The sequence below is a fragment of the Helicobacter salomonis genome, assembly GCF_900197775.1.
Taxonomy (GTDB): domain Bacteria; phylum Campylobacterota; class Campylobacteria; order Campylobacterales; family Helicobacteraceae; genus Helicobacter; species Helicobacter salomonis.
In genome coordinates, this window is the sequence record NZ_FZMA01000035.1 from 1 (window position 1) to 50,476 (window position 50,476).

General features: G+C 46.0%; 42 protein-coding genes and 2 tRNA genes. 33 read left to right on the forward strand and 11 right to left on the reverse strand.

Annotated elements, in window-relative coordinates:
* Positions 1–152: 152 nt before the first annotated feature.
* The gene (locus C6H04_RS05555; protein ID WP_104732563.1) at positions 153–2,045 is read left to right on the forward strand and encodes a methyl-accepting chemotaxis protein; all 1,893 of its coding nucleotides are present in this window, start codon (positions 153–155) and stop codon (positions 2,043–2,045) included.
* On the opposite strand, the gene C6H04_RS05560 is transcribed toward C6H04_RS05555, so the two are convergent.
* Positions 2,035–4,080 (reverse strand): hypothetical protein, encoded by a 2,046-nt coding sequence (locus C6H04_RS05560; protein ID WP_104732564.1) that lies wholly within the window; start codon positions 4,078–4,080, stop codon positions 2,035–2,037. The two genes, C6H04_RS05555 and C6H04_RS05560, sit on opposite strands and share 11 nt — an antisense overlap.
* A 5-nt stretch (positions 4,081–4,085) precedes the next feature.
* The gene (locus C6H04_RS05565; protein WP_104732565.1) at positions 4,086–6,731 is read right to left on the reverse strand and encodes a phosphoenolpyruvate carboxylase; all 2,646 of its coding nucleotides are present in this window, start codon (positions 6,729–6,731) and stop codon (positions 4,086–4,088) included.
* 115 nt (positions 6,732–6,846) lie between these two features.
* On the opposite strand from C6H04_RS05565, the gene ilvC reads away from it, so the two are divergent.
* The 20 genes from ilvC (at position 6,847) to C6H04_RS05665 (ending at position 22,036) form a co-directional block, all read left to right on the forward strand.
* On the forward strand, positions 6,847–7,854 hold the full coding sequence (ilvC, locus tag C6H04_RS05570; RefSeq protein ID WP_104732566.1) for a ketol-acid reductoisomerase: 1,008 nt from the start codon (positions 6,847–6,849) through the stop codon (positions 7,852–7,854).
* A gap of 9 nt (positions 7,855–7,863) precedes the next feature.
* Positions 7,864–8,664 (forward strand): septum site-determining protein MinD, encoded by an 801-nt coding sequence (minD, locus tag C6H04_RS05575; protein ID WP_104695207.1) that lies wholly within the window; start codon positions 7,864–7,866, stop codon positions 8,662–8,664.
* On the forward strand, positions 8,661–8,912 hold the full coding sequence (minE, locus tag C6H04_RS05580) for a cell division topological specificity factor MinE (RefSeq protein ID WP_104732567.1): 252 nt from the start codon (positions 8,661–8,663) through the stop codon (positions 8,910–8,912). Before minD ends, minE begins: the two co-directional genes overlap by 4 nt.
* A 6-nt stretch (positions 8,913–8,918) precedes the next feature.
* Positions 8,919–9,722: a DNA-processing protein DprA gene (gene dprA, locus C6H04_RS05585; RefSeq protein ID WP_438940245.1), complete on the forward strand. Its 804-nt coding sequence runs from the start codon at positions 8,919–8,921 to the stop codon at positions 9,720–9,722.
* The gene (gene ruvX / locus C6H04_RS05590) at positions 9,719–10,120 is read left to right on the forward strand and encodes a Holliday junction resolvase RuvX (protein ID WP_233710432.1); all 402 of its coding nucleotides are present in this window, start codon (positions 9,719–9,721) and stop codon (positions 10,118–10,120) included. The genes dprA and ruvX overlap by 4 nt, the downstream gene beginning before the upstream one ends.
* Complete coding sequence (locus tag C6H04_RS05595) at positions 10,117–11,085, forward strand: RluA family pseudouridine synthase (RefSeq protein WP_104732569.1); 969 nt, start codon at positions 10,117–10,119, stop codon at positions 11,083–11,085. Before ruvX ends, C6H04_RS05595 begins: the two co-directional genes overlap by 4 nt.
* Positions 11,030–12,286: a fibronectin type III domain-containing protein gene (locus C6H04_RS05600; protein ID WP_104732570.1), complete on the forward strand. Its 1,257-nt coding sequence runs from the start codon at positions 11,030–11,032 to the stop codon at positions 12,284–12,286. The genes C6H04_RS05595 and C6H04_RS05600 overlap by 56 nt, the downstream gene beginning before the upstream one ends.
* A 3-nt stretch (positions 12,287–12,289) precedes the next feature.
* Positions 12,290–13,456, forward strand: coding sequence for a tRNA (guanosine(46)-N7)-methyltransferase TrmB (gene trmB / locus C6H04_RS05605; protein WP_104695202.1), 1,167 nt, complete (start codon positions 12,290–12,292; stop codon positions 13,454–13,456).
* The gene (locus tag C6H04_RS05610; RefSeq protein WP_104695201.1) at positions 13,453–14,124 is read left to right on the forward strand and encodes a cell division ATP-binding protein FtsE; all 672 of its coding nucleotides are present in this window, start codon (positions 13,453–13,455) and stop codon (positions 14,122–14,124) included. Before trmB ends, C6H04_RS05610 begins: the two co-directional genes overlap by 4 nt.
* Positions 14,111–14,920, forward strand: a complete 810-nt coding sequence (locus C6H04_RS05615; RefSeq protein ID WP_104695200.1) for a cell division FtsX domain-containing protein — start codon at positions 14,111–14,113, stop codon at positions 14,918–14,920. The genes C6H04_RS05610 and C6H04_RS05615 overlap by 14 nt, the downstream gene beginning before the upstream one ends.
* On the forward strand, positions 14,917–16,173 hold the full coding sequence (locus C6H04_RS05620) for a murein hydrolase activator EnvC family protein (RefSeq protein WP_104695199.1): 1,257 nt from the start codon (positions 14,917–14,919) through the stop codon (positions 16,171–16,173). The genes C6H04_RS05615 and C6H04_RS05620 overlap by 4 nt, the downstream gene beginning before the upstream one ends.
* Positions 16,174–16,179: 6 nt before the next feature.
* Positions 16,180–16,851 (forward strand): non-canonical purine NTP pyrophosphatase, encoded by a 672-nt coding sequence (locus tag C6H04_RS05625; RefSeq protein WP_104732571.1) that lies wholly within the window; start codon positions 16,180–16,182, stop codon positions 16,849–16,851.
* Positions 16,852–16,932: 81 nt separating this feature from the next.
* Complete coding sequence (locus C6H04_RS05630; RefSeq protein ID WP_104732572.1) at positions 16,933–17,628, forward strand: Bax inhibitor-1/YccA family protein; 696 nt, start codon at positions 16,933–16,935, stop codon at positions 17,626–17,628.
* A gap of 1 nt (position 17,629) precedes the next feature.
* Positions 17,630–18,082 carry a thiamine-phosphate pyrophosphorylase gene (locus C6H04_RS05635; protein WP_104732573.1) on the forward strand — a complete coding sequence of 151 codons (453 nt, stop codon included), beginning with the start codon at positions 17,630–17,632 and terminating at the stop codon, positions 18,080–18,082.
* A 56-nt stretch (positions 18,083–18,138) separates the two neighbouring features.
* A complete protein-coding gene (locus C6H04_RS07935; protein ID WP_158653033.1) occupies positions 18,139–18,381 on the forward strand; it encodes a hypothetical protein in 243 nt (80 codons plus the stop codon).
* A 222-nt stretch (positions 18,382–18,603) separates the two neighbouring features.
* Positions 18,604–20,658 carry a polyribonucleotide nucleotidyltransferase gene (locus tag C6H04_RS05645; protein WP_104732574.1) on the forward strand — a complete coding sequence of 685 codons (2,055 nt, stop codon included), beginning with the start codon at positions 18,604–18,606 and terminating at the stop codon, positions 20,656–20,658.
* Between the two features lie 68 nt (positions 20,659–20,726).
* Entirely contained in the window at positions 20,727–21,038 is a 312-nt protein-coding gene (locus tag C6H04_RS05650) for a F0F1 ATP synthase subunit C (protein WP_104695194.1), read from the forward strand.
* A gap of 19 nt (positions 21,039–21,057) precedes the next feature.
* Positions 21,058–21,142 (forward strand) — tRNA-Leu (locus C6H04_RS05655).
* A 21-nt stretch (positions 21,143–21,163) separates the two neighbouring features.
* Positions 21,164–21,250 (forward strand) — tRNA-Leu (locus C6H04_RS05660).
* Positions 21,251–21,451: 201 nt separating this feature from the next.
* Positions 21,452–22,036: a DUF1104 domain-containing protein gene (locus C6H04_RS05665; RefSeq protein ID WP_104695193.1), complete on the forward strand. Its 585-nt coding sequence runs from the start codon at positions 21,452–21,454 to the stop codon at positions 22,034–22,036.
* A 352-nt stretch (positions 22,037–22,388) separates the two neighbouring features.
* Here C6H04_RS05665 and dxs read toward each other — a convergent pair whose 3' ends face one another.
* The 5 genes from dxs to C6H04_RS05690 are packed head-to-tail and all read right to left on the reverse strand — an operon-like array spanning position 22,389 to position 28,419.
* Positions 22,389–24,287, reverse strand: coding sequence for a 1-deoxy-D-xylulose-5-phosphate synthase (gene dxs, locus C6H04_RS05670; protein WP_199767091.1), 1,899 nt, complete (start codon positions 24,285–24,287; stop codon positions 22,389–22,391).
* A 1-nt stretch (position 24,288) separates the two neighbouring features.
* Positions 24,289–25,086, reverse strand: coding sequence for a flagellar assembly protein FliH (gene fliH / locus C6H04_RS05675; RefSeq protein ID WP_104695220.1), 798 nt, complete (start codon positions 25,084–25,086; stop codon positions 24,289–24,291).
* Positions 25,079–26,107, reverse strand: coding sequence for a flagellar motor switch protein FliG (fliG, locus tag C6H04_RS05680; RefSeq protein ID WP_104695192.1), 1,029 nt, complete (start codon positions 26,105–26,107; stop codon positions 25,079–25,081). Before fliG ends, fliH begins: the two co-directional genes overlap by 8 nt.
* On the reverse strand, positions 26,108–27,811 hold the full coding sequence (fliF, locus tag C6H04_RS05685) for a flagellar basal-body MS-ring/collar protein FliF (protein ID WP_104695191.1): 1,704 nt from the start codon (positions 27,809–27,811) through the stop codon (positions 26,108–26,110).
* 8 nt (positions 27,812–27,819) lie between these two features.
* A complete protein-coding gene (locus C6H04_RS05690) occupies positions 27,820–28,419 on the reverse strand; it encodes a phosphatase PAP2 family protein (protein ID WP_233711870.1) in 600 nt (199 codons plus the stop codon).
* 259 nt (positions 28,420–28,678) lie between these two features.
* Here C6H04_RS05690 and napA point away from each other — a divergent pair, with 259 nt between their 5' ends.
* From napA to napH, 3 genes are read left to right on the forward strand one after another with little or no spacing between them, the layout of a single operon-like run.
* Positions 28,679–31,489, forward strand: coding sequence for a periplasmic nitrate reductase subunit alpha (napA, locus tag C6H04_RS05695; protein WP_104732576.1), 2,811 nt, complete (start codon positions 28,679–28,681; stop codon positions 31,487–31,489).
* Positions 31,490–31,493: 4 nt separating this feature from the next.
* Positions 31,494–32,222 (forward strand): ferredoxin-type protein NapG, encoded by a 729-nt coding sequence (napG, locus tag C6H04_RS05700; protein ID WP_104732577.1) that lies wholly within the window; start codon positions 31,494–31,496, stop codon positions 32,220–32,222.
* Complete coding sequence (gene napH, locus C6H04_RS05705; protein WP_104732578.1) at positions 32,222–33,058, forward strand: quinol dehydrogenase ferredoxin subunit NapH; 837 nt, start codon at positions 32,222–32,224, stop codon at positions 33,056–33,058. Before napG ends, napH begins: the two co-directional genes overlap by 1 nt.
* Before the next feature lie 25 nt (positions 33,059–33,083).
* Here napH and C6H04_RS05710 read toward each other — a convergent pair whose 3' ends face one another.
* From C6H04_RS05710 to C6H04_RS05720, 3 genes are read right to left on the reverse strand one after another with little or no spacing between them, the layout of a single operon-like run.
* Entirely contained in the window at positions 33,084–34,085 is a 1,002-nt protein-coding gene (locus tag C6H04_RS05710) for an outer membrane beta-barrel protein (RefSeq protein WP_104695186.1), read from the reverse strand.
* On the reverse strand, positions 34,085–35,074 hold the full coding sequence (locus tag C6H04_RS05715; RefSeq protein WP_104695219.1) for a tRNA dihydrouridine synthase: 990 nt from the start codon (positions 35,072–35,074) through the stop codon (positions 34,085–34,087). Before C6H04_RS05715 ends, C6H04_RS05710 begins: the two co-directional genes overlap by 1 nt.
* Positions 35,075–35,088: 14 nt before the next feature.
* Positions 35,089–36,321, reverse strand: coding sequence for a tRNA nucleotidyltransferase/poly(A) polymerase-related protein (locus tag C6H04_RS05720; RefSeq protein WP_104732579.1), 1,233 nt, complete (start codon positions 36,319–36,321; stop codon positions 35,089–35,091).
* A gap of 26 nt (positions 36,322–36,347) precedes the next feature.
* Between C6H04_RS05720 and queC the strand changes: the two genes are divergently transcribed.
* The 9 genes from queC (at position 36,348) to C6H04_RS08175 (ending at position 49,376) form a co-directional block, all read left to right on the forward strand.
* Positions 36,348–37,079, forward strand: a complete 732-nt coding sequence (gene queC, locus C6H04_RS05725) for a 7-cyano-7-deazaguanine synthase QueC (RefSeq protein WP_104732580.1) — start codon at positions 36,348–36,350, stop codon at positions 37,077–37,079.
* A 63-nt stretch (positions 37,080–37,142) separates the two neighbouring features.
* Complete coding sequence (locus tag C6H04_RS05730) at positions 37,143–37,997, forward strand: DnaJ C-terminal domain-containing protein (protein ID WP_104695183.1); 855 nt, start codon at positions 37,143–37,145, stop codon at positions 37,995–37,997.
* 10 nt (positions 37,998–38,007) lie between these two features.
* A complete protein-coding gene (locus C6H04_RS05735) occupies positions 38,008–38,373 on the forward strand; it encodes a heat shock protein transcriptional repressor HspR (RefSeq protein WP_104695182.1) in 366 nt (121 codons plus the stop codon).
* A 130-nt stretch (positions 38,374–38,503) separates the two neighbouring features.
* A complete protein-coding gene (gene mraY / locus C6H04_RS05740; protein WP_104695181.1) occupies positions 38,504–39,565 on the forward strand; it encodes a phospho-N-acetylmuramoyl-pentapeptide-transferase in 1,062 nt (353 codons plus the stop codon).
* A gap of 69 nt (positions 39,566–39,634) precedes the next feature.
* The gene (murD, locus tag C6H04_RS05745; protein WP_104732581.1) at positions 39,635–40,867 is read left to right on the forward strand and encodes a UDP-N-acetylmuramoyl-L-alanine--D-glutamate ligase; all 1,233 of its coding nucleotides are present in this window, start codon (positions 39,635–39,637) and stop codon (positions 40,865–40,867) included.
* Positions 40,864–42,762: a mechanosensitive ion channel family protein gene (locus C6H04_RS05750; protein WP_199767092.1), complete on the forward strand. Its 1,899-nt coding sequence runs from the start codon at positions 40,864–40,866 to the stop codon at positions 42,760–42,762. Before murD ends, C6H04_RS05750 begins: the two co-directional genes overlap by 4 nt.
* 164 nt (positions 42,763–42,926) lie before the next feature.
* The gene (locus C6H04_RS08365) at positions 42,927–44,984 is read left to right on the forward strand and encodes a methyl-accepting chemotaxis protein (protein ID WP_104732582.1); all 2,058 of its coding nucleotides are present in this window, start codon (positions 42,927–42,929) and stop codon (positions 44,982–44,984) included.
* Positions 44,985–46,774: 1,790 nt separating this feature from the next.
* Positions 46,775–47,299 carry a methyl-accepting chemotaxis protein gene (locus C6H04_RS08370; protein WP_233709734.1) on the forward strand — a complete coding sequence of 175 codons (525 nt, stop codon included), beginning with the start codon at positions 46,775–46,777 and terminating at the stop codon, positions 47,297–47,299.
* Between the two features lie 1,552 nt (positions 47,300–48,851).
* Complete coding sequence (locus C6H04_RS08175) at positions 48,852–49,376, forward strand: methyl-accepting chemotaxis protein (RefSeq protein WP_233709734.1); 525 nt, start codon at positions 48,852–48,854, stop codon at positions 49,374–49,376.
* Positions 49,377–49,424: 48 nt separating this feature from the next.
* On the opposite strand, the gene C6H04_RS05770 is transcribed toward C6H04_RS08175, so the two are convergent.
* Positions 49,425–50,339 (reverse strand): outer membrane protein, encoded by a 915-nt coding sequence (locus tag C6H04_RS05770; RefSeq protein WP_104732584.1) that lies wholly within the window; start codon positions 50,337–50,339, stop codon positions 49,425–49,427.
* Positions 50,340–50,476: the final 137 nt, after the last annotated feature.

The window sequence follows — 50,476 nt, forward strand, 5'->3', positions numbered from 1 at the left end:
AGTTCAAAACTGCAAACCATGTTGGGAATTGAGGGCTAGGGATTTGCTTAACTATCCAGGCCATAACAATTTTGGTGTCTTTATTGTAGTTATTTCTTAAGCGACAATTATTTAAAATCCTTTGTTGATGATTAAGATAGAGGTGTCTTCAGATGACTTTTAAAGCGAAGATTCTGTTCGTGCTAGCAGGGCTTTTGATGATCGCTTTTGCTCTGGTCATTGCTGTCATCAATATCTCTGCAAGCTCCAGTCTTACGAACACAGTGCGCCATTCCTTAAATACCGCAGTGAATTTGATTTCTTCTTCTCTAGCAGAATGGAATGAAAGTACCCGCACCGCATTGACTAGAACAATCAAGGACCTAGAGGCACTGGACTTTACAAACCGGGATCATGTGAAAGAAATCTTAAAATTTACACATGATGCGATGGTGGCAGAAAATGCGTATGTAGGCCTCAAAGACGGACATGTAGTGGGTACTATGACATCTTTGCCGCCGGATTACGACCCTCGAAAGAGAGTTTGGTATCAGAAAGCCCAGTCAAGCAACGCTATTGTCGTCAGCAATCCCTACAAGGATGCTTTTACGCAAAAGATGATTCTCACCTACAGTGTACCCCTATTTCAAAAGGGTATTTTTCAAGGGGTATTGGCCATTGATCTGAGTTTAGATCGCCTTAGTTACAATAAAAGTAATAAATTTCATGTTGACGGAGGAAAAATTCACATATTAGATCGCGATGCTTTCGTGGTGTATTCGCACACCCTCGAGCCGGGTTCTAGTTACCGAGATACCCATGTTTACAAGGGGGGTAAGGAATTGATTGACAGAATCTTTGCCACTTCCTCGGGTTTTTTAGAACATAATGCGGCTGGAGTGAATGAATTCTATGTCTATACGACCGTGCCCGATCTGGGGTGGAAAGTCTTAGGAGTTGTTAACAAGAAAGACGCTTTTCAAAATTTGAAACATCTGCAGACAACTTTACTAATCATTGCGCTTACGGCAATTGCATTGGTGTTAGCTATTCTTTTTGGCTTGATTCACATTCTCTTCATGCCCTTGATCCGATTAAGGGATTTGATCATTGAATTGGTGTCTAAAGAGGGAGATTTGACTAAGAGACTTTCCATCAAGGGCAAGGATGAGATTGCCGAAATTTCTAAGAACATCAACGCATTTTTAGAAAAGACTCAAGAAATTATTTCTAAAATCAAAGAACTCAGTTCTGAAAACACAAAGATTGCCAACACATTGCAAGGGAGTTCTAGCAATGTGCAGCAACACACCCAAGAGGAAACAAAGCGCATTTCTCTCACGATTAGCAATGCCAACGAAATTATGCACAGAATCTTAGCTGGTGCTGATAATGCGCAGCGCAATAATAAAAATCTAGTGCAAACAGGAAATGCGCTAGGAGAGGTGCGCGCTAAAATCCAAGACTTTAGCGCGAATTTAGCGAGTAATGCCCAATTAGGCGTGGAATTTTCTGATAAACTCGAAGAAACTTCTCAGAATACGGAAAATATCAAGGCTATTTTAACTATCATTTCTGATATTGCCGATCAGACCAATTTACTCGCTTTGAATGCCGCCATTGAGGCTGCGCGGGCAGGCGAACATGGACGGGGCTTTGCTGTGGTGGCTGATGAAGTGCGTAAATTGGCAGAGAAAACTCAAGATAGTTTGAGCGAAATCGATGTAACCATTACGCAAGTGGTGCAGAGTGTGAGCGATATTAGCCAGAATTTACACAAGAACGCCCAAGAAATTCTCAAAACTTCTGAACTCACCTCTGCTCTACAAGAAGTTGTCGATGCGAATGTGCAAAATATCCAGATTGTGATCAACGCTACCACCAAGGATGTAGAGGAATTTAAGGGAGTGGCCAATGCAACAAAGGTCATTGTGGAGGATATCCAAGAAATTAGTAAGCTCGCTTCCTCGAATTATCAGAGTGTACAGGATGTGTCTAGCGCAAGTTCCTCGTTAAATAAGATGGCTGATGTCTTTAACCGCGAGCTGGGTAAATTTAAGGTGTAGCGGCATCCAACACATAGTCGCCACTCTCCACGCATACAATTCGCGTATTGTGGATGCTGGGGCGCACGCGCTTGTCTTTGATTAACTCTTCGATTTCGTACTTGGCGCATGTGCCTTGATGGGGGCGCACAAAGCGCTTTTTCCACTCTGCATACGCCTCCGAATTTTTGATCGCATCATCTAAGTATTGCCCCTCATAAACCTCTACAAATTGCATAAAATCTGGGTCCAATTTAAGGCCGTCATCCTGCACACTGGTATTGCGATCGGCTTGGGTTTGGGTGAGTTCGCGCACATAGTAAGTGGGAGCAGACGCGCCAACTTGAGTGGGGCGTTGGTAGGTTTTGGTGGTTTTGATGGTAGTTGTAGAGTAGGTGCTGCTCCATTCTTGGTTTGTATTGGGTTCAATGTGCAAGCATTGGCGCGTCCTGGCTTTGGGGCAGCGTTTTTGGGAATAATTGGCCTTGGAAATTTTAAAGGTATGCAGAGTTTTGGTTGGCCCTAAATTCTCTACTTTATCGGGTAATTGGGTGTAGGCCAAAGTGATCTTGCCACTCTTACCGCTGCTAGCATCGCTATCAAAATTGCATGCACTCAAGTCTAAATATTGCCCACTGGCTTGATCTAGACTTTTAATGAGGGTGGGACGGTAGGCTTCCAATTTGGCATCGTCATAGGTCCAACTCCCACATGCCACTTCTTGGTATGCGCCCATGCCAGCCCCCTGCAGGGGAGTTTCTTGGGGCGGGGTTGTAGAAGGTTCAGGAGAGCTTAAGGTTTGAGTTTTAGGTTCTTGTGCGGGTGGGGGTTGAGGAGTGGTTTGTGGGACTTCTTTGGGGGACTCTGTTGGGTTTTGAGGTGTTTTGGAGGGTGCGCTTAGAAGGGTATCAGTGGGAGTTTTGTTCTCAGAAATTGGCTCAGGAGTGTTTGAGAGAATAGGATCTTGCGTGATTGTCTTTTTGCCCACACTCTCTGTAGTAGAGGAAGATGGGGGAGATGGTGTAGGGGTGGAAGGAGTGCTAGAGGAATTGGGAGTATAAGAACTAGGGGGTATCCAAGCATTTTCAGGGATGGGTAAAGGCATGAAAGGAGGGTTAGGAGGAGGACTTATTGGGGGGCTAAAGTTGGAGGAAGGGGGTGGCTGATTGCGTAAAGCAGGTGAGTAGGAGGGAGGGGCAGAGGGGCGTTCAATACCTTCATTGCCTCGCTCTAAGGTAGGTGGTGTGGTTTGTGCGATGGCTCCGCGTCCCCTTGTGGAAGAGCGCGTGCTGCGATTCTTGCGCGCACTAGAACGAGCACTACTAGGACTACGAGTGCGTTTTGCAGTGGGAGTGGTGAGTGAAGTGCTACGAGAAGCTAAAGCGCTAGCACGCAATGTGCGCGATGTGCGCGCACCCCTAGTAGTGCGTTTGGGTGTGCTACTTCTCTTAACATGTGTAGAACGCGTAGAATTTCTAGTGCGGCTGGAACGCACGCTCAAGGGGCGCGGGTTTGAGCTTTTTGCGCTCAAGGGGCGTTGGGTAGGGACGCGTCTCTCTATGCGTTCAAGGTTTTCTGGGCGTGCATTTGGTAGCACAGCCCCATTCATCCCCACCCCTTCTATTTCCCTCACAAGCAACCCCTCGCGTGTGGGCTGATAAGCAATGTAATCTGTATAACGCACTCCAAGCAGAGTGGCCATTCTCTTGGGATCGCTTTCTTTAAAATGGATACGAGTCCCCTTAGCAATCTTGTTGAGTTTGAGAGTGCCCAATGCTTGAGAAGTCTTGAGTCCAGAGAGGGGCGTGGGTTTGGGAGGTTTAGTGCCTTTGGTGCTAGGTATTCTCTGTAAAGAGAGGGCATGGAAAAACAATTCTTGGGCTTGAATATTATAACGCCCCTTGCAAATTAAGTGCGCTTGGGGAACGTTTTTGAGCACCACATGGGCTGAAAAATTTCCCGTGCGCTTGCCTAAATCTAGCTCATCTACAAGTTGCACCACCAGGGCGCGTAAGGGCAAGAACAAGATACATAACCCTAGTAAGAACCTGAGCATGATCCTTAACCCGTGTTGCGCATACCCTGAGCGATGCCAATAATCGTGCTGTGGATATAGATTTTGAGCTGCGCTTGGCGCTCCCTAGAGGGCGTGGTGTTGAACGCGTCGATGAGGGCGATCTGCAAGCAGCTGAGAGCATTGACATAGGGAGTTCTAAAGAGAATGCCCTCGCGCACCTCTAAATCTCTCTCTAAAAGATGCGTTTCAGAGCGTACGGCTAACATTGCGCGCATGGTCTTATCAAACTCGTCTTGGATGCGTGCCCAAATACGCGATGCGCTGGGGCTGTGTGCGGCAAAATGGTGATATTGATGGGCGATTTGCAAATCTACTTTGAGGAGGACTTGGGCGATATTGTCTAGCACGACCTTAAAAAATCCCCCTTTTTGGTAGAGTGCACGTAATTCTTCTAAATCCCCCACGCTCTCTAGCCCGCTGCCCACACCATACCACGCGGGCAATAAACTTCGATTTTGCGTCCATGCAAAGACCCAAGGAATCGCACGCAAATCCTCAATACGCGTGCTCTCCTTGCGTTTAGAGGGGCGTGAACCCAAATTGAGTTCTTGAATAAAATTAATGGGGGTAGCTTGTTTGAAATAATCTAAAAAGCCTGGGGTGTCGTGGATAAGGGCGCGATAAGTTTCACAAGAAACCTCAGAGATTGTCTGCATAGGTGCGCAAAGAGCGCTTTCTGGATGGCGTTGGAGGCTGTGGTGATCGAGGGTGAATTTGCTCAAAAGCGCGCCTGTGATATTAGAGAGATTGCTTAACGCGCTAGAGGGGTTGAGATACTTCGCGCTGATAGTTTCTCCCTGTTCGGTGAGTTTTAAAATCTTACCCACGCTGTGCAGGGGTGCGCTGAGCAGGGCATCTTGCAAATCTCCTCCACCCCGACTCACACTTCCTCCTCTCCCATGGAATAAGTTAAACTGGATATCTAATTGCTTGCCCAGCTCCACCAACGCGCTAATGGCCTCATACAGATTGTAATTGCTCGCAAAAATCCCACCATCTTTGCTCGAATCAGAATAGCCCACCATGATGGCCTGCTGCTTGCCCATGCTCTCCAAATAAGCGCGGTAATGGGGATTATCATTAAGAATTTGCATGATCGCTTGGGCATGCTGCAAGTCAGTAATCGTTTCAAAAAGGGGAGTGATGTAAATTTTGAGATGATCATGGCTATTGAGTGCATGCTGTTTAGCCAGCCATAGCACACTGAGCAAATCACTCGCCTGTGTGGTCATGGAAACAATGATGGAGTGGAAGACAGGCGCGCCAATTTTGCCCTTAGCCCAAACGATGTGGTTGAACGCCTCTAGCAAGCGCTTGCATTCAGGACTGAGTTCTAGGGAACTTAAAGACACTAGGGGTTGGCTGAAGGCGTGGTTGAGAATCTCAATTTTGATATGTTCATCGAGAGCGTGGAAATCACTGGTAGCTAATCCTAGATGACAGAAGACTTCGCTAATAGCATACAAAAAGACATCGCGATGTTCTCTAAAATCTAAGCGCAAGAGATGGAAACCTCCAAGGAGCACTAGATGCCTAAAATCTAGTAGAGGTTGTGCCAAAGAAGGGTCTAAGTTTTCCAATAATAGATCGATGTCTGCGATGAGTTCCTCAGGGTCCTGATAGGCAAAATCCACTTTTAAAGGAGAGTTCAAGGCAATAAGGCGATTCTTAAGCTTTTGTTCTATGAGCACGAGCTTTGCCCTAAAGGGTTCTTTGGGGTGCAGACGCGCGCTAGTGGGATCGAGGCGTTCAAAATTTGCGCTTAAATCCTCTTGTAAGCCTTGAGAAATAGGGCAAAAATCACTGGAGATAGAGAGTTCTCGCTGCAACCTGGCTGTGTGTTTCAAATAAGTTTTGAGGATAAACTCGTGTTGAATCAACACGACTTGGTGCATGAGCGCATTACTCACGAAGGGATTGCCATCGCGATCGCCCCCAATCCAACTGCCCAATTGGAGAGTGCTTTGCTGGAGGGGTGCATTTAGGGTCTTTTGGACGGTACGCAGGAGGATTTGCGCACTGGGCAAAATGGAGTGTTCCAAAATATAGAGTAGATTATCCAGTTCAAAGAGCACCTCCAGACGCTCTTGGCGGATGAGATGGCTTTTCCAAAGTAGACGCAAGCGATAAGCCAAATGTTCTTTGGCGCGTGAGGCAGTGGCCTGATTACAAGCATGATCGAAGATGAGCGAGAGATCGTGGTAAATCTCTTGGATGGCTTCTAAGAAGGTGCGCCGCATCGATTCGGTGGGGTGGGCTGTGAATACAGGATAAAACTGGATGCCCTTCAATACATGGGTTAGGGTATGGGGAGGAAATCCCTCTTGAAGTAAATGCTGGTAGGCCTGATCCAGCAGAGAGGGTTGTTGATTCTTGTGGCGTTCCTCAACAATATTGATCAGAATATTATACAGGGAAAAGGCCTTGATCACCTCTAAAATCTGTGTAGAAGCTGCGATCTCTTGTAAAGCCGTCGCGATGTCCGCCTTGATCTGAGATGTATCGCGCTCGAAAAGGCTCTTCAGGCGCAAAAAATGACCCGTAGTGGCGGGGCTAAACTCTTCCAGAATGCCCACAACCATGCCATGCAGAAACTCTAATTCCTGGCTCACCTGCGAATCTTGACGCATTACACCCCCTACACAGGATTTAATGGCAGACATCATAGCACAAAAACGCTAATACCCTATGAGATTTAAGTAACTTTGCCCTACAATGGTGGATAGAGTCAAAAAAAGGGAACGTATGTCTAGGGGTGCGGGGTTCTTGCCCATCTATACAGACACAGAGAATCCAGTGGGCTTGGTGGCTACACAGCGTGTGGCGATCTTGGGGTATGGAGCGCAGGGGCGCGCGCATGCGCTCAATTTACGCGATAGCGGCGTTGATGTCAAAATTGGTTTATATGCAACCAGTCCTAGTATAGCTCTAGCCCAACAAGAAGGATTTGAAGTGTGTAGTGTGGCTGAGTGCACACAGAACAGCGATGTGTTAGCCTTCATGCTTCCTGATGAAGTCCATGCAAAGGTGTATGCACAGGAGGTCGCCCCTTTTTTAAAATCTGGGCAAAATCTTGTCTTTGCGCATGGTTTTAGCGTCTATTTCAGACATATTCAAGCCCTTGAGGGTGTGGGGGTCATATTGGTCGCTCCTAAAGGTCCTGGCTATGCGCTAAGGGCCAGTTACCAGCAGGGGAGTGGTTTATTTGCCTTGATTGCCCTAGAGCAGGATAATTGCCAGCGCAATGGGAGAGATTTGGCTTTGAGCTACGCGATGGCCATTGGATCGGGACGGGTGGGAATCTTGGAAACGACTTTCAAGCATGAGGCCTGCAGCGATCTCTTTGGAGAACAGGTCGTGCTCTGTGGTGGGCTCAAGAGTTTATTAGAAAAAGCCTTTGAGGTGTTAGTGGAAGCGGGCTATCCAGCAGAACTGGCGTATTTTGAATGCGTGCATGAGATTAAACTCATCGCAGATTTGTTGTATACAGAGGGGTTAGCGCGCATGCAGGAACACATTTCAAACACGGCAGAATATGGGGGGCTGGTGAGTGGAGAAAAAATTGTAGACAAACAAACCAAGATGCGCATGCAAGAGGTATTAAGGGCTATAGAGAGTGGGGATTTTTCTCATGCGTTCATGCAAGAAGCGCAGCAAAATTACCCTAGCCTGCGTGCGCACAGACAGGCGTTACAAGATCAGCTTTTGGAGCAGATCGGAGCACGCCTACGGGCACATTTATTCAAGGCATAAGGAGAGATTGTGGTTATCACCATCACATCAGGCAAGGGGGGTGTGGGCAAGAGCACCACTACGGCAAATCTGGCGATTGGGTTGGCGATGCACCAAAAAAAAGTTGTAGCCATTGACTTTGATATTGGGCTGCGTAACTTGGATATGATCTTAGGTTTGGAAAATAGGATTGTCTATGATGTCGTCGATGTGATGGAGGGAAATTGTAAATTACCTCAAGCTCTCATCAATGACAAGAAAACAAAAAATCTCTATTTTCTACCCGCCTCGCAAAGCAAGGATAAAAATATCCTAGAAAAGGACAAGGTACGAGCCTTGATTGAGAATCTCAAAACCCAGTTTGAATATGTCCTCATCGATTCGCCTGCGGGCATTGAAAGTGGGTTTGAGCATGCGGTACTTTTTGCCGATCGCGCGCTGGTGGTGGTAACCCCAGAGGTGAGCAGTGTGCGCGATAGCGATCGCGTCATTGGAATTATCGATGCCAAGAGTCAAAAGGGTAAAGAAGGTCAGGAAATGCCCAAACACATTGTGATCAACCGCATTAAACCCGATTTGGTGGAAAGACAAGAAATGCTCTCCAATGAAGATGTGCTCAAAATTTTAGCTCTACCCCTCATTGGTTTAGTGCCTGAAGACGACAAGATTATTTCAGCCACTAACACGGGAGAACCCGTGATCTACACCAAGAGTCCCAGCGCGCTCGCCTTCCAGCGCATCACTCAGCGCCTCTTAGGTCAAGAAGTTGACTTTGTAGAGTTTAAAGCCAAAAGAGGCTTAGTGGGGACATTGCGGGGTTGGTTTGCATGAGTGCATGGCTGGATAAATGGTTTAGGGGACAGAGTAGTGCGCGCGTAGCTAAGGATCGCCTCAAATTGGTGCTCGCTTACGAGCGTAGCATGCGCTTGCCCTATATTGAGGAGATGAAAAAAGAAATCTTGGCCGTTGTGCAGAAGTACACCCACACCTCCAAAATCGATGTGCGCACCAATTCTAACCACAATATCGACACCCTGGAGGTAGAAATTGTGCTCGAGCATGGAAGTGATCATTCCTAAATGGCCCTGTTAAGTCATCTACATTACCACAAGCTAGGTGCCCTGCCCGTGTGCTTAAGGGTTTTGAAAAAAGCTCCTCAAGACCTATACTATGCGGGTCGCGCGGAATTGCTCGATGCCCCCTTAAAGGTGGCCATTGTGGGCAGTAGGACTCCTAGCCAATACACCCAACACGTTAGCGCAATGCTAGCTAGAGAAATCGCCAAACTTAAGGGCGTGGTGGTGAGTGGAGGGGCTTTGGGGGTAGATATTATCGCCCAAAAGAACGCTCTGCCTCACACGATCATGGTCTCTCCCTGCAGTTTAGACCTCATCTACCCGTCCAGCAACGCGCCCATTATCCGCCAAATCGCCCAAGAAGGCTTGATCTTGAGTGAATACGCGCAAAATTTCTTGCCCCATAAACACTCTTTTTTAGAGCGCAACCGCTTAGTTGTGGCTTTGAGTGATCTGGTCATTATTCCTGAAGCTAATCTCTACAGCGGCTCCATGGTCAGTGCTAGACTTGCCCTAACACAGCACAAACCGCTTTTTGTCCTGCCCCATCGTTTACATGAGAGTTTGGGCACTCAGGAATTGTTGCAAACCGGCAAAGCTAGGATGCTCCATAATCTGGAGCAATTCTGTGCCCAACTCGCCCAAAATTATCATTTAAACGCACCTAGTGTCCTTGCCCAAGATGCCTTGCTTGAATTTTGTAAGAGCGCGCCCACATACGAACAGGCCTACGCCCGCTATGGGGATTTGCTAGCCGAATACGAATTACAGGGGTTCATCGCGCGCCACAATGGCCGTGTGGTGCTCGTGTGAGCGAGTCCCCTCTGTTGGCCTGCGATGTGGGCTTGAAGCGCATTGGGTTGGCGCTATATGTGGGAGGTGTGGTGTTGCCCCTTGAGCCTATCATCCGACTCAATCGTCGACAAGCTAGCCAAGACTTGCAATCTCTTTTGGAGGTTAGAAAGCCCCAGAAATTACTTGTAGGTCTGCCCCACGCGCGCTATGCAGACACCCGTAAGCGTGTCTTGCATTTTGTCAGCTTGCTAGATTTTACACCTATGGTGTATGTTGATGAAGAGAGTAGCAGCACACAGGCTTTAGAACACACTGCCCATTTGGCACGCATGAAACGCCAGCAGGCGCGCAAAAATGGGGTGCTGGATAGCTTGAGTGCGTGTGTGATTTTAGAACGCTACTTGCAGGGCACATGAGAGAAGCGATCGCACAAACTAGCGGGCGCGTGGATAGTTTCCTAGCACAATTTTTAGAAATTAGCAAAAACCAAGCCCTGCAACGCATTAAAGCAGGCTTAGTGTGCATCAATGATCGCATCTGTGCCAAGGGAGGAGTGGTGCTAAAAAAGGGAGATCGGGTGTGCGTGCACGATGCCCTAACACTCCCTAAAACACCCACGATCCCTCTAAATTGGAGCCTAGAGTGTCTTTACGAGGATGAGGATATTTTGGTGCTCAATAAACCCCCCTATTTGGCTGTGCACCCTGCACCCAGTCTTAAAGAAGCCAGTTTGGTCGAATATCTACAAGCAAAGGGAGTTGTGCTCTCTACTTTAGGGGGCGTGGAGCGTTGTGGGATTGTACACCGCTTAGACAAAGAAACCAGTGGTGCGCTGGTAATCGCTAAAAACAATACCAGCCACGCCCATTTGAGTGCTCAACTGCAGACTAGAGAGATGGGGCGTTACTATGTCGCGCTCATTGCGGGGCATTTGCGCGCGCCCCTATGTGTGGAGTGTAGATTGGGCAGACACCCTAAAAACCGCTTAAAAATGGCAAATTTAGACGCGTTGAAGGTCAAAGGGGGTAAATTAGCCAAGACCTTTTTTGTGCCCTTGGTAGATGGCATGGCGCACCAACTAGTTGGTGCGCGCCTGTATAGCGGACGCACCCACCAAGTGCGCGCCCACTTGGAGAGTGTGGGGCGACGCATTTTGGGGGATAAACTCTATGGAGTAGAGGACTCGCGCGCACCGCGCACCATGTTACATGCCTATTTGCTCTATGTAACGCACCCTCGAAGTGGGGAGAGACTTTTATTTAAAGCCAAGCTTTTAAAGGACATGGTAGAATGCGCGCAATCACATTTGCAAGGGGTTAATTGGCATGGGTGTTTGCAGGAAGATTATTTTTTGGAGTGTTTCCGCGCTTCTACTGGCTAGTTGCACCCCCTCTAAAAAGAATAATTCACTCTCCTTTGCCAACCATGCACGAGGGGAGAGCACCAACGCAAGTTTGCCCGTAGTCAAAGGGATCAAAACCATTAATGATGTGCAATCTGTAGGTTTTGAGTGGCAGCCCATAGAGCATCCTGAACTCATCGAAGGGTTTATTATCTATCGCATGCAAACTGATCGAACTTTTAAACGCGTGGGCGTTGTGCGCAGTGCCTTTGCCACTCACTATTACGATGATGGTCTCACGCCCCAAACGCAGTATTATTACAAAATTGCCACGCTGGGTAAAAATGGAGAGGTTTCTGCCATGTCTGAAACCATTAGTGTGAACACTTCCTTCATCAATCCTGTAGAAAATGTCTTTGCCAGCATAACAAGTCCCAAGGAAATTAAGATTTTTTGGACTCCTCACCCCAATCCTAGCATTGCTAAATACATTGTACAACGCGAGGATAATCAGGGCAAGTTTGTCAATATTGGAGTGGTCAAAAACCGCCTCTTTGTAGAGTATTTTGACAAAAAATTAGGTGATGGGCAAACTTATCGTTACCGTGTGATCGCAGAAAATTTTGATGGAGCAAAATCTTTGCCCAGCGCGGTGGTGGTGGGCAAAACCAAAAATCCCCCCCCTGCAATTTCAGGCGTGCAAGCAAGCGCAGACCTCACACGCAAGATTAATCTCACATGGCAACCCTCCAGCCAAAAAGACATCGTGGCTTACAAGGTTTATGCCGCTAATGACCCAGATGGCAAATACAGGGAAATTGCCCAGGTGCGAGATACCAATTATACGGATAATGTAGACCTAGATGGAGTGGATCGCTATTACAAAGTGGTCGCTTTAGATAAGGACGGTATTCAAGGGGAATTGCCTCAAGGTGCGATCAAAGGTACAACTTTACCTCGCCCTCCCACGCCACTCATCAGCAAAGGCACAATTGAAGATGGACAGGCGATTATTGTGTGGGGAGCCATCCAAGACCCTAGAGTTAAGAGTTATGCGATCTATCGTTTTGAAGACAATGCGCGCTCTAAACCCCTGCGTTATGGGGAAATTTTAGGCACCCAATTTGTGGACAAAAACATGGAAAATGGCAGAAAATACCGCTATCAGGTGGTGAGCGTGGATAAAGATGGGCTCGAATCGCGTCCGAGTAAAGAAGTAGAGTTGCGCCTGGATCGCTGATGCATGCCTCATTTTAGTGCCACTCAGGTTAACCTGCCCGCCTTTCCCTTTGAGCAGGAGGAGATGTGTTTTTTATACTGCGCCCAAAGTGTCCTACACACCCATGTAAGCCTAATTCGGGTGTGCACCAAGGATGGCTATGATTTTTGTCTCTACCAGATTGCCCAAAAACAACAATTTTTATTTAAAGCAGAGAAATCCACGCGTCCCATTCCTGTCGGGGTATTACAGCAAGCATTACGGGTTTTGGCGCACTATTGTGTAGTAACCGGAGGCAATTTAGGAGAGGAAAGCCCATATAAACGAAGCCCATTTTTGTTGGAAAGCACGCAATTGCTGCGCTTAAGCACAGTTCACTTGGAAATTGGTTTTGGTTCAGGGGTGCATCTGCTCTCAAAGGCACAAGATCAGCGCGATCAAATCTATGTGGGCGTGGAGATTCACACCCCTAGCATTGAACAGGTTTTACGCCACATAGAACGCTTCAAACTACAAAATGTCTACATCCTGCGCGCAGATGCGCGATCCCTCTTAGAGATTTTACCTGCGCAGTGCTGTTTGAGTGTGGATTTACACTTCCCCGTACCATGGGAGAAAAGTCCCACAAGACGAGTCATGAATGCGAACACTTTGGCGCATATACTCAGGGTGTTGGTCGATAATGGGGTGTTTTGGTTACGCACGGATAGTTTAGCCTACTTTAAACAGAGTCTGGATTTGACGCTGGCCTTAGAGGAGTGTGCATGCCAGGTGGCTAAAAATGCCCCCGCTCCTGTGTCCAGCAAGTATGAAGCGCGCTGGATACGGCAGAATCGAGAAATTTACGATTTGCGCATAAGCGCGCGCCACACACAAGCGCATGCGCCAATCAAAAACATGCTCTTGGAGATGGAGCGTGTAGAGGGCATACCTAGGGGACTGGATTTTGTGCTAGCACATCGCCTCTTTAGGGGTGCTAATTATTTTTTACACATTCAAGATGTGTTAGAATATGCCCAACTTTGGGTTTTGGTGCTGAGTTTTGGAGATTTTAACACCCCGACCAATAAGATTGCGGTCTGGGATAGTCAGAGTGGCGCGCTAGAATATGTGGGAGGACTGCCCTTCAACACGCATGCTAATGGATTAGCGCACCAAAAATTACAGGAAATTTTGCTGGAGGCCTTGTGAGCAGTATTGTTGTGGCCAGAGATTTGTCTTTAGGCTATAAGAGAGATGAATGGGTGATTCGGGGGGCAAATTTAAAAGTGGAGCGTAAGGACTTTGTGTTCATCTCTGGACCTAGTGGTTGTGGGAAGAGCACTCTATTGCGCTCTTTATACGGGGATTTGCCCTTACTAGGAGGAAGCTTAGAAGTGTGTAATATCAATGTAAATCGCGCTTCTAGGGCTTTTATCAATGAATTACGCCGTCATATTGGAGTGGTGTTTCAGGATTATAAATTGATTGAAGAGTGGACTGTAGAGCAAAATATCAAATTGCCCATGCTCATCAATGGATACAAGAAGGAAGAGTGCAATATCCAAGCGGAAAAACTCTTAGCCCATGTGGATTTGCTCTACAAATCCAATCGTTATCCCTTAGAACTCAGTGGGGGGGAGCAACAACGAGTCGCTATGGCGCGTGCCATAGCCCATAAACCTTTTTTAATTTTGGCAGATGAGCCCACGGGAAACCTAGACGACTATTCTAGTGATATGATTTGGAGTTTGCTCAAAGGGGCTAATAAGCAGCTAGACATTACGATTGTAGTGGTCACACACCGCATTCCAAGCAATTTCAATGTACCCTACCGCAAGATTTATATCAAGGACGGAGAGGTGCATGAATACACTTAGGGAACATTTGGCATTTCTATTACCCTTGGTTGCTTTGCTCGTGGGTTTAGAGAGTGTGCTGTGGATTCAGCGAGCATTGCATATCCGCGAGGAACAGCTCTCTAAAAACTACACCATCACCATAGTGAGTCAACAAAAGCTGAGCTTAGAATTTATCCGCCAAAATATTCGATCGAGTATCGGGCTTGAACTCATTAATCCGGATGCTCTTTTGGAGAGGTTGCAACAGAATATCAGTCCCAGCTCCCTTGCCGATCTCAGGAAAAGTTTGCCCTTTTTTTATTCTCTCAAACTCAAAAATTTCCCCACCTCTGATGAGCTCAAACGCATTCACAATCGTCTTTTGAAAATCCCTGGAGTATCCAGGGTGGAAGTCTTTAGCAAGGCCCATGATCAAGAGTACCGACTCTTGCTCTTGCTCCAAGAGAGCACTTTCGTCTTCGCCTTTTTAGTGGGCTTACTTTCGATTTTACTCTTGATCAAGCAGGTGAGTGTGTGGAATTTGCAATACTCTAAGCGCATTGAAATCATGGAGCTCTTAGGTGCGCCCATGCGCATCAAAAATGGCTTTTTATTCCGTCTAGCCTTGGTAGATTCGGTGCTAGCCAGTGTGGGGGTTTTAATAGGTTGCCTCTATGTGAATTCCCAGAGTAAATTTCAAAGTCTCACCAACGCACTGGAGGTTCAAAACACCTTATTTGTATGGCATGAAGACTTCTTTATCTTCTTAGGAGCATCACTGGCCGTATCTCTAGCATGTGTGTGGATTGTGGTGGTGCAAAGGAGGACGACATGAAAAAAAGCTTGCTCTTGATCTGGATCATGGGACTCTGCATGAGTCTTGGAGCTAGAGAAGAGGGGATTGAAGAAATCCAGCGCAATATCAATCTGAATACTGATAAATTACAAGAGACCACGGCGCAGAAGAACAAGTTGAGCACGCATCTCAATAGCCTGGGCAGTGCCATTAATCAAAAATACCAACAAAGTCAAGAACTCGCTAAACAAATTCAAAGTATTCAAAAGAATATCGATAAAAACCAGGCTCAAAGCCAGGTTCAAGAGAAAGCTTTAGAGGAGTACCGCCTTTACCTCAACAATCTAAAACGAAATCGCCTCAAAATCCAAGATGAAGTAACCACGCTGTTGCTCAAGGATATTGTTTTTGTGATGGTGCTTGATACGCAAAATCTTGCCAGCGCAGAGGACTTAATCCTCCAAGAAGTCTTTAAGCAGCTCAGCCAAAGCTCCAGAGATCAGCTCGCCAGCCTGAATTTACAAGAGGAGCAGATCAATAATAAGATTGCGCAAATCTCTAACAATATTACCCAGATTAGCACTATTATCAATGCCCAGAAAGATCGTAAGCGTAATTTACAATTAGTGGTGGGAGCGCAGCAAAAAATTATCGAGAGCATGCGCGCTGAATTGGCCCTCTATAACAAAAAACTAGAAACCCTGGATCAAGAACGCAAGGGGCTTGACAAACTCTTGGCCTCTCTGAACATCGTAAAGATGGCCAAAGAAAAGGAACTTGAGCGCAAAAGGGCTCAAAAAGATCGTGAGCAAGCACCTAGACCAAGCATTGAAGGGATTGAAGCACCTATCGAAGTGAGACAGGTGGCCAGCTCTTATCATGATATCATGACAATTACCTACAAAGGTCCTAAGACAATCTCCCCTTTAAGTAATTACAAAGTCGTGCAAAAGTTTGGCCCTTATTTTGATCCTGTTTACAAACTCAAAATTTTTAACGAATCCATCACTTTGGTTTCCACCAAGCCCAATGCCGTGGTACGCAGTGTCTTTGATGGACGGGTGGTTTATGCTAAGGAAGTACCCATCTTAAAGAAAGTGATCATCATTGAACATAAGGATGGAATGCACACGATCTACTCCCAACTAGACAAGATCGCTCCTACCATTCGGCACGGCCTGCGCGTGCAAAAGGGATATGTGATTGGACGCATTGATCAGCGCCTGAGCTTTGAGGTTACGCTCAAAGACAAGCATATCGATCCTTTAGAGCTCATTGCACAAAGCCAGTGAAGAGTCATGCAAATTATTCTTTCCAGCAATAATGTTAAAAAACTCCAAGAATTACGCGCTATTCTGCCAGCCATGGATATAAGAAGCTGCGCTGAGTTTTTGGGAAAGGTGGAGATCCTGGAAGATGGCACAAGTTTTGAGGAAAATGCATGTTTGAAGGCAAGTGCTATTTATCAACTTTTAGAAGAAAAAGAAGGGGACCTTTGCGTTCTTGCTGACGATAGCGGTATCTGTGTAGATGCCCTCAACGCCATGCCAGGCATCTACAGCGCTAGATTTGCTTCCATACCAGAGAGTGCTGCGGAAATTGCGCAAGGCTGTTTTACAATTCCTCAAGTGAATTCAAATGATACGCAAAATAACCTCAAACTTTTGACCTGCTTAGAAGAACTGGATATTGTCCAATCTAATGCCTCTTTTATCTGTGTCATTGCAGTATGCATGAGGATAAAGGGGGAATTTAGACAAACAACTTTTAGGGGTGAATGTAGGGGCAAGGTTCTCAAAGCCCCTCTTAATCCGCAAGCTTTTGGGTATGATCCACTCTTTATTCCGGAGGGCTATACCCTGACCATGGATCGTCTCCCAGAGAAAAACGCCATTTCACACCGCTTTTTAGCCCTACAGCAATTCAAGGATTTTTTGAATTGTGTCAAATCCTCACATCTAAGGCTATAGATTAAGCTACCACGCTATTTTTAAGCCTTATATTAAAGTATAATGATACAATCCAGCCATTTTACATTTAAAGGAGTATCCATGGCACTATACGATCGCAATGCTAATTTTAACCCCAGCATGGAAGCATCTGCCCAGCTCAGTGACACAGCTCTGGTGAATTTTGTCAAGACGACTTATAAATTTTTTGCAGCGAGTTTGTTGCTAGCCACTATTGGTGCGTTAGTGGGTTTTATGAATTTTCATGTAGTTGCCCAATACAAGTGGGTGTTTTTCATTGCTGAGATCGCTGCGTTTTTTGGACTCATGTTTACAAGGAGAATGCCCGCAGTCAATCTCCTAATGCTTTTTGCATTCACTTTCCTAACAGGCATCACTCTTGTGCCTCTCTTGGGCTTTGTCATTGCTAGAGCAGGTGCGAGCGCAATTTGGCAGGCCTTGGGCATGACAACTATTGTTTTTGGCGTGATGAGTGTTTATGCCATTAAGACTAAGAGCGACCTAGCCAATATGGGTAAGATGCTATTCATCGCTTTAATCGTGGTGATGGTGGCTTCCCTGATTAACCTCTTCTTGGGTTCTCCTATGATGCAGGTTGCTATCGCAGGTGTCAGCGTGATTCTCTTTAGCTTGTTCATCGCCTACGACACGCAGAATATCATCCGAGGTCTTTATGCAACACCCATCGAGGCTGCTGTGGCACTCTATCTGGACTTCTTGAATGTTTTTGCTTCCTTGTTGCAGATTTTTGGAATCATGGGAGGCAGAGAAGACTAGTTTGTGTACGCTCGAGCGTCTGTTAGACGCTAATCTCAATCGATTCAAGGAGGGGGTCAGGGTGGTGGAAGATGTCTTGCGCTATCTCTGTAATCATCCTGTCTTAGCTATCAGGCTCAAGAGTATTCGCCATAGCGCCACCGATATCCTCGTTAGAAGTGTGTCTGATGTAGGTGCACTCTACGCTCATCGGAACAGCGCCCACGATGTGTTGCAAAATAGTGATTTCTCTTACACCGGAGAACAGCCCCTGTTGCACATGGTTCAAGCAAACTTCAAACGCGCTCAGGAGAGCGCACGCGTGCTTGAAGAATGCTTAAAATATGCCTATCCTGCCCAGCCCCTACCTACTTTTAAAACTTTGCGCTATGAACTCTACACACTGGAAAAAGAGTGTATCGAGTTGTTGATAAAAAGTGGTCTTGAATTACCTCGTGTTTACCAAAGCCAATAGTTTGTTTGCTAAAATGCGCGCACCCGGTTTAGGCTGGGCATTTTTTAGGTAAGGAGATGTTATGTCAGGACATACTGATAGTTGCCATTTACACGAAGGGCATGAAGGACACGGGGTGCATCATCATCACCACCATCACCATCACTACCATGGTGGCACACACCACCACCACCATCATCATCATGGCGGTGAGCACCACCACCACCATGAGCAGCACGGTGATAGTTGCCACAACTAGTTGGCATGTGCCCCCTCTTGCGGGGCCTCCTCATTTAACAAGCACTTCAGATTTCTTTTGATACTTCGATGTAAGAGTATGGACACTCGCGTACGCGCTTCGTTTTTCAAGTGCATGTCTTGCCTGTGCGTGCTTATGAGTTGTTCTTAAGACTAGGTGAGCTTATAGCCTTTTCAAGTATTGATTAATTTGATAATAATGCTATCTTACGTAATGAATGGATAGCTTGTTGCGTGTTCTTTGTCATGTTTTGACTAAAATATGAAACTCATTAAGGAGATTTATGACTATTCGCATTAACCACGAAGAATATAGACTTGATTATATTGCAAAACAAGCCACTAGCGCACTTTGGTATATCCACAAAGGTTGTGTCATTATAGCGAGTGTCATGGTGGATAAAAGTTCTATAGAGGGGGATTTTCTGCCCTTGAGCGTGCAATTTAGCCAAAGGTCCTATGCTATAGGACGCATTCCTGGCGGTTTTAACAAACGCGAGGGCAAACTTAGCGAGTTTGAAACCCTCACTTCACGCCTTATCGATCGCACCTTGCGCCCACTCTTCCCTAAAAACTATGCCCATCCTACGCAAATTACTTTACTTGTACTCAGCCATGATCAGCAAAGCGATTTACAAATCTGTGCCCTGCATGCAGCAGCTAACGCACTCTATCTGGCTAATATTGGGGTTGAGCAAAATGTAAGTGCGGTGCGCATTGCAAAAATCGCTGATAAAATTATTTTTAATCCCAATGCTTCTGAGTTGCAAAAAAGTAGCTTGGATATCTATGTTTCTGGGACTAAAGATGCCCTGCTCATGGTAGAAATGTGTGCTCAAGAAAGTCTTATGGAAACAGAGTTTTTAGAAATGTTAACTCGTGCACAAGGACTTATCCAACAAACATGCACGCAGTACGCACAACACTTTAGCCCTCATAGGCAACCCCTCAGCCCAGCTTCACTCACACCTATCATACAAGATACACAATTAGAAACCTTAATTCAAACACATTTTCACGCACAGGTGCTGGAAGTCATGGCCCAAATGGCTAAAAGTGAACGGCAAGCAGATTTTTTGAATTTAGCGCAACACATCCTGAAGACACTGCATGAGCAGGGACATCTCTACACCTTAGAGCATGTCCAGTATATTTTGGAAAATTACATGCACCGGGTAATCCGACAACAAATCTTACATGCGCAGGAACGTCCCGATGGACGCGCTTACACAGATATTCGTCCCATCACAATAGAGACCAATATTCTTCCTCACAGCCATGGCTGCGCGCTCTTTACACGCGGGCATACCCAAGCCTTAGTGGTGTGCACTTTAGGGGGAGCCAATGATGCTAGAGTGCATGGGAATTTGGACATCAAGGCACCCTTGAAAGAGCGCTTCATGTTTGATTATAATTTCCTACCATTTAGCGTGGGTGAGAGTGCTCCTTTAAGTGCGCCTAGCCGACGCGAACTAGGTCATGGACACTTAGCTAAACGCGCTCTGCAAGGCTCCCTTGTGGATAAAGAACAGGTGATCCGCCTCGTCTCAGAAATCCTCGAATCAAATGGTTCAAGCTCTATGGCGAGTGTGTGCGGAGGGTCTTTGGCTCTGTGTGCTAGCGGGGTGAAGGTGCATCATCTAGTTGCAGGTGTGGCAATGGGACTGGTTATAGAAGGAGATACACATGCCATTTTAAGCGATATCAGTGCGTTAGAGGATATGCATGGGGATATGGATTTTAAAATTGCGGGCACTTGGCAGGGCGTGGTAGCCATGCAAATGGATACCAAAACTCGAGGACTCTCTTTAGAATTGTTTGAGAAAATTTTAACACAGGCAAAACAGGCCAGAGAATCCATCTTAGAAATTATGCAAGGCGCTAAAGATACCATCGTGCTCAACACACAAGCCCTACCTGCCTATGAGAGTTTTTTCGTACCGCCCAAGAAAATTGCCACCATCATTGGTATGGGGGGCAAGACTATTAAAGAGATCATCGAACGCTTTGGTGTGCTTGTAGATTTAGATAAACTCAGCGGTGCAGTCACTATCACGAGCAATCAAGCCAGTGATGTTTTAGAGGCCAAAAATTATATTTTGGAACTCATTCAGGTCCAACCGTATACTTTGGATGAAGTGCTGGAAGTGGAGGTAAAAAAAGTAGCGGATTTTGGTGTGTTTGTGCGTTTGCCGCGAGGCGGAGATGCGCTTTTGCATAAACATTGTTTAGATAAGCGTGGATTTTGTGTGGAGAGTTTGCAGGAGCACGCGCGTCTGCAATGTAAAATCATTACAATTCACAGCCTTAGCGGTAAAATTGATGTAGATTTGGCTTGAAAATTAAGTTTGAGCATGCCATAATCAGGTTTTGCGCCTAGCAATATTCTAACGATGCGGAGTTGTCTATGAGGTTTTTTGCGCTTTTCTTTCTAGGAATGGTTGGGCTGGCTTTTGGAGCGGACATGAGCGGGTTGGACATGATTAAATCCTACTCCATTGTGGGAGCCGTTGTAGGTTTGGGGATAGCCGCCTGCGGGGGTGCTATAGGTATGGGCAACGCAGCTGCAGCAGCTATCACAGGTACAGCGCGCAATCCTGGTGTGGGCGGAAAACTCTTAACCACCATGTTCATTGCCATGGCGATGATTGAGGCGCAAGTTATCTACACACTGGTTTTTGCGATCATTGCGGTTTATAGCAATCCGTTCTTAGTGTAGTTTATGTGGAGGGGGCTTTGCACTGGTGGTGGAATTGGTAGACACGCCATCTTGAGGGGGTGGTGAGGCAACTCGTGCGAGTTCAACTCTCGCCCAGTGCACCATGATCCTGCGGGATTTGATAAGCCAAAATGGTGGAATTGGTAGACACGCTAGACTCAAAATCTGGTGAGGGCGACCTCGTGTCGGTTCGAGTCCGACTTTTGGTACCATGCTACTCCTAGGGTAAAATACTGATCCCTGTGAGGTGCACCAGCGGACATTTAAATGCTTGCCTCTCTAACTCGACTAAGTTCAAGATTTATAAGCACTTCGTTCAACTCTAGTCTTCCCAACGCGTTAAGCTCAGATTAATCAAAACTAGATAAACTCTCGGGTCTTTGTATTGAAAATTTTGTGATAAAAGGGGTTTTATGCGTCGTTTTCTGGGAATAATTATGATGGGTGCTTTAGCTTTGGGTGTGGCCCATGCGCACGCGGAGACAGAATACGCCAACATGCAAAATAAAGAGTTTATTAAGTTGGCGGGGACTTTTCATAGTGCAGAGGAAGTGTTGGAGTATCAAGCAGAATTCGATAAACGCCTTAAGGCAATGAAAGGAAAGGCTAGGGCTGATTTTAAAGCACAGGTCAACAAAACCTATAAGGCGAATCTAGCAAAAATGAGTGCTAAAGATTTTGCAGCATTGCGCAAAGAGGTAGCTGAGGCCTTGGAAGAGAATAGAAAAGAGCACAGTCATAAAGAGCTAATGGAGATGGGTTTAGATGTGCAGGTTTGTAAAACGACTAAGCGTGAGCTTTTGTGCCCGCATAAGCACACTAAAAAACATGCAGCTAAACACTCTGGAGAGGGCGAACATGGACATCATGGGGCAAAGCATGAGAATGGGGAAAAGCATGAGGGTAAACATGAGGAGGGAGCTAAGAAAGGGGGACACAAAGCTCCAGCTTCTAAAGGAGAGCACGAAGAAACCAAGCAAGAAAACACCCACGAGTAATCTTTGGGCCCTTTTGGGGCCAGAGGGCACCACAAAACTTGCTCTGCTATTGTGTCTTCCCCTTGAAGGTTTAGCTTCTAATGGCGGGGCTTCAAGCAGCAATATAAATCTATAAAATCATACGGGTTTTTTGTACATTTGTTTTTGCCACAAAAGCCGCAAAAATTGCACTAACGCTTGCGGACATGTCACCCTCAAAACCAAAGGACAAAACCTTGTATTTTGGCAAGAGTAGACATGGATGAAACAAGAATACAACAAAAATCCCAGTTTCATGGGATTTTATGGATATGTAGCAACGGCAATAAGCCAAGACTTCTATCGCTCTTTGAAAACAAAGTGGTGGAGTCTGTTAGCGAAGATGGCACGCGTCACTAGAAAGATACCTTAAACTTTCATGGTCTTGGCGTACCCTATCCGCCAGGCTCACAGGGTCGATTCCTAGACTTTGTTCAATCAAAGTTGTGTTGCCATGAGAAACGAAGAAATCGGGCACTTCAAAACTTTTAAAGAGAGTGGGAAGGTATCCTATCTGAGCCATAAATTCTAGCAGCGCACTTCCCACACCGCTTATGCAGTATGAATCGCTAAAAACATAGATTCGAGAATAAGAAGTTAAGATTTCCTTAAGGCTTGTGTCCAAAGGTTTTAAGAAACATAGGTCCAGTAACGCAATATCTAGGTTTTCTTTGGCTAGAATTTTAAGAGTTTGGTATGCGCGCCCCACCCCATTACCATAGCCCACGAATAAAATATCCTTCCCTCCCTTTAGCAGCACACTCTTAGCGTAGGCATAGGGAGTTGCTTCAAACATTCCCTCCGGGAGCAGCCAGCCTCCTCGTGGATAACGAAACGCACACGGACCCACATGGTATTCTTTGGCAAAGGCAATGGCGTGTTTTAATGAGGCGTTATCACGGGGGGCGAGCAAGACCATGTTGGGAATGGGACGCAAATAGGCAATATCTAGCAGGCCTTGATGAGTCTCGCCATCCTCACCCACAATTCCTGCCCGATCGATAGCAAATTTCACAGGTAAGGACATAATAGCCACATCGTGCACAATTTGATCAAAAGCTCTTTGTAAAAAGGTCGAATAAACGCTCACAAAAGGCTTAAAACCCTCTTTAGCCAGTGCGGCCATAGAGGTTACGGCATGCTGTTCGGCAATGCCTACATCCCAAAAGCGATCAGGATAGGCATCTATGAGCTTGCCCAGCCCTGTACCCCCTGGCATCGCCGCTGTAACCCCAACAATTTTTTCATCTTCAGAGGCAGAGGCAAGTAAGGCATTCGAATAAATCTCTGTAGGACTTAGGGGCTTAGAAGTATCTTTAGCGCTCTTGGGTAATCCCGTAGCTAAATCAAAGGGACCTACTCCATGCCATTTTTCATAGGGTCCTTCAGCGATCTTATAGCCCTTGCCCTTTGTAGTTTGGGCGTGGATTAACAAAGGCACTTTGGTTTCCTTGGCTAGTTTGAGCGCTTGCACAACGGCTTCTAAGTCATGCCCGTCTATAGGACCCATGTAGCTAATCCCCAATTCTTCAAAGAGGATCCCCGGTGTGATGAGTTTAAAGGACTCTTCAAAGCGATTAGCCAAGTAATTTACCCCTTCTGGCATGGATTTTAGCACAGCCTTTATCTTATCGCGGAAAGACTGGTAAAGCGGGCGAGCCATGAGCTGAGAAAGGGCATTGCTAATTGCTCCAATGGGTTTAGAAATGCTCATCTCATTATCGTTTAAGAGAATCACCAGAGGGTATTTGCGATCACCTAGCTCATTGAGTGCCTCATAAGCCAGCCCTGCGCTCAAGCTCCCATCCCCCACGATTGCAATGGGAACATGTGTCTCGCCCTTAAGCGCATACGCTTTAGCTACTCCCACACCCACAGAGATTGCCGTAGAGCTGTGTCCAGCGATAAAATAATCATAGATCGACTCGCCAGGGTGACAAAACCCGCTTAAGCCATGTATCTGGCGTAAGGTGTCGAAACTCTCAAAACGCCCAGTTAAGAGTTTATGTGCATAAGCTTGATGGCTGGTATCAAAAATAAAAGGGTGCTTGTCTTTATCAAAGACACTATGCAAGCCTACAATCAGTTCGGTCGCCCCTAATGATGAGCTTAGATGCCCTCCTTTAGAACTCACCACTTCTAAAATGCGCTTACGCAACAATGTGCACAGCTTCTCAAGTGCTGCACCCTCCTGTTCGAATACTTCAAATTCTCTCACCGGCACCGCTTCCATCTCATACCTTTAGATTATCTAGCACGCTTTCCTTGAGATTTTTATAGCGAGTCATTAAATTGCCATCGATATTCCCTTGAGAGCTACTGATGAGCACGCCTCCCTTGGCAATGGCATCATTGGGTTCTAACTTGATTTTTGGCATCTCTTTGAGATGCTGGGAAAGATAGGGGTAATCCAGAGTGTTGACTTTCAAGCAAATATCCGTCGCATCCATGATATTTTGTAAAAGTTGCTTGGCTAGAGCTAGCGCAACTTCTTGACTCTTTTCTTCCACTTCTTTGACAATAACCTCTTTGGCGATTTCCACAGCAATCGCGCTCAACTCCTTTTCTAATGTCTCTAGGTGGGTTTGAGATTGTTGCATCTGTTGATCGATCGCGCTCAAGGATTGCAGGAGATGCTTTTTCTCTTCGTCGATGCCCGCACTTAGATCATCCTTAGCCTTTTGCTCTCCCTCTTTAAAGCCCAGCTTGTAGCTATCTTCTCTAGCTTGCTGTAAAAGGGTTTGGTTTTCCTCTTGGCTCTTTTCAAATTGCATTTGCAGCTTGGCTAGATGGCTGGAGAGCTCATCGGTTTTTTTGAGCAAACACTCCACGAGCTCATTCTCCAGTTGAATGGAACGTGTGAGAGGCTCTAGGGGAGGTTCTGGAGGTGGTTGGGGCGCAACACGGGGCGTATCTTTATCAGGCTCTGGCTCGGAGGGAAAATCGGTAATGGATTTAAATTCGTAACGCGCAATAGTATGCTTAGAGAGATCGTCCTTAGCGATCAAATTCTCTTCACTGAAATTATTCAACAATGTCTTCTTCTCCACCCATTTGGATAATGCCTTTTTCAGCAAGCGATTGGACTATCTCGATGATCTTGCGTTGAGCGGACTCCACATCTTTAATTTTTACTGCCCCTAAGTAGGCCATTTCTTCAATGAACTGCTCGCTGGCACGGCTACTCATGTTGCTCAAAAATTTAGCCTTGAGCTCCTCTGTAGAGGTTTTGAGCGCCAAGGTGAGGTCTTTTTTATCAGCTACTTTGAGGATTTCGCGGATGGCGAAGTTATCCAAGCCAGAGATGTCTTCAAAGGTGAACATCATCTCTTTAATATCATTGGCCAATTTAGCATCGATGTTTTCAATGCGCGCCAAGGTTGTCTTGGCCGCCTTTTGACCTAAACGGTTAAAGATTTCGGCCACTGCTCTAAGACCGCCCACTTCGACCTTATAGCTCGTGAGAGCTTCTAGTTTATTCTCTAAGACAGTAGAAACCCGCTTGACAACCTGAGGGGAAATATCCCCCAAACTCGCCATTCTGATACTCACTTCTGCCTTCATATCGTCGGGGAAAAAGCTGAGCGTTTCAGCGGCATTGGGAGACTCCATGTGAGCTAAAATGAGCGCGATGGTCTGAGGGTGTTCGTTGATGATAAAGTCGGCAAGCTGCTGGGGTTTGATACGCCCTAGATAGGCGAAGTTTTTCTGAGTCTGTAAGCTACGACTGAGCTTCTCCAAAATCACCTTAGCCTGCTCTGGTCCGAGTGCTTTAATCAAGAGTTCACGCGCGTACTCCAAACCTCCGCTATTAATGTATTGGTTAGATTGTAAAATTGCAAAGAATTCTTCTAAAACCGCTGCCCCCACAGCCTTATCCGTGCCATCTAGCTGGACAATTTGCTTACTAATCTCGGTAATAGAATCTACATCCAGATGGCGCAAAATCCCCGCTGTGGCCTCTTCGCCCACTTGAATGAGCAAAATTGCAAGCTTTTCAGACATTGTAAATTCATCTAATTGGGTTTTTTGTCTGGGAGTTAGCTTTGCCATCTAGTTTCCTTTTGTACTGGTAATCGCCACCTCATCTTTGATGAGTAATTTGAATAGAGAAGCCACTTCCTCAGGCTTTTCCTTAAGAGCTCCTTTAACGCGCTCTAGCATAATATCATACTTCACATCTTCTTCATCAAAACTCGCGCTCAAGCCCAATTGATCCTCCACTTTTTTGCGCATCTCTCCAAAGCGATCAACTTCTTCATCATCATCTTCATCTGCTGCAAAAAGGGATTGCACCTGTTCCTCCTCATCAGGGTGGATTTCTAACATGCGTTGGCTGAAAGGCGTGATGACTTTTTTATAGAAGACATAGAGAATCAATCCAATAATGAGATATTTAAAGAGAGATGTAAAGGGTCCTACATACTTCTCCGCAGTATTGACAAATTTCTCATAGGCAGTCATGGGCACATACTTGGTGGCTTTGGCATTAAACTCGAAATTGCTTACCGCCACCGCATCCCCTCGATTTTGGTTATAGCCAATTGCCTGTTTAACAAGCGCATTGATCTTATCCATCTCCTCAGCACTTAAAGGAATATACTCGATCGTCTCTGTCCCGTTTTTGTCCACTTTTTTGTAACGCCCATCAACTACAACGGCCGCATTTAAACGGGTAAGCACCCCAAATTCCCCCTTGATTTCACTTACTGTCTTGCCCACCTCATAGTTGGTAGTGTTTTGGGATTTTTCGTATTTTTCTCTGAGTTGATCGTTAGCGACACCTTGCACAGGTCCGATATTGCTCACCACCCCGGGCACACCCCCTACTTCCTTTTTAGGGAAGCCTTCCTTTTTCTCCTCCATGGTCTGTTCGCTGCGCACCACATTATTGGGATCAAAGGTTTCTTTAGTGCTTTTCCTTTGACTGAAGTCAAATTCGGCGCTCACCTTGGCCACGACCTTATCCCTTCCCCCTACAATAGGGCTGAGGATGTTAGAGATTTTACTTTCGAGTAAATTCTCAAAATTCTGCTTGTAGTGGAGCTGGGCTTGAGCCAACTCTTTTGTGCTATCTAATTCATTGTCCTCTCCCAAGGGTTCGCCATTCTCATTGACTAACTTCACATTCTCTACAACAAGTTTGGGCACAGAAGCGGCGATCAAATTCTTGATACCAATGATCTGTTTGGGCAGTAGGCGCATGTTGGGTTTGATCTTGAGCATTACTGATGCAGTGGGCGGGATTTCCCGACTCACAAACACGCTATCTTTAGGAATAGCGATGTGCACACTGGCCTTATCTATAGGCGTGAGACTCTCAATGGTGCGGCTGAGTTCCCCTTCAATGGCACGGATATACTTGATATTTTGATCAAAATCTGTCGCGCCAAAATCCTTCGTATCAAAGATTTCATAGCCTACTTTACTGGTTTTAGGAATCCCTTGAGACGCTAAAGAAATACGCTCTTCATAAATGCGATCCTTGGGGATCAGAATAGTGTCGTCTTTGGGAATTTTATAAGGAATTTGTTTTTGTTGCAGGTACTGCAACACTAGGGCATTATCGCTATTGTCCATTCCTTCAAAAAGCACGCCGTAATTAGAAAAATCATCCTTACCCCGAGTGGGGTAAACAAGTAAAAAGATGAGGAAGGCTACCACCAGCACAAAAGCTGTAACAATAGTGATTTTTTGTGCTTTATTGAGCCTAGAAAACAGATCGATAATCTGTTGAAATAAACTCTTAAGATCCACGCGCTACCCTATACTCTTCTAGCGTTTTTTGGCCATCCCACATACAAGCCCATCGAACAACACACCCAGGTTACACCCATCAAAAACCCTCCTAACACATCGGTGGGATAATGCACCCCTAAATACACTCTTGTATACATCATTAGGTAAATCCACAGTAATAAGATGAGGCTTAGAGCCCATTTGGTGCGTGTTTCCATAGAACTCACGCACACTAAAACCAACAACGATCCATAAAACAAACTGGCAGCTAAGGCATGTCCGCTAGGGTAGCTAAAACCATGCGCCAAATGTATTTCTCCATTTGTGCTAGGTCTAGGACGCGCGATCCAGAGTTTCAAAACTTTGAGTGCTGTCTCACCTAGCACAATGCTCAAGAAAAAAAACAGCCCAAATACTTTATCTCTTTGGACAAAAATGTAAAACAAGCCTACCAGCGCCGCCAAAGTTAATGTGAACTTAGACCATGCGAAAAAGGTTGCCACGCTGACGAGCTGCACATAGCCACTCCCAGGAAGGGGAATGGGGTGAGTGCGCACCCAAGAAATCACGGTGTGATCCAAATGCTGTACCCATTCTTGGTGGGTTTTGACAGCAAACGTTTCCACACAAAACAACACCCCACACACACCCCCCAATAGCCATACAAAACCAATCCACCGGTACACAGAAAGTGGTAACCTGCGCGCCCTGTGCGTCAGATGTTTGTAGGGACTCCCCATTTCGTATCTCTCCATTGTATTGTAAGCCCGCAATGTACGCGATCATAGCCAAAAAATGATAAAAATTAACTATAAACACCCCTAATCGCTCATCTTAAACGAATTTTAGAATATAATAGCTCCCTATCATTATAAGGAGTGTTGCATGACGGGTCCACGCGAAATACAAGATAATTCCAGACGCGAGTTTTTAAAATCTGCGGCCATCACTTCAGCTTTAGGTAGCGCAGGGCTACTCACTCCCCCAAGTCTAGCCGCTAAAGCGCAGCAAGCGCAGGCAGGTTGGAAATGGGATAAAGCAGTATGCCGTTTCTGTGGCACGGGCTGTGGAATCATGGTCGCTACCAAAGGCGATAAGATCGTCGCTACCAAAGGCGATCCGCTTGCTCCCGTCAATAGGGGTTTAAACTGCATCAAGGGTTATTTTAACGCTAAGATCATGTATGGGGCTGATCGTTTGGTGCAACCTCTTTTGAGGGTGAATGAGCAAGGTGAATTTGATAAAAAAGGCAAATTTAAACCCATCTCTTGGCAACGCGCCTTTGATGAAATGGAAAAACAATTTAAAAGGTATTATCGGGAATTAGGCGTTACGGGGGTAGGGGTTTTTGGAAGCGGGCAATACACAATTCAGGAAGGCTACGCAGCCAGTAAATTAGTCAAAGCGGGTTTTAGAAGCAATAATATCGATCCCAATGCACGCCACTGCATGGCCAGTGCCGTAGTGGGTTTCATGCAGACTTTTGGGATTGATGAGCCCAGCGGGTGTTATGATGACATTGAGGCCACGGACACCATCATCACCTGGGGGGCCAATATGGCAGAAATGCACCCTATTTTGTGGTCTAGGGTGAGCGATCACAAATTGAGCAATGCCGATAAGGTTAAAGTGGTTAACTTGACCACCTTCACCAACCGCACTTCTAGCATGGCGGATATGGAAATCATCTTCACCCCTAACACGGATCTAGCCATTTGGAATTACATCGCTAGAGAAATCGTCTATAATCACCCTGAGGCAATCGATCAAGATTTCATCGACAAGCACATTGTCTTCACAACCGGTTATGCAGACATTGGCTATGGTATGCGATCCGATCCCAATCATCATGGCTTTAGAGCAAGTGAAAAGGACACTTTAGAAAAGCAAAATGCTATTACTTTGGACGCAGAGGAAGCGATTGCTCTCAAACACTTAGGGGTTAAGGCAGGCGATGTGCTGCACATGCAACATCAAAACGAACCGGACAAGCACTGGGAGATCACATTTGCGCATTTTAAAGAAGCCCTAGAACCTTACACGCTGGATTATGTGGCCCAAGTGGCTAAGGGAGATGCCAACGAATCACTAGAGAGCTTTAAGCACAAATTGCAAAATCTTCTCAAACTCTACATCGAAAAAGATCGTAAAGTAGTGAGTTTTTGGACAATGGGTTTCAACCAACACACACGGGGTTCTTGGGTGAATGAACAGGCTTACATGGTGCATTTTTTGCTGGGCAAGCAAGCTAAACCGGGTTGTGGGGCGTTTTCTCTTACAGGTCAGCCCAGTGCTTGTGGCACAGCTAGAGAAGTGGGTACTTTTGCCCATCGCCTGCCTGCAGATATGGTCGTAACTAACCCCGAACATGTCAAAACTGCCGAGAAACTTTGGCATGTACCCCATGGCACCATCAATCCCAAACCCGGCTATGACTTTTTGGCCATGATGCGCGCTTTAGAAGATGGGAAAGTCAAATTTATTTGGGTGCAAGTTAATAATCCTTGGCAGAATACCGCCAATGCCAATCACTGGATCAAATCCGCTAGAGAGATGGATAACTTTATTGTGGTGAGCGATTGCTACCCGGGGATTAGTGCCAAAGTGGCGGATTTGATTCTGCCCAGCGCGATGATTTATGAGAAATGGGGGGCTTATGGGAATGCGGAACGGCGATCCCAACACTGGAAACAGCAAGTAACCCCAGTAGGACATGCCATGAGCGATACATGGCAGATCTTGGAATTTGCCAAGCGCTTTAAACTCAAGGAGGTTTGGGGAGAGCAAAAGGTTAATGACAAACTCACTTTACCCAATGTGTTAGCCCAAGCACACAAAATGGGTTATAAAGACAGCGATACGCTCTATGATGTGCTCTTTGCCAATAAGTATGCCAAACGCTATAAAAGTAATGACCCTATCGCCAAAGGTGCACCTAATTCTGAAGTGCATGGGGATAAGCGCCATGTCGTGGGCAGTGATGGCAAGCCTTTTAAGGGCTATGGCTTCTTCATCCAAAAATACCTTTGGGAGGAGTATCGCAAGTTCGGGGAAGGGCATGGACATGATTTAGCGTATTTTGATGCCTATCACCATGTTAGAGGTTTGCGCTGGCCCGTAGTCAATGGCAAAGAAACTCTTTGGCGTTTCAACACGCAGTATGATTATTACGCTAAAAAGGCTGCCCCCAATAGCGATTTTGCTTTCTATGGCAAGGCGGGCAAAAAACTCGTCAGTGGGGATCTCAAAGCCCCCACCACCACTACACCCAAAAGCCTAGAAAACAAGGCTAAGATTTTCTTTAGACCCTTCATGAAAGCCCCTGAACGCCCCAATAAAGAATATCCTTTCTGGCTGGCAACAGGACGGGTTTTAGAGCATTGGCATAGCGGCACGATGACGATGCGCGTGCCTGAACTCTTTAGAGCTGTGCCTGAAGCCTTGTGCTACATGCATGAAGAAGATGGCAGAAAACTGGGGGTTAATCAGGGCGATGCGGTGTGGATCGAATCGCGACGGGGCAAAGTCAAGGCGCGGGTAGATATGCGTGGGCGTAACACCCCCCCGATTGGTTTGGTTTATGTGCCATGGTTTGATGAGAATGTCTTCATCAATAAGGTGTGCTTAGATGCCACTTGTCCACTCTCCAAACAAACCGACTACAAGAAGTGCGCCGTGAAAATCACTAAGGTCTGATCTCATGCAACGGCGCGCCTTCCTGCAAAAGGCGATTGGGGGGGCGTGTTTGTGCGCTGGGGGTGCGCTGTTTTTGGGGACCTTGCTCAAAGCAAAGCGCACCTACGCGCTCAGACCTCCGGGGGCTGAAAATGAAGCCCGTTTCTTGAGCGCGTGTGTGCGTTGTGGGCTATGTGTCAAGGCCTGCCCCTATGATACGCTTAAACTAGCTAGTTTGCTAGACACTCCCAAGATAGGCACCCCCTTTTTTAACGCACGCCAGGTGCCCTGCTATCTTTGCTCTGATATTCCCTGCATTAAAGCCTGTCCCACAGACGCACTCGATCACCAGCACTTAGAGCCTAGTCAGGGGATCGCCTCGCTGAAGATGGGAATTGCGGTGGTGGATTCGCACTCTTGCGTGGCGTTTTGGGGAGTGCGCTGCGATGTGTGTTATCGCGTATGCCCCTTGATTGATAAGGCGATCAAGCTAGAGCTCAAACACGATGACCACACCAAACACGCCTACATGTTGCCCGTAGTAGAACCTAGTGTGTGTGTGGGTTGTGGGCTGTGCGAGCGCGCGTGTATCACTAAAGAGCCTGCTATTCGGGTTCTGCCTAGTGAGTTTGTGAGCGGGCAAGCCGATACGCACTACATTAAAATGGGGGCGCCCACCCCTTCCACCACACCACCCCCTAAAACCCCCCATAAGGACAACCCCATGGATTATCTCAATCAAGGCGATCTGTAGTGCGCTACCTCGTGACTAGGCGCGTGGTGCAGGCAGGAATCTTAGCCCTCTTTGCGTGGGGCGGGGCGCATGCAATTTTGACAGGCAATTTGAGTGCGTCTGTGCTCTTTAATCGCGTGCCCTTGAGCGACCCTTTTGCCGTGTTACAAGTCTATTTGGCTAGTTTGCAGATGAGTTTAGGGGCACTGCTAGGTGCACTCATCATTTTAGGAGTCTATGGCTTGATTTTAGGGCGCGCTTTTTGTGCATGGGTCTGCCCAATCAACCCCATTATAGATAGTGCATCTTGGGTGCGGCGCAAACTAGGATTTGTGCGGGCGTATGTGTCTATTCCCAAAGCCACGCGCTATGTGCTCTTAGCCTTAAGCCTTATTCTCTCCTTTGTGCTATCCTTACCTGCTTTTGAGAGTGTGTCTTATATTGGCATTGTGCAAAGGGGGATTATCTTTGGTACGGGCGCATGGGTGGGGGTTGGGCTTTTACTCTTCTGTATTGATACCTTTATAGGTGATAAACTCATTTGCTCACATCTATGCCCCTTAGGGGCGTTTTATGCGCTCAGTGGGCGTTATGCGCTCTTAAAAGTGCAACACCACGCCATGCGTTGCACCAAGTGCGATCTGTGTTTGGAAGTGTGCCCAGAGGCGCAGGTGTTGTGGATGGTGGGCTTGAAAAGCGCGGCGGTGAATTCAGGGGAGTGCACGCGCTGTGGACGTTGCATCGAAGTGTGCGAGGACGACGCGCTAAATTTCTCTCTGTTAGACTTTAAGGGGAGTTTTGAAAAGAAATCCAAAGCATCGCTAGCCCGCACCTCATCGCCACCCAAAACCCTTTGAAGTCTATATGAACGCGTACCTGGTTCTAAAACAGGTAAGCATAGCCCACATAAAATTGCCCATGGGGCACAAGGCTTAGAGATTGCTTGAGAGTTTGCTGTGTGCCCACATTGCTGTTGCCATAGTTATACCAATTCTGTGCGCTGAGTTTGTAGTAGGGAATCTTCCATCCTACAATGATGCGGTTGTGTTGTCCCATGTAAACTTGTGTGCCCACATTCACAAAAAAACCACTACCTGCGGCCAAAAAGCGGGTTTTTTTGCCCAGTGCCTGGTTGAAAAAACGATCGCTCCAGAACATGGTGTATTCCACACCTCCCCCCACAAACATGCCCACTTTGAAAAAGAACATTTTGGAGTAGATTTTCTTAATCCAAATATCCAAGGGAATATTTAAAAAAACATCCACATTCAATCCAAAACTCAGCACATGTGCCCCCTGTTGCAGCAGACGCTTTTGTGGATTGGGAGTAGGACAGATTCCTAGAGGATTTTGCGCGCTTAAGGGAGCGCAGGGGGAGCTATACCCACTGGGTACAGCTAAATCCCCTCCAACATTTTTAAAACCATCGGGTAACTTGCCATTGACAATCGTTTGGGGAATCACATCTCCAGTTGCAGGATCAATGGCCTTAAGATACTGGGGGCTGTAATTCTTGCCCCCCTGATTGATGGTTTTATTCAGAGCACCTAAGTAGGCATTGATGTATTCCAGCGTGCCATAAACACGCATGCCGCTTACAGCGAATTTATCAAAAAAAATCTCATCACCCACAGTGTAGGTAAATGCAAAATTAGCTTGCTTATCCACATTGTAGTAGCCTGTAATCAGATTGCCCTTGCACAGATTTTGAGGACAAACAGGCTTGCCATTGGGATTTACACTGGGATTACTCATGCTTGTCTGTTCGCTAAAACTGCTGGAAAACCCTTTGGCAGAACCCAGTCGCGCACCCGTAAAGATGTGATTCTTCACAGCCCACAACCCCTGCACTAAGCCCAATAAAACAATGATTTGAAAGCGCATCAACAACTCTGGTTATTTAAAGAAATAATTTGAGGGAAGTCGTGCAAATCCTGCGCATGGCTAAAAAACTCCTCCACCTGCACGCGCGCCGTTCGCGGATCGCTCATGCTATTGACCACCCCCTTAAACGCGCTCGCCCCCGCATGCCCCTTAGCATAGGCGTGCAAATTCTTGCGAAACATTACAACCCCCCTCTCCCCATAAAATTCTACCATCTTATCAAAATGCTCTAAAACCAAATCTTTTTTAAGCACAGGGGGAAGTTCTTGGGTGTTGTGCTTGATTTGCCAAAAAATCCAGGGCTTAATCAAGCTTGCCCGCCCAATCATCACCCCCTGTGCCCCCGTGTAGGCACGCACCTCTTGAGCTTTTTGCACGCTATCAATCTCGCCATTAACAATCAAAGGCTTGTTTAGAATCTGGCGCATCAAGCGCACACTCTCATAGTCGATCTTTTCCTTCTTGTAGCGATCCGCACGCGTACGTGCATGCACCACCACAAAATCCACCGGAGCATCATTAAGCGCGTGGGCAATCTCTTCTGGAATTTTGCGTTCAAATCCCAAGCGCACTTTTACACTGGTATAGGGCTTCTTAGTGTGATCGCGCACCACTCTTAAGAGATGGACCAAATGGTTTAAATCCTTGAGTAACCCACTCCCATTGCCATGATTGGCCACTTTGGGGGCTGGGCAACCACAATTAAAATCCACAATATCGATCCCCTCCACCTGGTTGAGCAATTCTGTAGCCCTCTGTACAATCTCCACCTTAGAGCCGGCAATTTGCACGCTAAAGGGGTTTTCATGGGGAGATTTTTCCAACATTTTGGCAGTCTTCTCAAAGGCATGCACGAGCGCGTGGCTGCTTACCATTTCGCTAACGGTGATATCCACCCCAAAGCGTTTCACCACACTTCTAAAAGGCAAGTCTGTATAGCCCGCTAAAGGCGCTAAAAACAATAGATTATCAAATTGGAGTTTAGACATAGGGGGCATTCTAACTAATTTTCTCTTAACCAGCGGTATTCTTGGATGTATTGCAACAACGCCCCCTTGTCATTACACACAGCCCCACACATTACCCCCTCTAAGCATGCCTTCAAAAGCACGCCAATTTGTGCGCCTTGAAAACCTAATCCCAGTAAGTCTATGCCATTAATTGCCAAATAACGCAGAGAATAGACTTCGCGGTTTTTTAAAATCTCCTTGAGTTCGCTTTTTAAGCATGCGCTCAAAAGGGGGTCTTGGGTTTGATAAAAGCCTAAAAGCGCGCGCAGCTCGCCTAAATTGAGGCGTTGTAATTGTGTTTTGAGCCATAGACGAGAGTTTTCTACAGACCCTAGGGGGAGATGGGCATGCAGTTGGCACAGGGATTGAGTGAGTTTCTTAGAAAATCTTAAACGCGTGCAAAAATCTAGCAAGGTTTGTCTATCCCATGATTGACAGATCAACAAGAGACGGGCACGTAAGTTAGGCGGGGTTGTGTCTAAATAATCTAAATGGGTAAAGTGCGCTTGTAGGGCATTCTTTAAGATAGCTTGAAATTGCGCGCAGATAGTGCTAGCAAACTTCCCCAATAAGAGTTTAAAAAATTCTATGCGGATACGCTCTTTGCTAATGCTCTCTAAAAGGGAGGAGCGATCCCAAAGGGCTTTTTGGGTAGCAGACTCAAGGGAAAAACCCAAAACACTAGCAAAGCGTAGAGCTCTTAAAATCCTCAACGCATCTTCTTGTAGACGCATAGCAGGATCGCCCACTAATCTTAATTGCTGGTTGGCTAGATCGTCTAGCCCGCCATGCAAATCGAGCAAACCCTTTTGAGGATGAAAGGCTAGGGCGTTAATGGTGAAATCGCGCCGCGCTAAATCGCTCTCCATGGACTTTACAAATTTTAATGCGCTGGGGTGGCGGTGATCGCGATAGAACCCCTCTTCTCTAAAGGTAGTGATCTCAAAAAGGCGATCTTGATAGAGCACGCCCAGCGTGCCATAAGCAGACCCCAATTCTATTAAATTCACTCCCTCCATGCCCTCGAAAATCATCTTAAGCTGCTCAGGGGTTGCACTACTGGCTAGATCATAATCCTTGGGTTTTTTGCCCAAGAGTAGATCGCGCACACTTCCCCCCACGATATAGATTTCAAAACCACTCTGTTCGATCATTGTGTGCAGAGTTAGCAAGTTTGGAGGTAGAGCGTGGCTCAAATGCAAAAAAGCGGTGTCCCAATCTGCCATGTTATAATGATTCTAAAAGACTAAACATGTTTAATCCCTTTGACCTAGAAAAAATGCTTGCGATTCAAGATTTCAAAACAGATGCCTGCGTGCTCTGTTTTAGCGGGGGGCAGGATAGCACCACTCTAGCCATTTGGGCTCAACGCACCTTTAAACAAACCTATTTGCTGGGCTTCAATTACGATCAAAAACACGCCATTGAGCTCGCCCAAGCGCGCAAAATCGCATGCATGCTAGAGCTACCTTATAAGGTGCTAAGTTTACCTTGTTTGCAGGAAATCAGCACCTCTGCCCTTTTTGCACGCACTCCCCACGCGCTCAACACCCCTCATCCCCAAGCCCAAAACCTGCCTAGCTCCTTTGTACCCGATCGCAACGCGCTCTTTATCACTCTCGCACACGCTTACGCCTTTAATTTAGGCGCGCAGGCGGTGTTGCTAGGGGTGTCTATGCAGGATTATAGCGGGTATTTTGATTGTCGGCAAAATTTTATAGAAAGCCTGCAAACTAGCTTAAATCTAGGGGCTTTTGGCACACAGGAGGGAATCAACTTGCTAGCTCCCTTGATGTTTGCTAGTAAAGCCCAAGAGTTTCAGCTCGCCCACGCTTTGGAGGGGCTAGAGTTGATCTTAGAGCACACTCATACCTGTTATGAGGGGGTGAGAGAAAAACGCCATGGGTTTGGCTATGGGTGCGGAGTTTGTCCTGCATGCCAACTACGCCAACAGGGCTATGTAGAGTTTTTAGACACTAAATAAAATTGATACTACAAGACTAAAGTTTTATGCTATAATATTTCTAATTTTTATAAAAGGACAACAATGGGAAAGAGTTTATACCAAACTTTAGAGGTGAGCGAGAATGCCAGTCCGGAGGAAATCAAACGATCTTATCGCAGATTGGCGCGCAAATACCACCCCGATCTTAACAAGGGCAAGGAAGCCGAAGAGAAGTTTAAAGAGGTCAATGCCGCCTATGAAATCTTAAGCGATAATCAAAAGCGTGCTCAGTATGATCAATTTGGAGACAACATGTTTGGAGGGCAGAATTTTAGCGACTTTGCCCGCACGCAGGGGAGGAATGCGAATTTTGATGACATCTTATCCCAAATCTTTGGAGGGGGTGGTTTTGGGGGTTTTAATACGGGTTTTAGGAATACGGGCTTTGGCTTTAATCGGGAAATTTTGGATATTCAAGTTGATTTGCAGATCAGTTTGAAAGAGGCGGTGCTAGGCACGCAGCGCAAGATACAGCTCTCTGCTAATGAGAGCTTTGAGATCAAGATTCCTGCGGGTGTGAAAGAGGGTGAGGTGTTGCGCGCGCGGGGCAAGGGACACCAACAAGCGGGCATGCGTGGGGATGCACTTTTAAAAGTGCATGTGTTGGAGGATGGGGAATATACTAGAAAAGGGGATGATCTCATTAAAAACTTTGATGTGCCTTTAAAAACAGCGTTGTTTGGGGGCAAGGTAGATATTCAAACCCTCTATAAAGATGTGTCTTTGAAGATTCCCCCTAATACTAAAAATGCCCAAAAATTCCGTCTGAAGGAACTCGGGGTTAAAAATCGCAAGAGTGGACACATGGGCGATTTATATTTGAACGCCAATGTGGTCTTGCCCCATACCGATCACATGAGCACAGAGGTTAAACAGGCTCTACAGCAGTTGCCCTAAAGGATCGCCCATGCTAGATTACGACGCACCGCTGTACCTGATTAGTGTGGTGGCTAAGATTTTAGGGGTGCATCCCCAAACTCTGCGCCAATACGAGAAAGAAGGTCTAGTAGAGCCCAAACGTACAGATGGCAAGATGCGCCTCTACTCCCAAAGAGATGTGGATAAAATCAAGACAATTCTACGCCTCACGCGCGAATTGGGCGTAAATTTGGCTGGGGTGGATATTATCTTGCGCCTTAAAGATCGCCTAGATGAGCTCGATCGCCTCAATGAAGAATTACAAGCCCATTTACAAAAAAACGCCCCAGCGCAACCAGAGACTAAACGCCTTGAAAAGACTTCCTACGAATTAATCTTATTTAAAAAGACTTAGAAATATGGGCATCGTAAGTCATGGACTTTAAAGCCATGCGTTTGTGATTGGTAGTGAGAATTTTTCGCAGGAAGTGGATTCAGCAAAATTGAGCATAATACGAGCTTGATCTTAGTTTCAAAGACGCACAATGCTCTACTATCTCTACACATACTTTGGTGTAAACATCTTTCAATACCTGACCTTTCGGGCAGGGTTGGCGTTTTTTATCAGTTTTTTTGCTTGTGTTTACTTAATGCCTCTTTTCATTAGATGGGCTAAAGCCACGAAAGCCAGCCAGCCCATCTCAGATTTCATTCCCCATCAGAATAAAAAGGATACACCCACGATGGGCGGGGTGGTTTTTTTAGGCACTACTATTATCTCCTCCTTGCTCAGCGCGAGATTGGACAATCCCTTCGTGCTTTTAGCTCTTTGGAGCTTACTCGCCTTTGGGGCTATTGGCATGCAAGATGACTACACCAAGATTCGCCAAAAGAAGAATGCAGGCATCTCCTCCAGACTCAAAATGGCCCTGCTTTTTGGGGTTTCCTTAAGCATTGTGGGCGTGCTTTACACGCTCATTTCAGAAAAGAACCTCTATGTCCCCTTTTTGAAAACGCCCCTCTTTTCCTTTCAAGACCATCCCATATTGTTACTGGGGTTTTGGGTGCTCGTCTTTCTCTCGACCACGAATGCGGTTAATCTCACCGATGGTCTTGATGGTTTGGCGACTGTGCCTAGTATTTGTGTCTTGTTGAGTTTAAGCGTTTTTATCTATGTTGTAGGCAATGCCGAATTTAGCAAGTATCTTCTCTATCCCAAAGTGCTCCATAGTGGCGAGGTGGTGGTGGTGTCTTCCGCATTGATGGGAGCACTATTGGGTTTTCTGTGGTTCAATGCCTTTCCAGCTGAGGTGTTTATGGGAGATAGTGGGAGTTTGGGGATTGGGGGATTCATCGCCTACATGGCTATCATTACAAATAATGAAATTTTGCTCATTTTAATGGGGTCGATCTTTGTCCTAGAAGCGATGTCGGTGATCCTGCAAATTGGAAGTTATAAGGTGCGCAAGAAGCGCATTTTTCACATGGCTCCCCTGCACCATCACTTTGAATCCAAGGGTTGGCCAGAGAACAAGATTATTTTGCGTTTCTGGATTGTAGCAATTTTGAGCAATCTTGTGGCCTTGCTCAGCCTTAAAGTGCGCTAGGTCTAAACCATATTTTGTAGTTTTTGTGTTAAACTTAAAAAGTATAATCATAATTAAGTGGTGGATGCAATGATCTCTTTGCTTGGGTATGGACGCACTAACAAGGCTTTTGCCGCCTATTTTCATCGGCATGGCATGTCTTGCACGATCTATGATGACAATGTCCACGCTCCTGCAACCACCCCTCATAATCAGCCCTTGCTCCCCTCTGCCACCTTTGACCCTGCGCGCTCTAGCGTGGAAATTGTCAGCCCGGGTATACCCCCCCATCACCCTCTAGTTTTAGCGAGTCAGCACTTGGTGAGTGAATACGATTATGTCGCACAGATCAGACGCCCCGCATGCACCCTTTTTGTGAGTGGTACAAATGGCAAAACCACCACGACCGAAATGCTGGGCTTGCTCTGTGAGCCCTTTGAAGCTCAGGTGGGTGGAAATATCGGAGTGCCTCTGATCAATTTAGATGCACCAATTTGGATTTTAGAGAGCAGTTCCTTTAGTTTGCACTATACGCAACACTACGCCCCTGATTTCTACATTCTGCTCCCCTTGGCCCAAGATCACCTCAACTGGCATGGCACTTACGAGCACTATGTGCGCGCAAAACTCAAGCCATTGGGCTTGATGCGTGGAGGCAGTCCTGCGTTTTTACAAGCGTGCTTGCAAACCCATCCCCTCGTGCGAATGGCCTTGAAGAGATCAGATGCGCCCACACTCATTTTTTATGAAAACTCTACCCACTTGGCCCAGCAGATGGGCTTGGAGCTTGCCAAAGTGCGCTTTGAAGAACCCTTTCTATTAGACGCACTCTTGGCTTTAAGCGCGACTAAATTAGCCTTTAACACCATTGATTATGATCGCCTCAATAGCTACGCTCTCCAACCCCACCGCCTAGAAGTCTTCCAAGATGCGCAGGCGCGCACATGGGTCAATGATAGCAAGGCGACCAATGTAGACGCTACACTCAAGGCTCTGGCGCGTTTTGCCCATCGTTATGTACACTTGATTGTGGGAGGGGATAGCAAGCAGATGGATTTAACCCCCTTGTTTGAAACATTGGCGCATATGCAGGTGCAAATCTACACCATTGGCACTAGCGCAGCTTTGATGTCTGAGATGGCGAAGAAATACGGCGTGAATGCGCTGCATTGTGGAGATTTAGCCAGCGCCGTGCATGCGATCAAAGCCTCTTTAAAGCGCGACCAGATCGCATTGCTCTCACCCAGCGCAGCCAGCTTGGACCAATTTAGTTCTTACCAGGAGCGCGGCGATCTCTTCAAGAAATGGGTCTTAGCACCATGATAGGGTGGGTGCGCGCATTCTTACTGAGCCTCTTATGTGTGTGTGGTTTGGTGCGCGCAGACAGCGATCCAGATGCGATCGATCTCTATATCCTCTTAAAACAAATCAAACAACTCAATCAGGTGATTGCGCACTATGAGCAAGACCCCGCTAGACGCTCTGAGGTTCCCCTTTTTAGCGATCAAAAGAACGATTTGATTCACACTTTTGCGTTGCGTTTATTGCGTAATCAAGAGCATATAGGGATCGATATCCAGAAAAACTTACAAAAACAAGCGCAGCTCAAGCAAACTTTGCTCAAGAGCAGTAAGGGTAATGATATTTACGCCTACATGCTCAGCACTTTGGAGCTCAGGAATTTAGAAGCCGACCAGCAAATGTATGACTTCTTAGAGAAATTGCGCACTTCGTTGGATTTCTTTAGCCAAGAAAAAGATGTCAAAACCTTGAGCATGGCTGTCTTGCTCAAATTTGAGGGAGCCATGGCTAAAACCTATGTCCTTCCTACTGATTTGAACACGCTCAACTTGCACCACCTTCAAGATACGCTAGATGACTATAAGCTCAAACTCAAGACCTACTTAGAAGTGCTCCACTACATCCAACAGCATCCCGACCAAGTGCTCTCCAAAAATATTCTCCTTAGTATCGATATGCAATGGATTTTAGAGCGCGTTGCTGCCATACTAAACAAGCTTTTTCCTAGCTCGCATGGGCTTCAGAGTGCTAAAATTTTGCTCTCTCTTGCCTTGCTACTAGTCTTACTCACCTTGAGAAAACTCGCCACCACCCTTTTTATGAAATTCCTCGATCTCTTTGTGCGCTTTAGCCGTAAAAACGAACAAGTGCAGCAGAGAATCCGCAACAGCATCATCACCCCCATTTCTACTTTCTTGCTCATCTATAGCTTTGATATCTCTATAGATATTTTGCACTACCCTCACCCCACGCCCATCAAATTTAACATGTATTTGGGGGTGATCTACATTTCTTTGCTAGGTTGGCTGGGTATCGCTTTGTTTAAAGCTTATGGTGCGGCTCTACTTGCGACTCTAGCTTCCAAGCGCAATGGCTTTAGACGCGAGGTGGTCAACCTTATCCTCAAGGTAGCCTATTTTTTCATTGTAACGATCACAATTTTAGCAGTGCTCAAACAGTTAGGATTCAATATCTCGGCTATCATCGCCTCGCTAGGGATTGGAGGTTTGGCCGTGGCATTGGCAGTCAAGGATTTGCTGGCTAATTTCTTTGCCTCAGTCATTCTGCTCCTAGACAACTCCTTTGGGCAGGGAGATTGGATTGTATGTGGCGATGTGGAAGGCACAGTGGTGGAAATGGGTCTTAGGCGCACGACGGTGAGAGGTTTTGACAACGCGCTCTTATTCGTGCCCAATTCTGAGCTAGCGGGGAAATCCATCCGCAACTGGAATCGCCGCAAAGTGGGGCGCAGGATCAGAATGAGTATTGGGCTGACCTATGGCTCTCCTAGAGATAAGCTCGTCCAATGTGTCCATGCCATCCGCACCATGCTTGAGCAACACCCCAAGATTGCTAAATTCTCCGATTTAGATGCGTCTACCAAGCAGGAGTTGAATGCCCAGCAGGATTACATGATGGATCGCGAACACATCGTGTCCATGGACGATCTGATGGGCTATAAATCCAACCTATTTGTCTTTGTGGACAATTTTGGGGATAGTTCGATCAACATTTTAGTGTATTGCTTTTCTAGGACGGTGATTTGGGGAGAGTGGTTGGCGGTTAAAGAGGATGTCATGCTCAAGATCATGCAGATTGTCGAAGAACTGGGCTTGAGTTTTGCCTTCCCCTCCCAGAGTGTTTATCTGGAAAGTGTACCTAAGTCTTTAGGCGCTCGCGAAGTACCCAAATGTTAGAGGTATTTGGGTTTACCACCACTACCCATGGGCGCAACTTTGGGCACTCTCTGTCATAGATACTTAAGCATATGTTGGTGTTGTGCAGGGATTTAATCGTATTTTTTGCAAGAAATGATTAAATAAAAAATGGATATCCATTTGAGCAAGAAAGGAAGAATGTCATGCTAACAAATCTCAAACTCGGAACCAAGAGTGTTTTGATGATTGCTATCATTCTGATCGCTTCTTTTGTGCTGGTAGGAAGCTATTTTACACATGAGGCAACAGAAATGTTGATTCATGATGCCAATCGGTCAGTCAAAAACCAAGCATTTAACCGAGCTAAGACAATTACCTTAGTGCTCAATAACCTGGCGCAATCTTTGACTCACTACACTGCCTATTTTTCGGGTGATGGATTTGCTTTCCTAAGAGATGCAGAAGACAAAACACTTCAGGATAATGTTGAAAAACTGGTGCTCAACAAGCATTTTATACGCCAAGCATGGCTGGTATTCTTGCAGGATAAACAGCCTTACAGCAGTTACGCGTCCATAGAAGAACCAGATAAAACTGTGCGCTCCTATCGCAACTCCCCCTCTATTTTGCAATCCCCCTTGATTACAAAAGTGCTGGAGAGTCAAAAGCCTGCGCGTTCCTCTACTGATTTTACTGCTTTGCTTGATGGGACCAAGCGTTTTGGCACTACCATTGCCATGCCTATTATTGACGAGCACGGTGCACTTGTCGCAGTAGCGGGTGTTTTCATCAATATGGAGCTCTTGCAGAAACAGTATTTCCCCACAGAAGTAGCAGAAAATGGCTTCTTTATGGGGGGAGGTAATCGTATTTTTGCCATCAATCGCAATCATAGTCTGCAAGGCAAGGCATTTAGCGAGGTCATGTCCGGCCAAGAAGTCCAAGAAATTGAAAACTTCAGGGAAAATGCTAAAGAAGGAGCGAGTATGTTGGGCACTTTCTATTCTGATGTGCTCCACTCAGAATCAATCCTTGCACTCTACACTTTTCGCCCCTTCCAGAATATTCACCAAGGGCATAACTGGATGATTGGAGCTGTCATCTCCAAAAAAGATCTGTATCAACACATCTCGCGTGTGCGTCAGGGTGTTACTATCATTGTGGCGATTTTGCTCGTCATCACAATGGTAGTGGTATTCTTATACATCCATTACAGCGTCGTGAAACGCGTTAAGCATGTCTCTATAACCCTGGATAAGTTCTTTAAACTACTCAATCACGAACAGGTGCAAATTACGATCTGTCATTCCAAGCAAAATGACGAGATAGGCGAGATGTTTAAGGCAATCAATGAAAATGTGCTCAAGATTCAGGAGAATTTCCAAAACGATAACGCGATCATGGCAGATGTGATCTCTGTGGCCTCTGCTGTGGAACAAGGCGATGTTACCCAGCGAATCCATGTGAAGGCCAGCACACCCCATCTCTCTAAGTTGATTCAGACCATCAATACCATGATTGACTTTTTAGAACAGCGGGTTGGAGCGGACTTAAACCGCATTTTAAATGTGGTGCGTGCTTATCAAAATTTGGATTTTACGGCGAAAATTGAGAATGCTAAAGGGGATTTTGAAGTTGCTACTAACCAGCTAGATTCTGAAATTGTGAAAATGCTGATCACCTCTTCGGGGTATGCCAACACACTCAATGACAGATGTCAGGGACTTAAATCCAGCATGGATGAGCTGGCTACCAAATCCGCCCAACAATCCCAAGAGATCAGACAGACTACACAGAACATCGAGGTAATTACCCAAAATATCAGCTCTGTGAGCTCTAAGAGTGATGATATGATCGCCCAAAGCCATGAGATCAAAAATGTAGTGGAGATGATTTCAGAAATCGCCGATCAGACCAACTTGCTCGCTCTGAATGCCTCCATTGAGGCCGCGCGCGCGGGTGAACATGGACGAGGTTTCGCTGTAGTGGCCGATGAAGTGCGTAAACTTGCTGAGCGCACCCAAAAATCTTTAGGTGAGATTGAGAGTAATATCAATGTCTTGGTGCAATCCATTGTAGATAATTCCAGTGCCATTAAAGAGCAGGCAGATGCTGTGCTGGATATTAACCAAGTCATTGCACAATTTGATGCAAACCTGAGCCATAGCGTTGACATTGCCAACAAGTGCTTGAATATCAGCAAAGACATCGAAGCCATCGCTACAGATATCTTAGATGACATCAACAAAAAGAAATTTTAAGGATGGATATGCAACACTCAACACTCAACACTTGGAATTTTGTCTATGTGTTGTGCTATAATACCCCCCGCAGAGTTGGGGCGTTAAGTCTAACAGAAGGTATTGTAAGACCCATCGATGGATGGGTCTTGGCGGCGTCGCAACCTCCCTAGGTTAGATTTGGGGGGTATGTTATGGGTATTGCTAGCAAAATCACGGCTATTTGTTTATTGCAAAGTTGAGCGTTAATTCTAAGAGAAAGAGACTCCATGTTTAAAAATCTGAAATTGGGCTCAAAAGTAATCTTGCTAATTTCCATTGTTTTAGTCTGTCTATTTGGCATGTTGGGTACGATTCTCCTCATTAACGCCGATCGTACCCTCAACCACAGTATTACACAGATTCTCAAGGGGCAAATCAAAGTGAAAGCAACCGGTATCATCCACGCCCTGGATACCATTGCTGAAGTTGTCTCCAACTTTAGAGGATATGTCGTCGCTAATCCCCAAATTTTGCAAGAACATCATAAAATCCAAGACATGCTTACCGGTCTAATCAAGACCAGTGAACAGGGCTATATCCGCGAAGTTTTCCTAGTCATTTTAAATGACAAAGAGCAGTTACAAAGCAATGTGGGAATTTTTAAGGATAACCAAGATCAGCTTCATGTCTATGCCGACGATCTGGATATTTTTAAAGAACCAGTTGTGCAAACCGTTCTGCAAACCAAGGAAGACGCCCGAAGCCACACTGAACTCACATCGCTACTAGGTGGTAATAAGATTTTTGGGAATATTATTGCTTTGCCCATTAAAATTCATGGAAAAATGGTCGCTGTTGTAGGGCTTTTTACCGATTTTGAACGGATTCAAGCGCAGTATTTTCCCAATAATGGTCAAAATGGCTTTTTAATTGGTCGTGGAGGCATTACCTTGGCTGTGCATACCAATCACAAATTACAGGGAGTGAAATTTGCAGATGTCATGAAAGACCCTAGAACACAGGACATTTTGGATTTTCGCGAAAAGGCAAAGCCCAACACAATGCAACTGATGAATTGGTATAGCAACGCGACGAAAAAAGACATGGTGGTGACTCTCTATACCTTTAGACCTTACAGCAAGCTTTTGAGCAAGGTCGATTATAATTGGGTAATCGCAGCGACCATCTCCAAAGATGAAGCCTTTGCAGATCTTTATCAGCTCCGCAAGATCATTCTGCTTGGTGGGCTCTTCACTCTCACTTTAACCGCCGCGATCCTGTATATTTTTCTACATTTTCAGGTCATTAGACGCTTGCAGACCATGCAGATCACACTCCAATCCTTTTTTAGGTTGATTAGACATGAGCAGGCACACCGAATTTCCTTTGAAAAGGTAGTCTATAACGATGAAATTGGCATGATGTATAAGGACATTATCGCCAATATTCAGCACATCCAGAACACTTTCGAAGCGGATAATTACATGGTGGCACAGGCAACACTCAATGCCGACAATATCCAAAAGGGCATGATTGGAGCGAAAAATTTACAATGTCAGGAGGGGTCTACTCCTCAACTCTGTGAGCTTATCTCTACCCTGTGTTCCATGATTGCGGGTTTAGAGAAAAATGTTGGCTCCGATCTCAATAGAATTTTGAGAGTGATGCGTAACTACAAAAACCTCGACTTCACCAACACCATTGAGCATGCCCATGGGGATATTGAACTAGCCATCAATCAGTTAGGGGTTGAGATCACAAAAATGCTCCATGTCTCACTGAGTTTTGCTAATCATCTCAACACTAAGGCTATGGATTTGAAGGGGAGTATGGATAAGTTAACCCAAAACTCTGTAGAGCAATCTCTCCAAATCAAGAGCGCCACGCAAAACATTGAGGACATCACGCAGCGCATTAGTGAAGTGAGCAATAAGAGCGATGGGATGATCGCCCAAAGTCAAGAAATCAAGCATGTGGTGGAAATTATCCGCGATATTGCCGATCAGACTAACTTGCTCGCTCTGAATGCCGCGATCGAAGCGGCGCGCGCGGGTGAACATGGACGAGGTTTCGCTGTAGTGGCCGATGAAGTGCGTAAACTCGCTGAGCGCACCCAAAAATCTTTGGGTGAGATTGAGAGCAATATCAATGTCTTGGTGCAATCTATTGTAGATAATTCCAGTGCCATTAAAGAGCAGGCAGATGCTGTGCTGGATATTAACCAAGTCATTGCACAATTTGACAGCAGTTTGAGTCATAATATTGAAATCGCCAACGAGTGTTTGAATATCAGCAAAGATGTTGGGCGTATTGCCAGTGATATTTTGGAGGACACCAACAAGAAGAAGTTCTAATTCTGTTCTAGGAGTGGCGATGTTCAAAAACTTGAAACTAGGCTCTAAACTCATGCTCATGCTCTCATGTGTCCTCCTGCTCATGTTTGGGGGGCTAGATGCCTATTTGTTAATGCTCATGAACAAAAATTACAAGAGTAGCTCGGAGCAGATTTTGAAGGAGCAGGCTAAGTTAAAGGCCACCAAGGTGATCATGGTCTTGCGTTCAGTGGGGCGCATGCTCAATACTTTCGGGGCATTTTTGAGTGCAAACCGCTGGGAGATACAAGAAACACAGGAAATAGAGAGTATGCTCGCCAAGATCATAGAATCGAGCAAAGATATCTACATCCGCCAGGCATTTTTGGTTTTGGTAGAAAACCATAGGCCCAAGAGCAGTATCGAGGTGATTCGAGGCCTTGATGACAAGATTTTGAGTTCAACTAATAGTGCCACTGTTATGAACGCCCCAGTTGTGCAAGAAACTTTGATCAAGCAACACAATATGCGTAATTATGTCAAAAGCACCACCCTGCTAGATGGGAGCAAAGCTTTTGGGACTACAATTGTCATTTCCATCAAGTCTAATAACGAAGTGATCGCACTGGCGGGCGTTTTTGTAGATTTTGCAGCTATTCAAGAGGACTTCTTTCCCAAAGGTGATTTAGATGGATTCATGCTGGGTAGCGATGATAGTATTTTAGCGATTCATCGCGATCACTCATTGCAGGGCAAACAGTTCAGTGAAGCCATGCCCGATGTGCACACCAAAGACATCTTAGACTTTAGAAAAAATGCTAAGCCCGGTGAGCTCAAAATTGTAGAGTGGTATTCTTCTCTTTTAAAACAGAATACGATCACCACTCTCTACACTTTTACCCCCTTTGATAGCGTATTGGGGAGCAGTTATAATTGGGTAGTGGGAGCAGTGTTGACCACAAATCAGGTGTTTGGCGAACTCTATAAAATTCGTCGCGTTGTGATCATAGGGGGAGTGCTTGCTTTTATGATTGCTATGCTCATCTTGTACTTCTACATGCGTTTGCAGATCGTACAACGGCTCAATAGCATGCTCAGAATGCTCATGGACTTCTTTGGTTTATTGCGGCATGAGAGGATTAATCTGGAGCTAGATAGATCGCGATCTAACGATGAGATTGGGATGATGCGCAATGCCCTCTGTGAGAATATTACACGCCTTCAAAAAAATTTTGAGGCAGACAATCACATGGTGGCACAGGCAACACTTAATGCTTCCAACTTGGAAAGAGGCATCATTAGCCTCAAAGATTTGCAATGCCAAAGCAATGCCAGCCCTCAACTCTGCGATCTCGTTTCTACATTGCATTCCATGATGGGCACTTTAGATAAGAACATCGGTTCAGATATCAATAAGATACTAGAAGTAGTGCATGCCTATCAAAACCTCGACTTCACCAACACCATTGAGCATGCCCATGGGGATATTGAACTAGCCATCAATCAGTTAGGGGTTGAGATCACAAAAATGCTCCATGTTTCACTGAGTTTTGCTAATCATCTCAACACTAAGGCTATGGATTTGAAGGGGAGTATGGATAAGTTAACCCAAAACTCTGTAGAGCAATCTCTCCAAATCAAGAGCGCCACGCAAAACATTGAGGACATCACGCAGCGCATTAGTGAAGTGAGCAATAAGAGCGATGGGATGATCGCCCAAAGTCAAGAAATCAAGCATGTGGTGGAAATTATCCGCGATATTGCCGATCAGACCAACTTGCTCGCTCTGAATGCCGCTATTGAGGCTGCTAGAGCAGGTGAACATGGACGAGGTTTCGCTGTAGTGGCCGATGAAGTGCGTAAACTCGCTGAGCGCACCCAAAAATCTTTAGGTGAGATTGAGAGCAATATCAATGTCTTGGTGCAATCTATTGTAGATAATTCCAGTGCCATTAAAGAGCAGGCAGATGCTGTGCTGGATATTAACCAAGTCATTGCACAATTTGACAGCAGTTTGAGTCATAATATTGAAATCGCCAACGAGTGTTTGAATATCAGCAAAGATGTTGGGCGTATTGCCAGTGATATTTTGGAGGACACTAACAAGAAGAAGTTCTAGGGAATGCTTTAGCGGGTTGCCCCGCTACTCGCCTGCCTATCTCAGAAATTAGAAATTATAGACATAATTGGCAAAGATTGCGATGTTGCGTCTGAAGGTAATGGCTATCGCATCGCCCTTTTTCACGCCATATTGTGGGAAATCCTTTGTGGTGCTCAAAGTGAGATAAGGGTCGTCGATAGTGGGGACGCGCACACCTAGCTCAAAACCCTGATGTTGGGTAATATTTGCCCTCACACCCAGATTGACCAAAACCTGTACATGGGTGGGGGAAAACACGCCTTTAAAGCCCTCGCCATTAAAAAACTTTGCGCGTGCCTTAAAGTAATTATTCATGGTAGTGCACTTGCCATCATCATCACTCCAAGTGCATTCCCCATTAATGAAGCCCTTGCCCATCAACCAGCTAGAACCCCCGACCATCACGCCCGCAAACACCCCAAAAGTGCGCTCTTGCTTTTCATAGAAGTTAAAGAGCATATCTAGCCCCACGCCATAGAAGAGATTGGCGGATTGCTGGTTGGTGGTTACTAAAGTGGTGTTGCCATTTTCATCTTCTACATTTTGTTTAAATGAAGCGGGCCCTCCCTGTCCGCTGAAAAAGCCGTAATAGCGCAAGCCAAAGTGTTTTTTCTTGCCAAAGAATTGTTTGTAGCCGATCTGAATGTCCGCCCCAAAGAGGTTGCCATTCATTTTCCATGTTCCTACCACCTGCTCTAAAGCAGGTTTGCTCGCTTTTAGCTGTCCGCTGAAATTGGAGTATTGGAACCCTGCTCCTACAAATGCGCCGTTTTTCTCCGCACTCAAAGGAGCTAGAGCAAAAAGTGCAAGTGTACCAAGTGTGCTAAAGTCTAAGAGTGCCCGCTTAAGCTTGTGCTGTGTGCTGTGTGCTGTGTGCTGTGTGCTGTGTGCTGTGTGCTGTGTGCTGTGTGCTGTGTGCTGTGTGCTGTGTGCTACTACCATACCAAAATTTCCTTTCTGAATGCAAAATGAGAATACAATGTTAACTAAGAACTGACCATGTTGTCAAGGAGTTTTGCTCTGTTCGTACAAAAGTTCCAAGATAAGCATAGATGGTTTGCACTAAAACCTTTTTAATG

Bases quoted from the DNA above. Each gene is read 5' to 3' on its own strand.
- C6H04_RS05555 (WP_104732563.1), top strand. From the start codon at position 153: ATGACTTTTAAAGCGAAGATTCTGTTCGTGCTAGCAGGGCTTTTGATG.
- C6H04_RS05560 (WP_104732564.1), bottom strand. From the start codon at position 4,080: ATGCTCAGGTTCTTACTAGGGTTATGTATCTTGTTCTTGCCCTTACGC.
- C6H04_RS05565 (WP_104732565.1), bottom strand. From the start codon at position 6,731: ATGCGTCAAGATTCGCAGGTGAGCCAGGAATTAGAGTTTCTGCATGGC.
- ilvC (WP_104732566.1), top strand. From the start codon at position 6,847: ATGTCTAGGGGTGCGGGGTTCTTGCCCATCTATACAGACACAGAGAAT.
- minE (WP_104732567.1), top strand. From the start codon at position 8,661: ATGAGTGCATGGCTGGATAAATGGTTTAGGGGACAGAGTAGTGCGCGC.
- C6H04_RS05595 (WP_104732569.1), top strand. From the start codon at position 10,117: ATGAGAGAAGCGATCGCACAAACTAGCGGGCGCGTGGATAGTTTCCTA.
- C6H04_RS05600 (WP_104732570.1), top strand. From the start codon at position 11,030: ATGGGTGTTTGCAGGAAGATTATTTTTTGGAGTGTTTCCGCGCTTCTA.
- trmB (WP_104695202.1), top strand. From the start codon at position 12,290: ATGCCTCATTTTAGTGCCACTCAGGTTAACCTGCCCGCCTTTCCCTTT.
- C6H04_RS05615 (WP_104695200.1), top strand. From the start codon at position 14,111: ATGAATACACTTAGGGAACATTTGGCATTTCTATTACCCTTGGTTGCT.
- C6H04_RS05620 (WP_104695199.1), top strand. From the start codon at position 14,917: ATGAAAAAAAGCTTGCTCTTGATCTGGATCATGGGACTCTGCATGAGT.
- C6H04_RS05625 (WP_104732571.1), top strand. From the start codon at position 16,180: ATGCAAATTATTCTTTCCAGCAATAATGTTAAAAAACTCCAAGAATTA.
- C6H04_RS05630 (WP_104732572.1), top strand. From the start codon at position 16,933: ATGGCACTATACGATCGCAATGCTAATTTTAACCCCAGCATGGAAGCA.
- C6H04_RS07935 (WP_158653033.1), top strand. From the start codon at position 18,139: ATGTTATGTCAGGACATACTGATAGTTGCCATTTACACGAAGGGCATG.
- C6H04_RS05645 (WP_104732574.1), top strand. From the start codon at position 18,604: ATGACTATTCGCATTAACCACGAAGAATATAGACTTGATTATATTGCA.
- C6H04_RS05650 (WP_104695194.1), top strand. From the start codon at position 20,727: ATGAGGTTTTTTGCGCTTTTCTTTCTAGGAATGGTTGGGCTGGCTTTT.
- C6H04_RS05665 (WP_104695193.1), top strand. From the start codon at position 21,452: ATGCGTCGTTTTCTGGGAATAATTATGATGGGTGCTTTAGCTTTGGGT.
- dxs (WP_199767091.1), bottom strand. From the start codon at position 24,287: ATGGAAGCGGTGCCGGTGAGAGAATTTGAAGTATTCGAACAGGAGGGT.
- fliG (WP_104695192.1), bottom strand. From the start codon at position 26,107: ATGGCAAAGCTAACTCCCAGACAAAAAACCCAATTAGATGAATTTACA.
- napA (WP_104732576.1), top strand. From the start codon at position 28,679: ATGACGGGTCCACGCGAAATACAAGATAATTCCAGACGCGAGTTTTTA.
- napG (WP_104732577.1), top strand. From the start codon at position 31,494: ATGCAACGGCGCGCCTTCCTGCAAAAGGCGATTGGGGGGGCGTGTTTG.
- C6H04_RS05710 (WP_104695186.1), bottom strand. From the start codon at position 34,085: ATGCGCTTTCAAATCATTGTTTTATTGGGCTTAGTGCAGGGGTTGTGG.
- C6H04_RS05715 (WP_104695219.1), bottom strand. From the start codon at position 35,074: ATGTCTAAACTCCAATTTGATAATCTATTGTTTTTAGCGCCTTTAGCG.
- C6H04_RS05720 (WP_104732579.1), bottom strand. From the start codon at position 36,321: ATGGCAGATTGGGACACCGCTTTTTTGCATTTGAGCCACGCTCTACCT.
- queC (WP_104732580.1), top strand. From the start codon at position 36,348: ATGTTTAATCCCTTTGACCTAGAAAAAATGCTTGCGATTCAAGATTTC.
- C6H04_RS05730 (WP_104695183.1), top strand. From the start codon at position 37,143: ATGGGAAAGAGTTTATACCAAACTTTAGAGGTGAGCGAGAATGCCAGT.
- C6H04_RS05735 (WP_104695182.1), top strand. From the start codon at position 38,008: ATGCTAGATTACGACGCACCGCTGTACCTGATTAGTGTGGTGGCTAAG.
- mraY (WP_104695181.1), top strand. From the start codon at position 38,504: ATGCTCTACTATCTCTACACATACTTTGGTGTAAACATCTTTCAATAC.
- murD (WP_104732581.1), top strand. From the start codon at position 39,635: ATGATCTCTTTGCTTGGGTATGGACGCACTAACAAGGCTTTTGCCGCC.
- C6H04_RS05750 (WP_199767092.1), top strand. From the start codon at position 40,864: ATGATAGGGTGGGTGCGCGCATTCTTACTGAGCCTCTTATGTGTGTGT.
- C6H04_RS08365 (WP_104732582.1), top strand. From the start codon at position 42,927: ATGCTAACAAATCTCAAACTCGGAACCAAGAGTGTTTTGATGATTGCT.
- C6H04_RS08370 (WP_233709734.1), top strand. From the start codon at position 46,775: ATGGATAAGTTAACCCAAAACTCTGTAGAGCAATCTCTCCAAATCAAG.
- C6H04_RS08175 (WP_233709734.1), top strand. From the start codon at position 48,852: ATGGATAAGTTAACCCAAAACTCTGTAGAGCAATCTCTCCAAATCAAG.
- C6H04_RS05770 (WP_104732584.1), bottom strand. From the start codon at position 50,339: ATGGTAGTAGCACACAGCACACAGCACACAGCACACAGCACACAGCAC.